This window comes from Sphingomonas sp. SRI_018 (assembly GCF_057586275.1).
The window spans coordinates 2,308,027-2,365,697 of sequence record NZ_JBYCZO010000001.1 but is presented as its reverse complement, the minus strand read 5'-3'; the positions used below and the strand labels follow the sequence as shown (position 1 = coordinate 2,365,697).

The following is a 57,671-nucleotide window of genomic DNA, read 5'->3' as shown; positions in this document are numbered from 1 at the left end:
ACGGTGCCGCCCTTGCCGCGCACGGCCTTGACGATCTGCTCGGCCTCGCTCGCGGGCACGCGCGGGTCGTTGCCGCCGGTCGCGATCAGCAGCGGCACGGTGATCTTGTCGACGCTGGTGAGCGGGGAAATCTCGATCAGCTTGGCGCGCTGCTTCGGATCGCGCTCGTCGCCATATTCGACGCGGCGCAGGTCGCGGCGATAGGACTGGGTGTTCTCGAGGAAGGTGACGAAGTTGGAGATCGCCACATAGCAGTTCGCGCCCTTGAGCCGGGCCGAATAATGGGTGGCGGACGCGTAGCACATGTACCCGCCGTAGGAGAGGCCGGTCACCGCGAAGCGGGCGGGATCGAGCGTCGCGTCCTTGGCCAGCGCGTCGAGGAAGGCGCCGACGTCCTTCACCGAATCCTCGCGCTTGTAGGGACCGTTGTCGAGGTTCACGAACCTCTTGCCGAAGCCGGTCGAACCGCGGACGTTGGGGAAGAACAGCGCGATGCCGAGCTCGTTGAGGTAGTAGTTGTCCGGTCCCAGGAAGTCCGGCCGGGTCTGCCCCTCGGGTCCGCCGTGGATGTTGACGATCAGCGGCCGCTTGCCGGGGAATTTTGTGGGATCGGGGCGGTAGAGGAAGCCTGTCACTGTCTCGCCGTCGAAGCTCTTCACCTCGATAAGCTGCGGCTCGACGTTCTTTGCGGGATCGAGCCCGCCGGTCTCGCTTTCGGTCCAGCGGGTCACCGCCAGCGTTTTCGGATCGACGGCGAAGGCGTCGCCCGCGACGCGCGCGGAGGACATGCTGAGGCCGATCGTGCCCCAGGGGGCGATCTCGATCGCCGATCCGATCGCGTAGGGAATCACGCCGGCCGGCAGGCCGGTGACGTCGCGGGTCGTTCCCGCCTTGGTGTCGAGCACGTGCACCCGGCTGATGCCTGCCTCATTGGTCGCATAGGCGATGAAGCTGCCGTCAGGAGCGACCGCATAGTCGCTCACGTCCCATTTCGGCTCCTTCGAGACCGGGGCGAACCTGCCCGTGCGCGCATCGAGCCGGCCGAGCCGCACGAAATCGGAATCGATGTCCGACAGCACCCAGATGCTGCCGTCGGGCGCATAGCGCGGGGCGACATAGGAGACCTCGCGCTTGACGTCGTTCAGCGCGCGCATCCGGCCGGTCTTGAGGTCGAGCTCATAGACGTCGGCACGGTTGATCGACATGCGATTGACAACCAGCGCCGTCCCGCCGTCGGCGGAGAAATCCGCGATGTTCCAGCCGCCGCCCTTGACCGTCGCGACCAGATGGTCGGACTTGGGATCGCGCGGATCGATCACGTAGAGATCGGCGTCCGCCCCGTTGCGCCGGGTCGAGGAATAGCCGAGCAGCTTGCCGTCCGGACTCCATGCGCCGAACCAGTTGCGGCTCTTGCCGTCGGTGAGCAGGTGCAGCCGGCCGTCGACCAGCCGGTAGAGCTGGAAGAACTCGCCGCCGCCGACGTCCTTCTGCACCACCGTCACGTCGCCGGCGCCCGGGGAGGCGCTGGCCATGATGACCGGCTCCTCCTCGAAGCTCAGCTGGGTGCGGTCGGCGCCCGGGCCGCGGACCTTGTGCACCTGGTCGGTGTTGGCGAAGCGCGTCTTGATCAGCATCGAGCGGTCGGCCGCGTCCCAGCCGAGGAACACCGCCTTGCGCGCCTGGAGATATGGCTGGGTCTCGGCGGCAAGCGCCGGCGGGATGGCGGGGATGCCGTCGGCGACGATCGCCGCAGGCTTGGCGACCTGCGCGATCGCGGTCATGGGGAGCAGCGCGAGCGCTGCGGCAAAGGCAGGACGGAGGAACATCGGGCAGTCTCCAGAACCGGAACCGCCCGGCAGCTGGGCCGGGCGGTCGGTAGTCGCGACGATCAGAAGCGGATGCGGGCGCCGAGCGTGAAGTAGCGCCCGAACACATCGTAATAGGGCGAATAGAGCGACCCCGGCGGCGGGTCCTTGTCGAACAGGTTGGTGATGTTGCCGTAGAGCTCCATCTCCCGCCCGTTCGTCACCGGCACCTTCACCTGCGCCTGCAGGTCGAAATAGGTGTAAGCGTCGATGTGGTTGTTGGTGAGCGGGATCTGGTTGTTGTACTCGCCGGGCGAGATGTAGCGGGCGCGGACCATCCCCGAGAAGCTCTGGTCCTCGTAGCCGATCGATCCGTTCACTCGCCACGCCGGCACGCCGAGGCCGAACGAATAGCCTTGCGAGCGGACATATTCGAGCTTCACCACCCCGTCATCGGTGGTGAGGCTGTCGACCCAGGTGCCGAGCACGCGGAACTTCATCCTGCCGTCGGCGGAGGCGAACAGGCGGTTCAGCGGCAGGATGTAGGAGAGCTCGGCGTCGATGCCGTTGGTCTTGTAGCTCGCCAGGTTCACATAGGTGGAGATGGTGCGGGTGATATTGTTGTTCGCATCGCGCTCGACGCGCGAGCACAGCGCGGTGTTGCCGTTGAAGCAGCGGGTGACGAGGTCCTGGGCGGCGATGGTGGTGATGACGTCGTCGACGGAAATGTCGAAATAGTCGACCGACATGTTGAAGCCTGGGACGGCGGGCGGGGAATAGGTAAAGCCGAATGTCCAGGTGTCGGCCTTCTCCGGCTCCAGGTCCGGATTGCCGCCGCCGTTGCTGAGGACATAGACGTTCTGCTTGGTGACCGGGTCGTAGAGCGTGTTATAGCCGGTCGTCGTCTGGGTGTAGAGCTCGCTGAGATTGGCCGAGCGGATGTCGCGCGAGCGCGTCACGCGGCCGCGGAAGCCGGGGAAGAACTCGTTGGTGGCGCCGAGCTTCCACGACCAGATCGCGCCCGTCGTGCTGTAGTCGCTGACGCGCACCGCGCCGTTGAACTCCAGCTGGCGCAGCAGTGGCGTGTCGTGGATCAGCGGCACCAGGATCTCGCCGAACGCTTCCTTCACGGTGAAGTCGCCGGACATCGCCGAGAAGCTGAAGGTACGGAACGCCTTGGCGGCGTCCTGCGCGCCGACGGTCTGGTTGATGCTCTCCTTGCGCGCTTCGATGCCGACCGCGAACGAGACCGCGCCGGCGGGCAGCTCGAACGGCTCGCCGCGCAGGCTGACGCCGCCGACGTCGAGCTTGGTCGTGGCGCGCTGGCTCGGCGTGCCGGTGACATAGTCGATCGCCTCCTGCGACGGCGCGCCCTGGCCGAACAGGTTGATCGGCACGCAGTTGGTGCCCGGGTTCGTCAGCGCAATCCGGCAGATCGGCGTACCGCCCGGCCCGGTCACCGAATCGACCGCGTTGGCGAACTCCTGCGTCAGCAGGAAGCCGGGGGTGTCGATGTTGTTCTGATATTCGCCGTGGCTGTAATAGGCGCTCCAGCGCAGGTTCGACCCGACCTTGCCGTCGAGCGCCAGCGTGCCCTGCGTCACCTTCCGCTCGAAATCGATGTACGGGTAGGAGAGATCGCTGTTGAAGCGGCCCATGTAGAAGCTGGTCTCTCCGGCATTGGCCAGCGCCGTGCGCACCTCGTTCGAGAGGAAGGCGTTATCGGACCGGATCAGGATCCCGGCCGGCTTCGTGATGTCCTTCTTGTCCGGCGCGTCTCCCTGCACATGATCGCCGAACCAGATATAGTTGTTCCACATGCGCGAGTGGCGCAGCTCGGCGGTCACCTTGATCGAGGGGGTGATCTCGTAGGTGAGGCGGCCCAATGCGCTGTAGCGGCGCTGCGGGGTGACGAGCGGGCTGAGGTCGTCGTTCGACGGGCCTTCGCCGCCGGTCATGTAGCCGCCGCTCACCCGGCCATAGTCGAAATCGCGCAGTGAGCCGTCGGGATTGAACGCCTTGCCCTTCAGCACGCCCCAGGTGATCAGGCCGCCGGGGGCCGAGGTGGAGAAGCCGACATCCGGCGTCATCGCGCCGGCGAAGGATGCCCAGCGGCCGACGTTCTTGCGGGCGGTCTTGGGCACGATGCCGTCGCTGTTGAAATATTCGCCGCCGATGACGACGTGGCCGCGGTCGTCGTCAAAGCCGAAGCCCGCCTTGCCTTCGAAACGGTGCTGCGCGGCATCGCCATAGCGCGAGACGCCCGCCTCGGCGCCGAGCTGGAGGCCATTGAACTTCTCGTCGATGCCGAGATTGACGACGCCGGCCACCGCGCCCGAGCCCCAGGCGGCCGAGGCGCCGCCGGTCACGACCTGTGCGCTGCGGATCATGATGTTCGGGACGGTGTTGAGATCGTTGTCGCTGACGATGCGGCGGCCGTCGACCAGCACCAGCGTGCGGTTGATGCCGAGGCCGCGCAAGTCGACCGGCGCGTTGCCGGCGCCGGTGTTGGTGCCAGTGGTCTGCGCCGAAGTGGTCGCGCGGAACTGCGGCAGGTCGTTGAGCGCCGCGGCGACGTTCGGGCGCGCGCCGACCGAGAGGTCTTCGGCGGTCACGGTCAGCGTCGGCGTGGGCGTGTCGAAATTGCGATCGATGCGCGATCCGGTGACGATGATCTCGCCGTTGTCGCCGTCCGCGGCCGGCGTATCCGCCGGAGCCGCCTGCTCCTGCGCTGCCGTCTGCGCCGAAACGCCCGCAGCGGCGAAGATCGCCGCGCACGCCCCGATGACACTGCCAAACCGGATGATATTGCCAGATCGCGTCATGTGACCCCCTGTTCCAGCCGGCGGTCCATCGCCGCGGGCTTCCACAGGGGAAGACGAACGGATTTCACAAAACCGACATATTTTCGAAAAATCTTCGGAGCGGATCGACATTCAGCAATTTAGCCCCTCCCCTTCAGGGGAGGGGTTGGGGGTGGGGCAGTGCGGCGGGCCAGGTCGCTTGGGGCCAGGCCCCACCCCAACCCCTCCCCTGAAGGGGAGAGGCTTAAGGCCCTAGATCTCCCCCGTCAGGGTGAGCGTGAATACGCGCGGGATGTTCTGGGTGAGCAGGCCGGAATTGCTGACGTTCCAGGCGAACCGGTTCGTGAGGTTCGCCACGCGGGCGCGGAGCGTGACCGAATGGTCCCCGATCGCGAAACGCTGCCTCAGGCCGAGATTGACTATCGCATAGCCGGGAAGCGTCACGCGATTTTCGCGATCGGCATAGCGCTCGCCGCGGATGCTGACGCCGCCGTCGAGCGTAAGCCCCGCGACGCCGGGCACGCGCCAGGTAAGATTGGCGAGCGCCATCACCTCGGGGCGTCCGATCGGACGCGCGCCGACCAATTCGCGATCGACGAGCTCGCCTTCGGTCCGTGCATCAAGATAGGTCGCGCCGAGCACCGCACCCAACCGAGGAGTGATCGGCCCGGCGAGGGACAGTTCGGCGCCGCGATGCCGTACCCGGCCGACGAAGTCGAACGCGCCGCCGGCGTCGATGCCCGGCAGCGGCTTCGAAAGGTCGAACACGCCGGCGATCAGCGTCGGTCCGCCGGCGATGGCGTATTTCATGCCGAGCTCGGCCTGGCGCGAGATTGCGGCAGGCAGCACCGCGCCGCGGTTCACCGCATTGGCCGGCGCGACCCCGGCCTCCTCCAGCCCGCGCGCATAGCTGGCGAAGCCGGTCAGCGCGCGCGTGAACCCGACCGACAGCGCGCCGCCATAGAGCCAAGGCCGGCTCGTCTCGCGCTCCGAGCTTCCGTCGAGCGCGCGCGCCTGCTTGCGATATTCCACACGCTGGACGTCGGCGCGCAGCTCCGCGAAGCTGCCGATCGACAGTCGATAGCCAAGCCCGCCCGTCCATTGCTCCACCTCATCTCGAAGGCGCAGCGGATTGAGGCTGACCGGCGGCCGGGGAAGGGCGGGCGGCCGGTCGATTTCGGGATAGTGGCCAAGCGTGAAGGCCGCGCCCGGATCGCTGAGCACCACGCTGTCGCGTCGCCGTATCGCGGCGATCAGGCGATGATCCAGTGCGCCGGTGGTGAAGCGCTTGGCGGCCGTGATCTCGGCAGAGAAGGACCGGCGGTTCTCTTCGCCGAACAACAGGCCGCTCACCTCGGCTCCGGTGCCGGCATCGGACAACCGGAGCAGGTTGAACACGTTGCGCCGATAGGCGAGTTCCGACCGGAAGGCCGACGCGCCCAGGCTCCAGCCGTCTCCTGCATCGATGTCGAGGATCGCGCCCGACAGATCGCTCTCGTTGCTGGCGTCCATCCACGACTGGGTGCGATCGATGCCGAGCGATATGCGCGCCGGCGGCGTACCCGCGCTGGCGAAAGTGGTGTCGGCACCGCGCGTGTACCAATTATGGCCCCAGACGCCGGTCAGTCGGATGCCCGCCGCCGGCGTCCAGCGCGGGACGAGGCCCACCGCGATGAAGTCGCCGCCGGTGCCGTCGGTATAGCGTTGCCCGACGCTCAGCTGGAGGCCGCCGGCGATGCTCAGCCGGCTGTCCTGCGTGCCGCCCGCGAAGCGCGTCAGCACGATCGGTCCCGACCCGCTCCACCAGCCGGCCTCGATCGTCGCCTGCATTCCCGGCACGCCGTCGGGAAGGTCGTATTGCACGACGCCCGACGGGGCGGCGAAGTCGGTGCGCAGCCCGTTGGCGCCGACGCGGATGGCGGTGCCCTCGGTCAACGGCTGAAGCATCCCGGCAGCCCGGACGAAATAATGATCCTCGATCCGGTAATTGCCGGCGCTCTGCAGATCGAATCCGCGCACTTCGCTTTCGGTGTAGAGCCCGACTTCCTCGACGCCGATGCGCCGGCCGAAGGCGTCGTCCGCGGCCCGCACCACATCGTGGTTCTGCGGCTGGGCCGGCGGTGAGATCGCGATCTGGGCATGGACAGCGGGTGCCGCGAGCAGCGACAGACAGCAGATGGAGCAACGCATGATTCGCAATCCCGATGACATCCGGTCGCCGGGCCGGATGCCCCGGCCGCGGCGGCATCGGGAGCCGGTTGGGACGAACGGCGCGCGGACGTGACGAACGGCAGTTCGCGCGCGCGCTCGTAGGCTATCGTCGGACCATGGCGGCTGATGTTCGAGAGTCGATCTGGGAGCGGCAGATCCCGCTGAGCGCCGGCGTGGCTATGGGCCTGCTCGGCTTCCTGCTCGGCTACGCCATGGGCGGCATCGGAACGCCGGTCGATCCGTTCGTCGCCGAGCGGCCGGAAGAAGCGCGGCTCGCCAATCTGCTGGTCTGGGGGCTCACCCTCACGATCGGCTTCGCTTGCCGGGAGCCGGTCGGCGAGCTCGTCTCCGCGCCGCAGCGATCGCCGCTGCTGCTCGCCGTTCTCGCCTTCGCTCCCGTGACGGTTGCCGATCTGCTCGCGTCCCAGTTCGCAATCGCGATATCCGGCGATCTTCGTTGCGCCCCGGGCATGCCGCCGCTGCCGTCCATCTTCAGCTTCCTGCCGCGGGCAGCGATTCTGGGTACGACCGTGCTGCTGGCGCTGCTGGCCTGGGGGCGGCACCTCGAAAATCATGCGCGCCGGGAATCGGACGATATGGCGTTCACGCCGTCGCCGGAGGCGTATTCGGCGGTACCGGGCGAATGGCTCCACCTGCCCGAGGCGCCTTTTCTGCGGGTGCGCGTCCAGGACGTGGCGCTGATCCGCTCGGCCGGCAATTACAGCGAGATCGTCGCCAACGGCCGTGTCCATCTGGTGCGGGCAACGCTGAGCGAGTTGGCGCACCGCTTTGCCCCTCTCGGCTTCGTGCGCGTTCATCGCCAGACCGTCGTCAATGCGCGGCAGGTCCGCGAAATCCGACGCGAGCCGAGCGGGCGGCCGGTCGTCCATCTTGCCTGCGGAACGCCGATCCCGCTCGGCCGGCGCTTCAGGTCCGCCGTGGAAGCGCTGGGCTAGGATCCAGACCCTGGAGAGGCGAGGATCAGACGGGCAGGGCAGTGGTCGCCTTGATCTCCGAAAGGGCGACGGTCGAATTGATCTCCTGCACGCCGGGAAGGCGCGACAGCTTCTCGAAGAAGAAGCGCTCATAGGCCTCGATGTCGGCGGCGACGACGCGCAGCATGAAATCGACCGGCCCCATGAGGACATAGCATTCGAGCACCTCCGGCAGCTCGCGGATCGAGGCGGTGAACTCGTCGAGGTTGGCGCGGCCATGGGCATTGAGCTTCACCGTCGCGAAGACCTGGGCGTTGAGGCCGATCTTGCGGCGGTCGACCAGCGCGACCCTGCGCTTGACGAAGCCTTCGCGCTCGAGCCGGTCGATCCGGCGCCAGCAGGGCGAGGCGGACATCCCGACTGCCTCGGCGATCGCCGCAGTGGAGAGCGACGCGTCGTCCTGCAGCAGGCGCAGGATCTTTCGGTCGAAATTATCCAGGTTGTCCGGCACGATCTTTCTCGGATTGACGATTTCCAGGTCAGAATATTCGATATTCCGCCGAATTGCAGCGGGATTGGGTAAGAAATTCCCGCTTCTCATGGATATCCTCCCCGGATTGGGGAAGGAGCCTGCATGATGGATCACGCGCAACCGACGGAAGAGCCCGAAGAGGCGGTGCACCTCGACGATCTTCGGACGGCGCGCGCGGCGTGATTCCGGTCATGGCCACCAGACGTGCGCCGAGGGTCGACACGCGCGCAGCCGTCTTCGCGATCACGGCGGATCGGTGCGCGCAGGTGCTCAGTCGCCTGCTCGCGCTGATTGCGCAGCAGGATCGTGTGATCGAACGGGCGCAGGTCGAATGCTCGGCCAGGATCTGCCGCATTTCGCTCACGGTCCACGACATCGATCCGCATCGCGCGGAGATCGTCGCCGAGAAGATGCGCAGCCTCGTCAGGGTCCGTAGAGTCCGGCTGCGCCTTCCCTGATCCGATCGCGGGAGAGCCGCGCGCCTAGCGCTGTATGACGATGATGTCGGGGACCCGATTGTCCTTTGAGCGGGGCTGGGGCATCAGGGACGGGTGGCGATCGTGTCCGTTCCAGCTGCTTTGCCGAAGCGCCGTCCTTTATATGCCCATCTGTACGTGCAGGTGCTGGTGGCGATCGTGTGCGGTGCGGTGGTGGGGCATGTGTGGCCCGGGGTGGGCGAGGCGCTGCGGCCGTTGGGGGACGGCTTCATCAAGCTGGTGAAGATGGTGATCGCGCCGGTGATCTTCCTCACCGTCGTGACCGGCATCGCGGGGATGCGTGAGCTGGCGGCGGTAGGCCGGGTGGCGGCGAAGGCGTTCGGCTATTTCCTGGCGGTGTCGACGCTGGCGCTGCTGGTCGGGCTGCTGGTCGCCAATGTCGTGCAGCCGGGGGCGGGGATGCACGTCGATCCCAGGACGCTCAACCAGAGCGCGGTCGCCGGCTATGCCCATCAGGCGCATGAGAGCAGCGTCGCCGGCTTCATCATGGCGGTGATCCCCGAGACGATGGTGTCGGCGCTGACCTCGGGCTCGATCCTGCAGACCTTGTTCGTGGCGATCCTGTTCGGCATCGCCTTGAGCCTGGTCGGTGAGCCGGCGCGGCCGGTGCTCGATCTGGCCGAGCGGGTGATGCTGGTGGTGTTCCGCCTGGTCGCGATCCTGATGCGGGCGGCGCCGGTCGGTGCATTCGGGGCGATCGCTTTCACCGTCGGCAAGTATGGCGCGGGCAGCCTGATCGGCCTGGGCGGTCTCGTCGCCACCTTCTACCTGACCTCGATCCTGTTCGTGCTGGTCGTGCTCGGCGCGATCGCCTGGGCGCACGGCTTCTCGATCCTGCGCCTCATCGCCTACCTCAAGGCCGAGCTGCTGCTCGTGCTCGGCACCTCCTCGTCCGAGGCGGCGCTGCCCAGCCTGATCGACAAGCTTGAGCGCGCGGGCTGCGACAAGGGCGTGGTCGGCCTCGTCGTCCCCACCGGCTACAGCTTCAACCTCGACGGCACCAACATCTACATGACCCTTGCCGCGCTGTTCATCGCGCAAGCGTGCGGCATCCATCTCTCCTGGGGCGAGCAGTTCGCCCTGCTCGGCGTCGCCATGCTCTCGTCGAAGGGGGCCGCCGGCGTCACCGGCGCCGGCTTCATCACGCTGGCCGCCACCCTCTCCATCGTCCCGGCCGTCCCCGTCGCCGGCATGGCTCTCATCCTCGGCGTCGACCGCTTCATGTCCGAATGCCGATCCCTCACCAACTTCATCGGCAACGCCACCGCCGCCATCGTGGTCGCCACTTGGGAACGCAAGATAGACACCCGGCAACTCGACGCCGCTCTTGCGGGAGGCGATCGGGGGACCGCCGATGCACCGGTTGGCGAGTCGGCCGTGGTATGAAAACTGCGCTGCTGGTTCTTGCCTGCCTGTTGCTGGGGGCAGCAGCGCCCGGGGCGCCGCGAACGATCCTATTCGTCGGCAACAGCTTCACGTTCGGTGCGGGGTCGCCGGTGATGCGCTATCGGCCCGACAGCGTGACCGATCTCAATCATGACGGTGTTGGCGGCGTGCCGGCGCTGTTCAAGGCCTTCACCGAGCAGGCGGGGCTCGACTATGCGGTGAGCCTCGAGACCTCGCCCGGCAAAGGCTTCGATTTCCATGTTCGTGAGAAGCGCGCGTTGATCGCCCGCCGCTGGGACGTGGTCGTGCTCCAGGGCTACAGCACGCTCGACAGGGACAAGCCGGGAGATCCGGCGATCCACATCGCCAATGCCAAGCTGCTGGCCGAGATGGTCAGCCGCGCCAATCCCCAAGTCGACGTCGAGCTGGTTTCGACCTGGACGCGCGCCGACCTTACCTATCCGCCCGGCCGGCGCTGGTCGGGAAAGCCGGTAACCGCAATGGCGCTCGACCTGCGCGCAGCCTCCGAGCTTGCGCGTCGCGCCGTACCGGACATCGATGGAATAGTGCCGGTCGGCGAAGCGTGGAATCGAGCGATCTCGGCTGGCATTGCCGATCCCAATCCCTATGACGGCCTCACCTATGGCCAGGTCGATCTGTGGACATGGGACCAGTATCACGCGAGCGCCTATGGCTATTATCTGGAGGCATTGATGGTGTTCGGCCGAGTGACAGGTGTCGATCCGCGCGTGCTCGGCGAGCGAGAGCGCGCCGCCAATGACCTCGGCCTCGAACCGCGCGTGGTGAAGGCGCTTCAGCAGATTGCCTTCGACCAGCTGCAGGCCGGCTGACGATGGCGTTTCTGGGTATCGAGACCGGCGGCACCAAGATTCTGGCGCGCGTGGTGGCGGAGGACGGCATCGTCGTCGGCGAGGGACGCTGGTCGACCACCACGCCGGATGCCGCCGCGGATGCGATCCTCGGCTGTGTGGAGACGGCGGGCGTCGCGGTCACCGCGGCCGGCATCGCGGCCTTCGGTCCGCTGATCGTCAATCCGGCGCTGCCGAACTATGGCGAGATGCTCGACACCCCGAAGCCCGGCTGGACCGGGTCGAACCTGCGTGTAGTGCTCGCCGGCCGGCTGGATTGCCCGGTCGCGGTCGATACCGACGTCAATGTCGCCGCCATTGCGGAGCAGGCGCTGGGGGCGGGACAAGGGCTCGGCAGCGTCGCCTATGTGACGGTCGGCACCGGTATCGGCGCGGGGCTGGCGATCGACGGGCGCGCGCTGGTGGGAGCGCTGCACCCCGAGGCGGGGCACATCCGTCTCGTGCGGGCCGCCGGAGACGATGCGCCGAGCACCTGCCCCTTCCATCCCGACTGTGCGGAGGGGTTGACTGCCGGACCGGCCGTGCAGCAGCGGCTGAAGGGGCGGACCCTGCCCGAGGCTCCCGAGGTGGCGGCGCTGGTCGCCCATTATCTGGGGCAGCTCCTGGCGGCGCTGGTGTTCGCCTGGTCGCCGCAGCGGATCGTGATGGGCGGCGGGGTGATGACGACGCCCGGGCTGCTCGAGGCGACTTCCGGGGAATTGCGCGCGGCGCTCGGCGGCTATGGCGTGGGACCGGCTGCGAACGCGCCGGATTTCGTCGTGCCGGCGATGCTGGAGAATGCAGGGCTCGAAGGCGCGCTGCTGATGGCGCGCCGCGCGGTCAGTTCGTGAACGCCATCTCGAAATTGCCCCAGCGGCGCCCGTTGATCCACAGCGGCACGAACACGCTCTTGACCGCGCGATAGCGGCCCTGGCCGAGGTCCTGGCAATAGGTGACGAGCATGAAGTCGCCCTCGAACGCGATGGCGCGGGCGGTCGCCTCGTCCATGAACATGCGGCGATTTCGGCAGTTCTCGGCGTTCCATGCCGGATCGCCGGGCCGCTGCGGGAGCGACTTCCATGACATATGGGTCGGCAGATAGGCGTTGATGTCGGTCGCGGCGAGCCCGAGGATATGGGTCTCGTCGGATTTGGCGATGCGGTCGAGCACCGGCTGAATGGCGCGATCGGCGAAGGCGTTGAAGCGGTTCGTATATTGCACCGGGTCGGTGCCGGGGATCGGCCGGTAGTCGGTGTCGAACACCTCGTCGGCGCTGACCTCGCCCGCCGCCAGCGCCCGTTCGACGATCGCCTTGACCTCCTTCATGCCGGCGACGGTAATCTCGACGAAGCCGGTGTCGTCGATCGCCACGCCCGAATGGGCGAGCTGGTCGAGCATCCCGCTCGACATCGTCTCGAGCCGCAGGATGCGCTCGCGGGCGCTGGCGAGCTGGGCGCCGCTCTCGCGCGCATGGGTGCCGAAGCCGGTGAGCGTGTCGCGCACGCGCGCGACGCTGTTGCTGGTGACCTCGGTCGAGCGCTCGATGTCGTCGGTGAGGCGGTCGACCTGGCCGACGATGTCGGCGACCTCCAGCACGGTCTGGTTGATCTGCGCGACGCCCTTCTGCGCGAGCACGCTCTGACGCACGCCATCATCGATCTCGTGCATCACCGTGCCCGCCTCGCGCACGAAGCTGTCCATGGTGCGGGTGATCTCGTCGGTCGCCTGGCGCGTCTCCAGCGCGAGCTTCTTCACCTCGGCCGCCACCACGGCGAAGGTGCGGCCGGCGTCGCCGGCGCGCTGCGCCTCGATGGTGGCGTTGAGCGCGAGCAGATTGGTCTTGCGCGCGATGTCGTCGATCGCGCTGGAGACGCGCTGGACCTGCGCCATCGCCGCCGCGAAATCGGTCATGCGGGTGCCGAGATTGGTGATGAGCTCGGTCAGCGCGCCGAAATCGGCGACCGAGCTCACGATCAGCGACGCCTCGCGTTCCAGCGTGGCGCGGGCCTGGTCGGACAGGCGGCGCGCCTCGCTGGTCGCCTCGGCGACGGTGCGCTGGTCGGCTTCGAGCGCCGCGGTGACGCCTTCCAGATCGGCGAGCGCTTCGAGCTGGGTCGCTATGCGTTCCGAGACGCCGGCGATATGGCCGGAGGCATCGCTGCAGCCGACCGCAAGCTGTCCGCAATCGCGCGCCACCGCGCGGATCGCATCGCCGTCGAGTTCCTGCGCCATCGCGTGCGCGGTTGCCATGCGCCTGTCAGCCCTCTTCACGTAACCGGATGCTGGTAACCTGCTACGGTAAAGGACAGTTTAACCAGAAGGTCAGGCAGTGAGACGCCGCCGCGCCGCACGGGCGCGGCCGACCAGGCCCGAGAGCAGGAGGTCGTCGATCCCGGCATGGCCGAGCCCGAGATGATCGGGCCGCACCGCTAGCGCATCGGTGAGGCCGAGCGCGCCGGACCGCACCGCCCGCCGGCCGATCCGCCACCACAGCCGCGCCGTCTCCCAGCGGATCAGCTTGATGCTCTCGCGATCGAAGCTGCCGCTGTCGAGATAGCTCGCCTGGAGCATCGCGATCAGCGTGCCGAGCTGGCGCAGCGCGTCGCGGCTGGCCACCGGCACGCCGGCCATGACGTGGCGTGCGACCAGCGCGGCCGCCTCCTCCGCGCTGTCGCCGAGCAACGGCGCATAGGCCTCGCCGAGCACGGTCTCGGCGCTGCCGATCATGCGTGCGGTGTGGCATTGGGAGGCGCCGCCCGGATGGCTGCGATAGGTGATCAGCGGCTCGTCGATCCGCGCGATCGCGCCGTAGCGGCGCAGGCGGTGATAGAGATCGAAATCCTCCGCATAGAGGATCTCGGGCCGGGTGAAGGGATCGAGCTCGCGCGCGACGTCGCCGCGCAGCATCACCGACGACCACACCAAAGGATTCATGATCTGGAGCAGCCAGCCGATCAGCGCGGGCGTGGTGTTGGCGGGCAGGCGCGAGCGGCGGATCGCGCCATCCTCGAGGATATTGGCGGCGGCAGCGACCAGCACGACGCGGCTGTTCGCCTCCAGATAGGCGACCTGGCGCTGGAGCCGGTCCGGCCGGCAGAGATCGTCCTGATCGAGGCCGGCGATATAGCGGCCCCGCGCCTCCGCGAGGGCGCGGTTGCGGGCACGCACCGGGCCGCCGTTCGCCTCCGCTTCGACCAGCCGGACGCGCGGATCGGACCAGCCACGCAGGATCGCGCGGGTGTCGTCGGTCGAGCAGTCGTCGACGACGATCACCTCGAAATCGGCGAGCGTCTGCTTCTCCAGGCTGACGAGCGTCTCTTCGATCAGCCCGGCGCCGTTATAGGCTGCCATGATGACGCTGACCGTGGGTGTGTTCATGCCGCTGCTTGTGCCCGGTTGGCGAGGATCGCTTCGACGATCATGCGCCCGACATCGTTCTGCCACAACCATAAGCCGTTGGCTTGACCGCGAAAACTCCTCTCTCCGCCGAGCGCGCCCGACGGAACGAAGCCGGCGGCGAGGCCGATGCCGTAGACGCCGGGAAGCGGCATGCCGTCGGCGCCGAGCACGCGGCAGCGATCGTCGACCATGGCGTCGCCCTGGTCCGCGGCCAGCGTGATCGGCATCCCGGCGACATCCTGGAGCGGCAGAGCGCGCGGGCGGTAGCCGAGGGCGGCGACGACGATGTCGGCACGGTCGAGGATCGCGAGCGCTTGCGGGTCCTCGTCGGCGATTCGGTGCACGGCCACGCGCGGGTCGGGCGCGCGGCCGTCGATGCCCAGGATGCGCAGCACCAGCTCGCGCGCCTCCAGCCGGAAGCCGGCGAGACGATAGACGAAGCCCGACAGCGGACAGATGTCGTCGGGGCCGAAATCGGTGAAGCCCTCGGCATGGGCCGCCTCGACGGAGAGGTAGAAGGGACGCAGCGGCCGGCGGTGGAGCAGGGTGATCCCGCCTGCGCCGAACGGGATGCCGGGCCGCGAGCGCAGCAGCAGCGCGACGGTGGTGAGGGCGCTGGTCGAGCCGCCGATCACCGCGATGCGCGGGTCGCGCTTGCCGGCGAGCAGATCGGCGACCTTGTCGAGCCCGCCGAGCGCGAGCACCTCGTCCGACTGGAGCAGCCGGTCGCCGGCGCGCCGGATCAGCGGTTCGCCCGCGACCTGCTGGCCGGCGAGACGGTCGAGCGGTTGGTGGCCGCCGGTGGCGACGACGAGATTGCGCGCCGCGGCCTCGAAGCGATGATCGTCCTCGAGCCGGCGCATGGCGACGTGCCACAGTCCGCCGGACCGGCGCGCGCCGAGCACCTCGTGGCCGGTCAGCACCTGGCCGCCGCCACGCTCGACCGCCAGGGCGAGCCGTTCGCCGATCACGTCGAGGAACGGACCGGTGGCGGCGAGCGGTACGCCCAGTTTGTCGCGCCATTCCTCGATCGCCTGGACCGCGGGATGGCCGGCGAGATCGGGCTGCGCCTCGAGCGCGGTGAGGAAGGTCTGCGCCGTGCTGTCCGACGCGATCGCGTAGCGCGCGAGCCGGCCGGATCCGAGATGGTTGCCGCGTTCGGCGATGGTGAGGCCGCCCGCCGCCAGCTCGCCGAGCCGGCCTGCCTTGGCCGCGGCGATGAGGATGGCGGTTCCGGCCGGTCCGCCGCCGACGATCAGCGTCTCGGCGACGGGCGTACGCTCGCCGGTCCGGCGCAGGCTGCCCGCTTCACGCACCGCCGCGGCGATGGTGCGCACGTCGGCGGGAGTCATGTCGTCGGTGGCGGGCAGCGAGAGGATGCGCGCGGCGATGTCGTCGGCGACGGGGGTTTCGGTCAGCCGTGCGTGCTGCCGGAACAAGGGCTGCTGCCCGAGGTGCGGGCTGAAATAGTGCGCGGCCCCGATCCCGCGCGCGGCCAGCGCCTCGACGATCGCGGCGCGGCGGGGCGCCAGCGCCGGCGGCAGCAGCACGGGCATGAAGCCGAGCGCGCGGCGGCGGCCGGAAATGCGCTGGAAGCCGAAGCCGTCGAGCGCCTCGCGATAGCTCGCCTCGAGGAGCGCGCGGCGTTCGCTGATCTCCTCGATCTCGTCGAGTTTGGCCGAGGCGATCGCGGCCAGCACCTCGGGCAGCTTGGCGTTGAGGCCCGGCAGCGAGGCGCTGCGCGGCGCCTCGAAACCGAAATTGGCCATGGCGCGCAGCCGCTCGATCAGCGCGGTGTCGCCGGAGTGGACGACGGCGCCCTCGGCGACGGCGAAGGGCTTGGTCGCCTGCATGGAGAAGACGACGGCGTGGGGATAACCTGCGCCAAAGCCGGTGCCGTCATCGTCGAGCGTGCCCAGGGATGCGGCGGCATCGATCACTATACCGACACCGTGACGCCGGGCGTATCGCCGGTAGCGGGCGAGGTCGATCGCGTTGCCGAAGGTGGCATAGGGGACGACCACCGCGATCCGCTCGCCATGTTCGGCGAGCAGGGCCTCCTCGGCGTGCGCCGCCGCAGCCCAGTCTTCGGGATCGATGTCGCAGAGGAGCGGCGTGAGGCCGGCCCACATCGCCGCCTCGGCGGTCGCGGCGAAGGTGAAGGCGGGGATCAGCGCATAGCCGCCCGGCCGCCCGGCGCGGTCGGCGGCATCGCGGATCGCGAGCATCAGGCCGAGCGTCGCATTGGCGAGCGTCAGGCTGGCGCCGCGCCCGGCGAACATCCGCTCGGTGATCGCGGCCTCGAAGCGGCGTACTTCGGGCCCATGGTTGCTGTAAGTGCCGGTCGCCTCGATGCGGGCGAACACGTCCCCCAATTGGCTCGGGCGCGGCGGGCGCGGGGCGATCAGCGGATAGCGCAGGCGTCGGGCGATCGTCATGGCCGCGCACCATGCACACCGCCTGCTAACAAATGCCTATCCCGCTGATGGCGCCGGCTATAGGAGCGGGTGGACCGAGCAAACGGGGGTGACATGAGCGGCTGGACGATCGGGATCATCGGCGGGTCGGGGCTCTACGCGATCGACGGGGTCGAGGGCGAATGGGTCGAGGTGGAGACGCCGTGGGGCAGGCCGTCCGACGCGATCTTCCGGGGCCGGTTGGGCGAGGTCGGCGTCGCCTTCCTGCCGCGCCACGGCCGCGGGCACCGTATCGCGCCGGGCGAGCTCAACGCGCGTGCCAACATCGACGCGCTGAAGCGGCTCGGCGTCACCGACGTGCTGTCGATCTCCTCGGTCGGCGGGCTGCAGGAGGAGCGGGCGCCGGGGACCTTCACGATCGTCGACCAGTTCATCGATCGTACCAAGGGGCGGCCGTCGAGCTTCTTCGGCACCGGCATGGTCGCGCACGTCTCGATGGCCGATCCGGTGTGCCCGCGGCTCGCCGGCATGGCGGCGGAGGCGGCGCGTGCCGGGGGCGCCGAGGTGCATGAGGGCGGCACCTGCATCGTCATGGAAGGTCCGCAATTCTCGACCCGCGCGGAGAGCAACCTCTACCGCAGCTGGGGCGCGCATGTGATCGGTATGACGGCGCTGCCCGAGGCCAAGCTCTGCCGCGAGGCGGAGCTGCCCTATGCGATGGTGGCGATGGTCACCGACTATGACTGCTGGCACGACGCGCACGAGGACGTCAGCGTCGCCCAGGTGATCCGACAGCTCAATGCCAATGCGGAGAAGGCGCGAGCGTTGGTCGGCCATTTGCTGCGGGGCCTGCCGGCGGAGCGGGCGCCGTCGCCGATCGACACCTGCCTCGATACGGCGCTGATTACCGCACCGGATGTGCGCGATCCGGCGCTGCTGGCGAAGCTCGACGCGGTGGCGGGGCGGGTGCTGGGATGAGCGCGCTGGTCCGCTATTCCGGCGGCTGCCTGTGCGGTGCGATCCGCTGGGAAGCGCGGGGCGAGCCGGACAATATGGGCATCTGCTGCTGCGCCGATTGCCGCAAGGCGTCTGGATCGGGGTTCATCCCGTTCATGGGCTTCGCCGCCGCCGATCTGAGCTTCAGCGGCGAGCCGCGCCAATATCGCTCGCCCGCTTTCCGTGGCGGCGAGGCGACCCGCAACTTCTGCCCGCAGTGCGGCGGGCTCGTCTTCGGCGGCGGGATCGGCGAGACCGATTCGCATACCATCTACGCGGGCTCGCTCGACGATGCGTCGCTGTTCCGCCCGACCATGGCGCTGTTCGTGCGCGACCGGCCGGCGTGGGTCGAGCTGCCGCCCGGATTGACGCTGTTCGAGACGATGCCGGAGTAGAATCGGATTGAATCCGTTCCCCGGCGAAGGCCGGGGCCCAGTATCGAACCGCTCGCAACTGGGCGCCGGCCTTCGCCGGGGAACAGCAGCTTCAAACCGGATCGATCAATCCTAAAGCCCCTTGCCGCCCACCGGCCGGGTGGTCGCGGCGGTGTCGAAGCCGGCGATCAGCGGCATCGCCGCCTTCACCTGCGGCAGCTGGAGCGAGGCCTTGTGGCTCGCCTCGCTGTCCCACACCTCGGTCACCCAGATCGCGTCCGGGTCGCGCACGTCCTCGGCGACGATGTAGCTGATGCAGCCCGGCATGTCGGCCGAGCCCTGGAGCAGCAGCTCGAGCAGCGCGGTGCGCTGGCCCGGCTTGGCGGCGATCTTGCCGATCATGCCGTACATTTGCCCGTCTCCCGCGGCGAAGGCGGCGCGGCCGGCGAGCGCGAGGGCCAGGCCGCCCGCGATCGCCCCGCGCCGCGCGATGCTCACGCCGCCAGCTTCCGCAGCACGTACTGGAGGATGCCGCCGTTGAGGAAATACTCCAGCTCGTTGACGGTATCGATCCGGCAGCGCGTCTTGAACGTCTCGGTCGAGCCGTCGGCGCGCGTCAGCTTGACCTCGACCTCCTGGCGCGGGCGGATGCCGGCGACGTCGGTGATGGTGAAGGTCTCGGTGCCGTCGAGCTTCAGCGTCTCGCGGGTGATGCCCTCGGCGAACTGGAGCGGGAGCACGCCCATGCCGACCAGGTTGGAGCGGTGGATGCGTTCGAAGCTCTCGGTGATCACCGCCCGCACGCCAAGGAGATTGGTGCCCTTCGCCGCCCAGTCGCGCGACGAGCCGGTGCCGTATTCCTTGCCGGCGACCACCACCAGCGGGACGCCGTCGGCCTTGTAGCGCATCGCCGCGTCGTAGATCGGCATGACCTGGTCGTGGTACTTGGTCATGCCGCCCTCGACGCCCGGCACCATCTCGTTCCTGATGCGGATGTTGGCGAAGGTGCCGCGCATCATCACCTCATGGTTGCCGCGCCGCGCGCCGTAGCTGTTGAAGTCGGCCTTGGCGACCTGATGCTCCTGCAGGTAGATGCCGGCCGGGCTGTCGGCCTTGATGCTGCCGGCGGGGGAGATGTGGTCGGTGGTGATCGAATCGCCCAGGATCGCCAGCGCGCGCGCCTCGACGATGTCGCCGACGGGGGCAGGCTCCATCGTCATGCCTTCGAAATAGGGCGGGTTGGCGATGTAGGTGCTGCCCGCGCGCCATGTGTAAGTGTCCGATCCGGTGACGTCGATTTGGCGCCAGTGGTTGTCGCCGTGATAGACATTCGCGTAGCGGGAGCGGAACATGTCGTCGCTCACGCTGGTGTCGATCAGCGAGCGGACTTCGTCATTGGTGGGCCAGATGTCCTTGAGGTAGACATCCTGCCCGTCCGAGCCCTGGCCGATCGGCGTCTCGACCATGTCCTCGGTCACGGTGCCCTTCAGCGCATAGGCGACGACCAGCGGCGGCGAGGCGAGGAAGTTGGCGCGCACGTCCGGCGAGACGCGACCCTCGAAGTTGCGGTTGCCCGAGAGGACCGAGGCGGCGACGATGTCGTTGCCGTTGATCGCCTTCGAGATCGGCTCGGCCAGCGGGCCCGAGTTGCCGATGCAGGTGGTGCAGCCATAGCCGACCAGGTTGAAGCCGATCGCGTCGAGATCGGACTGGAGCCCCGACTTGACCAGATAGTCGGTGACGACCTGCGAGCCCGGCGCCAGCGAGGTCTTGACCCAGGGCTTCGGCTTCAGCCCCTTCTCGCGCGCCTTGCGGGCGACCAGGCCGGCGGCGATCAGCACCGAGGGGTTGGAGGTGTTGGTGCACGAGGTGATCGCGGCGATCACCACGTCGCCGTCGCCGATGTCGTGCCCGCGCTCGTCGACCGGCACGCGCGCCGGGCGCTCCTTCTTGTAGACCTTGAACAGGTCGCCGTTGAACACCTCGTCGACCTTGTTCAGCGACACGCGGTCCTGCGGGCGCTTCGGCCCGGCGAGCGACGCGGTGACCTCGCCCATGTCGAGCTCGAGCGTATCGGTGAACACCGGGTCGGGCGAGCCGGCGTCGTGCCACATGCCCTGCGCCCGGCAATAGGCCTCGACCAGCGCGATCTCGTCGTCCGGGCGGCCGGTCAGGCGCATATAGTCGAGCGTCTTGTCGTCGATCGGGAAGAAGCCGCAGGTCGCGCCATATTCGGGCGCCATGTTGCCGATCGTCGCGCGGTCGGCGAGGCTCATGGTGGCGAGGCCGGGGCCGTAGAATTCGACGAAGCGGCCGACCACGCCCTTGGCGCGCAGCATCTGCGTCACCGTCAGCACCAGGTCGGTCGCGGTGATGCCCTCCTTGAGCGCGCCGGTCAGCTTGAAGCCGATCACCTCGGGGATCAGCATCGACACCGGCTGGCCGAGCATCGCCGCCTCCGCCTCGATGCCGCCGACACCCCAGCCGAGCACGCCCAGGCCGTTGATCATCGTGGTGTGGCTGTCGGTGCCAACCAGCGTGTCGGGGTAGGCGATCTCCTTGCCGTCCTCCGCCTTGGACGACCACACGCCGCGGCCGATGTATTCGAGGTTGACCTGGTGGCAGATGCCGGTGCCCGGCGGCACCACCTGGAAGTTGTCGAGCGCCTTCGATCCCCATTTCAGGAACTCGTAGCGCTCGCCGTTGCGCTGGTACTCGAGGTTGACGTTGTCCTCGAATGCCTTGGGCGTGCCGAACTCGTCGACCATCACCGAGTGATCGATGACGAGGTGGACGGGGACCTGCGGATTGATCTTGGCCGCGTCGCCGCCGAGCTTGGTGATCGCGTCGCGCATCGCGGCGAGGTCGACGACGCAGGGGACGCCGGTGAAGTCCTGCATGAGGACGCGCGCGGGGCGGTACTGGATCTCGCGGTCAGGAGCGACCGGGTTGTTCTGCCAGTCGACGATCGCCTTGGCATCCTCGGGCGTGACGGTCTTGCCGTCCTCGAAGCGCAGCATGTTCTCGAGCAGCACCTTCATCGAGAAGGGCAGGCGGGAGATGTCGCCGAGCTGCTCGGCCGCCTTGGCCAGGGAGTAATAGTCGTAGCTCTTGCCGCCGACGGTGAGCGTGGAGCGGGTGGCGAGCGTGTCCTGGCCGATCGCGGTCATGGGCGGCGGGTCCTTTCCAGTTGCGGCCAGTCGCGGGAGCGCGGCGGGGAGACGAGCGACGCGCCGGTTGGCCGGCGGAGCCACTCGCGCGAGGCGCGCCCGGACGGGCGGATGCGAGAGTCGAGGGGGCCGATAGCAGGGTGGGGGGTGAGGGGGAAGGGTGTGGGGGCGAGGATGTCGTGGCGGCGGGGTGCGTCCATTGGTGCGGCGCAGCGTACATCGGTTCGCCGCAGGAGACACTCGAACTGTCGGCCCGCCGAACAGAGGTCTCGGAAGTGTTCATGTGCCCGCAAGGTTGGGCTCAACACGCTGAAAGTCCCTAGTGCTCAGGTACAGCTATGAGACGCACATCCAGATGAAGATTGATGGAGCGGGTTCCGACAGCCGAATACCGTATCACGACGACGGCGATCGGACGGCGAGCTGCGATCACTTGGGCTTGATTGATCGAATTTGAAGGAGCAATGCAATGAGTGTCCTTTCCAAAAGCTCGAGAATTCTGTTGCTGCTTGCTGCGTCTGCCGGCTCGGCCAGCCTGTATGCGCAGGAGCAGCCGGCCCCGAGCGAGCCATCTCCGGACATAACCGTGAGCGCCTCGGCGCCGGCCGACCTGTCCGGCATGCCGGAGGGACCCGAGGTCGAAGGCTTCATCTCCGCGCGCAAGGACGGGAAGATGCAGGTCACGACCGCCGGCGGCACGAAGACGATGGTCTTCCTCAGCGAAGGAACCAAGATCAAGTCGAGCGGAGGCTTCCTGGGCCTCGATCGCGACAAGCTGGCCGCGGACTCGCTGCTCAACGGCCTGCCGGTCAGCGTCAAGACGGTGCAATGGGCGGACGGCCTGGTCGCGAGCCAGATCGCGCTCAAGAACAAGGACCTCAGGACCGCGTCGATGATCCGCAACGGCACCGAACAGGGCTTTGCGGACCAGACCGCGGCAACGGAAGCGCTGCGCGGGCGCGTCGGTGACATCGACCAGTATAATGTCAAAGGCACGACCAACGTGAATTTCGACACCGGCAAGGCGGTGCTGTCCGAGCAGGCGAAAGCCGATCTCTGCGCCGCGGCGACTTCGGCCGAGGCGATGGACAATGCCCTGCTGCTCGTCGTCGGTTACACCGATTCGACGGGAAGCCAGGATTTCAACCAGACCCTCAGCGAGAGGCGGGCCGCGAAGGTCGTCAACTATCTCCAGCAGGCCTGCCACTGGAAGCCGTATCGCATGCTGACCCCCACCGGGATGGCCGAGGCGGATCCGGCGGCAAGCAACGATACACCCGACGGCAAGGCGCAGAACCGCCGCGTCGCGGTGAATATCCTGGTGAGCAAGGCCGTCGACGGCCTGTAAGAGGCCCCTCGGGGGTGGGCTTCGCCCACCCCCGTTTCCCGCTTGGGGTCGCGAGCCGCTTAAGCCCCTCCCCTGAAGGCGGGCTTGATTCAACCTGATCGAACCCGGGCTTAGTTCAGGTGATCGTCTTGGCGGCGGGACGGGCCGGTTCGAGCATCGCGGCGAGCTGGAGCAGGCGCTTCGCTTCGAGCGTGCCGACGACGGCGAAGGCGAGGTGGCCCTCTTCCCAATAGGCGACCTGGTCGTCGAGGCGCTTGTCGAGCGCGGGTGTCGGGCCGCCGGGGGTCTCGGCCTTCATGCCGAAGATCGAGAAGCGCTCGCCGCGCTCCGACTGGACGGCGAGGCCGATGCTGGGGCCTCCGGCGGAGGGATAGACCTGGACGTCGAGCAGCTTCCAGCCGGCGGGCAGCGCGGGCATGGCGATGCCGGTCGCCCTTTCCATGGCCGTGCGATCGAAGGCGGCGACGCCGGGCTCGAGGCGCATCGCGGCGCGGAGCAGCGTGGCGCGGTGGCTCATCACCGCCTCGTCGACGAAGCTCGATGCCTGGGCGGGCGCGCGGAACACCGGACCGACGACATCGTGCACGCCCCAGCCGAGGAACAGCATCGCCGCCATCGCCGCGGCGCGGCCGAAGGTGGCGAGGCGCCGGCCGGGCGCCGCCGGGAGGGGATCGTTCGCCGCGACCGCCGGGGTTCGCGGCGTGACCGCCACCGGCGCCGGCGCTTCCACCGGCGCAGCCTTGCGGTCGGTCCACCACAGACTGAACATCGACAGCGCATAGAGGAAGCGGCCGTGGTCGCGCTTGCCCTCGCGGTGCTCGGCGAACAGGGCGTCGACCTCGCCGCTCCGGAGGAAGCCGAGGTCCGCGGCGCCGCTGTCGTGCCACAGCTCGCGGGCGTAGTCGCCGAAGTCGCCGTCGAACCATTCGGCGAGCGGGATCTGGAAGCCCTGCTTGCGGCGATCGACGATGCCGTCGGGCACCCAGGGCTTGATCGCCTCGCGCAGGATGTACTTGCCGGTCTTGCCGCGGACCTTCATGTCCTGCGGCACGCCCATCGCCCAGTCGACGAACACCGGGCTCAAGAGGGGGACGCGCACCTCGAGCGAATTGGCCATGCTGGCGCGGTCGACCTTGGTCAGCATCGCGCAGGGCAGGTTGAGCGTGAGGTCGGCGTAGGCGAACTGGTCGAGCCCGTCGGGGGAGATCGTCGCGGCGGGATCGGGGAAATATTCGTCGCGCAGGCGCTCGTAGGCGCCCGGGCCGTCGAATTCGGCGAACAGCTCGGGGTCGAGGACGCGTTCGCGCAAGCCCATGGAGGTGATCTGGGTCTTGGCGAAGAAGCGGCTGGCGCCGTCGGGGAGGCCGGCGGTGCCGACCGCCTTCTGCCAGCGCTGCAGCACGCGGTTCCACCGGCGGACCGGGGTCGGCGGCAGCGAGAGGATGCCGCGCGCGGCGTGGCGGGCGAGGGCGGGCATGCGGCCGACCGCGCGCTCGGTGAGGTGGCGCTTGTAGCCCATGAACAGCTCGTCGCCGCCGTCGCCGGACAGGACGACCTTGACCTGCTCGCGGGCGAGGCGGCTGAGGTACCAGGTCGGGACCGCGGAGGGATCGGCGAAAGGCTCGTCGTAGCAGCGCTGGAGTTCGGGCAGCAGCTCGCGGGCGGCGGCGAGGTCGACGATGCGGGTGGTGTGGGCGGTGCCGAGGTGGCGGGCGACCGCCTCAGCATAGGGGGCCTCGTTGTAGCGCTCGACGGGGAAGCCGATGGTGAAGGTCTTGACCGGGGCGCCGGTGAGGCGGGCCATGGCGGCGACCACCGCGGAGGAATCGATTCCGCCCGAGAGGAAGGCGCCGACCTCGACGTCGGCGAGGAGGTGGCGCTCGACCGTCTTGAGCAGGTGCTCGCGCATCGCCTCGATCCAGTCGGCGTCGCTGAGCCTGGGGGCCTGATGGTAGGCGGGGCGCCAATAGGGGCGGATCTCGGCCTCGCCCTCGGCGCCGATGGTGAGGAGGTGGCCGGGGGGCAGCGTCGCGACCTCGGCATAGATCGAGCGGTCGGTGCGGATGTGGCCGAAGCTGAAGACGTCGTGGGCTGCGCGCGGGTCGACGTCGAAACGGTGGCCGGGGAGCGGCAGCAGCGCCTTGAGCTCCGAGGCAAAGGCGAGGCCGCCGTTCTGGCGGGTGATATAGAGCGGCTTGATGCCGAGCGGGTCGCGGGCGAGCGTCAGGCGGCGTTCGGCCCGGTCCCAGATCGCGGCGGCGAACATGCCGTCGAGGCGCTGCCATGCCGCGTCGCCCCATTGGCGGAAGGCGGCGAGGATGGTCTCGGTATCGCTGTGGGTGCGGAAGGCGTGGCCGAGCGGGGCGAGCTCGCGGCGCAGGTCGAGATGGTTGTAGATCTCGCCGTTGAAGACGATGGCGTAGCGGCCGTCGGGGCTCTCGATCGGCTGGTGGCCGCCGGCGATGTCGATGATGCTGAGCCGGCGCATCCCGAAGCCGAAGTCGCCGTCGACCAGGATGCCCTCGTCGTCGGGGCCGCGGTGCCGGATCGTGCGGCACTGCGCGGCGACGACGGCATGCGTCACGCTCGCGGCGCCCCGCGCATACCAGCCTGCAATGCCACACATCGTCGTTCGGATCCTTTCGCCCCGGCGTCCCCCTAGCACAGGACGGGAAATTGCACAGCGTTAACCGCCGCATAGCCGCAACGATCGACCCTAAGGCCGATGCCCGGACGGGAATCTGCGGATGTGATGTTGTAACTTGCCCTCAATGAGCATAGATGGCGGCGATCATGGCGTTCGCGTCCCGCTCAAGCTGGTTCCATGGCCTCGATCGCTGGGCGATCGGGCTCAGCGGGCTGTGCATGGTGCATTGCCTGGCGACGTCGGTGCTGCTCGCGCTGGCCTCGACCGCGGGCGGGCTGCTGCTCGCGCCGTGGATCCATGAGGTGGGGCTGATGGTCGCGATCCTGCTCGGCGCGCTGGCGCTGGGGCGGGGGATGTTCGCGCACGGCTATATGATGCCGTCGGCGATCGGGGCGCTCGGGATCGGCGTGATGGCGGGGGCGTTGTCGCTGCCGCACGACGGGGCCGAGACCTTCTACACGCTGGTCGGCGTGGGGTTGCTCGCGCTGGGGCACGACCTCAACCGGCGGGCGGTGATCTAGGCTTTAGATTCGTAAGATCGAGCGGCCAGATTGGTGGTTAGTTACCATTGCTCGCAGCAGTAGGAAGCCCGCAGTCGAACAACCCGCCATATGGTCCCCATGCGCACACGCTCGGGCCAATCTGAACCGACGATAAATTAAGTACCACAAGGACGCTCAATCCGGCGAGGAAGAGCGCCAACGCCAGTAGGAACTTATTTCGCGCTATGGCCAACAACTGGATGGGCCCGAGCAGAAGGAGAGCGCATCGGATAACGAAGGCGCCAGCACTCTGGAGAAGAACGCCAGGCCACATCGCAAGGGCAACACAGACCGAGCTGATGCTGAAAAAGAGGCTCAGAAGGCACGCAAGTCCGGCGAGCCATGGAAGGATTCTTTCGGCCATGACCTCTGATACTGCGACGAGTTGACGTCCGCTATTGGGGCGTTGGCGGTCGCTCTCGTTTTTGATTTGTGATCTACCGCGCCGACGTCGCCGCCGCCCGATTGGCCGCGACGAAGAAGTCGATGAATGCCCGCACCGCCGGCCGCACCTGGCGGCGGCTGAGGTGGTAGAGGAAGAAGCCGGGGAACGGCGGGCAATGGTCGGGGAACAGCTCGACCAGCCGGCCGGCGGCGAGATCGTCGGCGATGCGTGCCTCGTAGAGGAAGGCGATCCCCGCGCCGCTGAGCGCCGCCTGATAGGCGAGCTGGTCGTCGTTGGTGGTCATCGCCGCCACCATGTCGGACAACGTGACCTCCGCGCCGTCGCGCTCGACTTCCCAGGCATAGACGTTGCCGCCGGTGAAGCGGCGCTGGATACAGCGGTGCTCGGCCAGCGCCTCGAGCGTCGCCGGGCGGCCGTGGCGCGCGAGATAGTCGGGCGACGCGACGATGGTGAAGCGCTGCGGCGGGCCGATGCGCACCGCGATCATGTCCGGCTGCAGCGATTCGCCCAGGCGCAGGCCGACGTCGAACCGCTCCGCGACGATGTCGACGAAGCGGTCCTCGACGATGATGTCGAGCGAGATCGACGGATAGGCCCGGGCGAACGCGCCAAGGTGGGGCCTCAGCAGCATATAGGCGCTCGACGCCGTCGCCGTGACGCGCACGCGGCCCGACGGGTCGCCGTCCGCGTCGCGCGCCTCGCGCATCCCTTCCGCGATCTCGGCGAGTGCCGGCTCGAGCCGGCCGAGCAGCCGCTGGCCCGCGTCGGTCAGCGACAGGCTGCGCGTCGAGCGGTTGAGCAGCCGCACGCCCAGCCGCTCCTCCAGCGCGCCGACGCTGTGGCTGACCGCCGACGGCGACAGCCCGAGCGACCGCGCCGCCGCCCGGAACCCGCCCGCGCGGACCACCGCGGCGAACAGCGTCAGATGCGGCAGCTGGTCGCGGTCCATTGTGCAATCCTATCGAACAGGATGTGCTTCATAGCGCGGCTAATCCGAACAGGACAGCGCGCTACATCGGGTCCGCTCCACCCAGAGGAGGGACGATATGGAACAGCGTAGATTGGGCAGCCTGCAGGTCTCGGCGATCGGCCTCGGCTGCATGGGCTTCACTGCGGCCTATGGCGGGCAGGACGAGGCGGCGTCGATCGCGACGCTCCACCGCGCGGTCGAGCTCGGCGTCACTTTGTTCGATACCGCCGAGGTCTATGGCCCTTACGAGAATGAGGAGATCATCGGCCGGGCGCTGCGCGAGGTGCGCGACCGGGTGGTGATCGCCACCAAGTTCGGCTTCACCATCGGCGACCAGGGCATCGGCTTCCAGCGCACGACCGGGCTCGACGGCAGCCCGGCCAATGCGCGGCGGGTCGCGGAGGCGTCGCTCGGGCGGCTGGGCATCGACACGATCGACCTGTTCTACCTGCACCGGCCCGACCCGGCGGTGCCGATCGAGGAATCGGTCGGCGGCATGGCCGAGCTGGTGCGCGAGGGCAAGGTGCGCGCGATCGGCCTGTCGGAGGTGAGCGCCGACCAGCTGCGGCGGGCCCATGCCGTCCACCCCATCGCCGCGCTGCAGAGCGAATATTCGCTGTGGTTCCGCGAGGTGGAGGACAACGTGCTGCCCGTCTGCCGCGAGCTCGGCATCGGCTTCGTGCCCTACAGCCCGCTGGGGCGCGGCTTCCTGACCGGCAGCATCCGCAGCCGCGACGATTTGGAGCAGAACGACTTCCGCGCCGGGCTGCCGCGCTTCGCCGAGGGCAATCTGGAGGCGAACCTCGCGCTGGTCGACCGGCTGAAGGCGCTGGCCGAGGCGCGGGGGGTGACGGCGGCGCAGCTCGCGCTCGCCTGGGTGCTGGCGCAGGGCGACGACATCGTTCCGATCCCGGGCGCGCGCAAGATCGCCAACCTGGAGGCGAACGTCGCCGCGGTCGACCTCCGCCTCTCGCCGGAGGAATTGGCGGCGATCGGGGAGGTCATGACCGACGTCCAGGGTGCCCGCTATGGCGAGCGGGAGGTCGCGCGGCTGGTCGGGCAGCGGTAATCTTCGGTTCTTTCCCCTCTCCCATTGGGAGAGGGGAGGGGCCCGCTCGGGCGTAGCCCGAGTGGGAGGGGTGAGGGTGACCTCGCTGGCCGCAGTCACCCCCTCACCCTCCCGCCGCTTCGCGGCTCCTTCCCTCTCCCAGAGGGAGAGGGACAGTAGGGAGCATCCGCTGCCCCCGCCCGCCTTGCCGCGGTGGCTGCGGAAGCCTACATTCACGGCATGGCCGCGCACCATCATCACGAACCCCATGGCGCCGCGCTGACGCGCGCTGCCGAGACGGCGCTGACCAGGGCCGGCGAGCAATGGACGCCGATGCGCTCGCGCGTGTTCGAGGCGCTGGCCGGGTTCGAGAAGCCGGCATCCGCCTATGACATCGCCGAGGCGGTATCGAAGGCGGAGGGGCGCCGCGTCGCCGCCAACAGCGTCTACCGCATCCTCGACCTGTTCGTCGGCGCCAATGTCGCGCGGCGGGTGGAGAGCGCCAACGCCTATATCGCCAACGCGCATCCCGACTGCCTGCACGACTGCATCTTCCTGGTTTGCGACGTGTGCGGGCAGACCACGCACATCGACGACGACGCGATCACCCGCACGGTGCGGCAGGCGGCGAAGGGGGCGGGATTCTCGCCCGAGCGGCCGGTGATCGAGGTGCGGGGGAAGTGCGCGGACTGCGAGGGGTAGTACCTTCACACCTCTCCCATTGGGAGAGGGAGGGGCCCGCTCAGGCGTAGCCTGAGTGGGAGGGTGAGGGTGACCTTGCCGGCCGCAGCCACCCTCACCCTCCCGCGCCTCCGGCGCTCCTTCCCTCTCCCAAAGGGAGAGGGACAGTGGGGCGTCGCCTCAAGGGCCGGCCGGCCCGGCCAGCTCGTTCAGATAATCCTCGATCGCCGTGAAGCCGTTGCCGTCGCGGTCGCTCGCGCTGTCGTCGCGGCGCGGGTCGAGGCCGTGGCGGCGTTCCCATTCGTCCGGCATTCCGTCGTGGTCGCTGTCCTTCGGCGTGGGGAGCGACTTGAGGTCGGGCCAGCCACCGTCCTGCGACTGGGTGTCGATCTGGCGGCCAGTGCGGGTGCGCACGCCCTCGACGACGCGGCGGTCGACCGCGTCGCGGACGCGCGAGGCGCCGGCCTCGGCCAGCACGCGGGGGTAGGCTGACGGCGCGGGATCGGGGGTTACCGGAGCGACGTCGAGCGGTGCGGACAGGCGATAGCCGTCCGGCTGGATGCCCGACACCAGCGACCATTGGTCGGCGGGGATGGCGCCGTTCATGCTGTTGCCCGACCAATAGGCCTTGGCCAGCGTGTTGGATTCGTTGAACGCGATCGGCTTGTCCGAATCCGGGCCGCTCAGATAACTGTTGTCGACGAAATTGTAGCGGGCGAGCGTGGCCTTGTCGGCGTTGTAGCCCGAGTGGCTGCCGCCCCAGTTGTAGAAGACGTTCGAGCGGAAATCGAAGAAGGCGCCTTCGGGATCGACGTCAGGGCCGCTGTAGTTGCCCGGGCGCGGCATCCGCGCTTCGTGATTGGCCCAGAGATTATGGTGGAAGCTGATCCGCGAGCCGCGCCCGCCGCGGATCAGGCTGCCGTAGCCGTGCTCGCCCTTGGCATGGAGCGAGTGGGTGAGCGAATCCGCGATGATCGACCATTGGACGGTCAAGTCCCAGAAGCCTTCGCCGGGCCGTGTGTAGTTGGCCGAGGCGGACAGCGTCTCGTCGACCGACCAGCTCGCCGAGACATGGTCGAGGATGATGCGGCGGCCGCCGAGAATCCAGATCGCGTCGGATTCGGATTTGGATTCGTCGCCGAGACGCGAGCGGATGTAGCGGATCACGACATCGTCGGCGGCGACCTCCAGCGGGTGATCGCGGAGCGTAATGCCGTCGCCGGGGGCCGACTGGCCGGCGATCGTCACCCGGCCCTCGCGGATGCGGAGCGGGCGGGTGAGGCGGATCGTGCCCGAGATGGCGAAGACGATGATGCGGGGGCCCGGCGTCTCGATCGCGGCGCGCAGCGAGCCGGGGCCGTCGTCGGCGAGGGTGGTGACGATCATCACCCTACCGCCGCGCCCGCCGCGCGCGAAGCGGCCGGCGCCCTCCGCGCCGGGGAAGGCGAGCTGCTGCACGGCGGGCGGCGTGTCGGCGATCATCATTCTGCGATCACTCGTAGAGCAGGCGGGCGGTGTCGGGCGCGGCGATGGCGAGCTCGTGCGCGACCATCGCCGAGAAATAGTCGGCGCCCTTGCGGCCCAGGTGCGTGCGGTCGAACGACAGCTTGCGCCGGGCGAAGGGGCTGTCGTTGACCTCGGTCGCGGTGGTGTCGCCGGCCGGCGCGGCGCCCTTGGGGAGCTGGGCGAGCGTATCGGCCTCGGCCTCGCCCATCGCCTGCACCGCGGCGGCGCTCTTCGCGTTGAGGTCGACGAGCGGGACCTTGAGCTCGGCGGCGACCCTGCGCACCGCGTCGGCCCAGGGATCGAGGTCGCGGTCCAGCCGGCCGTTCTTGAAGGTGCGGCGGGTGAGCGGGGTCACCAGCACCGGGATCGCGCCCGCCGCGCGGGTCTCCTCGACGTAGCGGCGCAGGTTCGCGGGGAATTCGGTGGCGAGATCGGTCGAGCGGCCGGGCTTGCCGGGCTGGTCATTGTGGCCGAACTGGATCAGCACCCAGGTCTTGACGAAGCCGGGCGTCTTCATCTCGGCGAGCGCCAGATCCCATGAACCCTCGGCGCGGTAGCTGCCCGAGCTGCGCCCGCCGCGCGCCAGGTTGACGCAGGCTACGAACGAGGTGACGTGATCCGCGCAGAAGGCGCCGCCCCAGCCGCCGGCGACGGCGGTGGTGGAATCGCCGACCAGGACGATCTTGGAGGCGCGGATCGGCTGGGCCGGCGACGGCGTCGTCGTCGGGGCGGCTTGCGCGGCGAGCGCGGCGGCGAGCAGCAGCATCACAGCGCGCGGAACCGGAAATCGCGGAAGCGCGCCGCGCCGGCGCCCGCCGAATAGAGACCGGGTCTGAGCATCAGGAAACCTCCTCTGACATTGTGGTGATAGCCCGACACCTCCATGCCGCGGTCGAAGCGTTGCCAGGTGCGGCCGCCGTCGCCGCTGGTGTGGATGGCGAGGACATGTTCCTTGTTGGCGAGGCGGATGCGCATGCGGCGGCCGTGCGGGTTCTTCGGGCGGCCGCGCTCGATGCCGTATTGGTGGGTGACGAAGTTGCGCTCGTCGAAGCCGAGGCCGCAGTAGAGCTTGTCGTCGTAGAAGAGGACGAGGCCGGCGGTGCCGCCGGGCGCGATCTCGATGTCGCAGTCGAACTCGTAGGCGGGGTCGCCGGCGATGAGCAGCAGGGGGGAGGAGTCGCTCGGGGCCTTGCCGACCGCCGTCAGCACCAGCGCGCCGTTGTCGACGCGGGCACGGTCGCGTTCGGCGGGGCCGGGGCGGAAGAAGTTCCACCTGCGGCCTAGCTCCAGCGTGCGGAAGTCGTCGGAGAGGGGCTGGCCGTGGGGGAGGGCGGTGCCGCCCTTGGGCTTGGCGATCGGCTGGGAGAGGTCGCCGCCGGTCATGCGGAACCAGCCGTCGTCGGTCCAGCGGATCGGGTCGAGCAGCGTCTGGCGGCCGAGCGTCCAGAAGCCGTTCTCATAGCCGTGGTAGACCGACCACCAGCTGCCGTCCGGCGCCTCGACCAGCGAGGCGTGGCCGCGCGACCACCATTTCTCGTCGCGGCTCTTGGTGTGGACGAGGGGGTTGGCGGGGTCGTTCTCCCAGGGCCCGTGGATCGAGCGCGAGCGGGCGGCGATCACCATGTGGCCGGTCGGCGGGCCGGCGGTGCCGCCGACGGCGGTGATCATGTAGAACCAGCCGCCGTGGCGGACGATCTTCGGGCCTTCGGGCGCGAAGCCCTCGACGTCCCAGTCGTCGGGGTAGCGCCAGGGGTCGTAGACATGCTCGGGCTTGCCGATGACGGAGAGGCCGTCGTCCGATAGGCGGACGCGGTCACCGCCCGACAGGAACAGCCAGCGCGAGCCGTCCTCGCCGACGGCGTGGCACGGGTCGATGTGGCTGGGGAGGTGGAGGTCGATCGGATCGGACCAGGGGCCGTCGATATGGTCGGCCCAGATGACGAAGATCGAGTTCGGCTTCGCCTTGACGGGGATGTAGAGGAAATAGCGGCCCTTGTGCTTCTCCAGGCTTACCGCCCAGACCGAGCCAATGTTCCTGGTGAGGGCGGCCTTGCGCGGTTGCCAGTTGATGAGGTCGCGGCTGTGCCAGATGGTGAGGCCGGGATAGCTCTCGAAGCTCGAGAAGGTCATGTAATAGTCGTCGCCGTCCTTGAGGATGGCGGGATCGGGGCGGTCGCCCGACAGCAGCGGGTTGAGGAAGCGGCCGTCGCCGAGGTCGGCGATGCGCTGGTTGTCGAAGCCGCGGCGCCAGTTGGTGGGCAAGGGGGCGCAGGCGTCGTCCTTCGTCTCGGCGCGTGCCGGCAGCGCGCCCAGCATGGTGCCGGCGAGCGCGGTGGTGAGCGCGTCGCGCCTGGTGACGGTCATGCCTGTCCTTTCTCGAAACTGCTGGCGGTGAGGGTGCGCCGCTGGCCCTTGGCCAGCGTGATCCGGGTGCGGCGGCCGTGGGCGAGCACGGTGCGCGTGCCGGGGAGGTCGGCGCGGAAGGTCGCTTGGGTCAGGCGCCCTGCGCGCCAGGCGAGGTCGACCTGCCAGCCGCCACGGGCGCGCAGGCCCGTGATGCTGCCGTCGCTCCAGGCGCGGGGGAGGGCGGGGAACAGGTCGATGGTATCGCCGCGGCTCTGCATCAGCATCTCGATCACCGCCGCCGCGCCGCCGAAATTGCCGTCGATCTGGAAGGGCGGGTGGGCGTCGAACAGGTTGGGATAGGTGCGCTCGGGGCCGAGCAGGAAGGCGAGGATGGAATGGGCGTGGTCGCCGTCGCGCAGCCTTGCCCAGAGGTTCGCGCGCCACGCCGTCGCCCAACCGGTCGCGCGGTCGCCGCGGATCTCCAGGCTGCGGCGGGCGGCGGCGGCGAGATCGGGCGTGGTGTCCGGCGCGATCTGGTGCGAGGGGTAGAGCGCGTAGAGGTGGCTGACGTGGCGGTGGTGGATGTCGTCGGCGCCCGCGTCCCAATCCTGCTGCCATTCCTGGAGCTGGCCCTCAGCGCCGATCTTGAAAGGAGCGAGGCGGGCGCGGGCGGCGCGCAGCTCGGCGACGAACTCGGCGTCGCGGCCGAGGATGGTCGCGGCTTCGCTCGTCTGGTCGAACAGGTCGCGCAGGATCGCCATGTCCATCGTCGGACCTGCGCACAAGGACGAGCCGTGGCCGTGGCCGTTCTCAGGGCTGAGCGACGGGTTGGTGACGAGATAGCCGGTCTCGGGATCGCGCTGCAGCGTGTCGAGGAAGAAGCGGGCGGCGCCGGCCATCAGCGGATAGGCCGCAGCGAGGAAATCCCGGTCGCGGCCATACTCCCAGCGGGTCCAGAGATGGGTGCAGAGCCACGCGCCGCCGGTCGGCCATAGGCCGTATTTGGCGCCGTCGATCGGCGCGGTGCCGCGCCACAGGTCGGTGTTGTGGTGGCATACCCAGCCGCGCGCGCCGTACATCGCCTGCGCGGTGTGGGCGCCGCGCTCGGCGATGCCGCGGATCAGCTCGACCAGCGGCTCGACGCATTCGGGCAGGTTCGCGGCCTCGGCTGGCCAGTAGTTCATCTCGGTGTTGATGTTGACCGTGTACTTGGAGCCCCAGGGCGGATCGAGGGAGTCGTTCCAGAGGCCCTGCAGGGTCGCCGCCTGCCCGCCCGGGCGCGAGCAGGAGATCAGCAGGTAGCGGCCGTACTGAAAGTAGAGCGTGGCGAGGCTCGGGTCGGCCGCGAGGTTGTCGGCGCGGACGCGCCGGTCGGTGGGAAGCGCGGCGGCCGGGCTGGTGCCGAGGTCGAGCGTGACGCGGCGGAACAGGCGGCGGTGCTCGGCGGCGGCGTCGGCGGCGATGCGCTTGAAGGAGCGCGCACCGGCCGCGTCGAGCGTAGCGGCGGTGAGCGCGTCGGGGTCGCCGCTCACGTCGCCGAAGCGGCGGAAGCTCGTCGCCATCGCCAGCAGGATCACCAGCTCGCGGGCACCGCGCACGACCAGGCGGTCGCCGTTCGCGGTGACGGTCCCGCCCTTCGCCCGCACCCGCGCGCGGGCGGTGAAGCGCAGCGACGGGGGGATGCCATGGGCGGCGGTGTTGGTGCCGGTCAGCACCAGCTCATGCCCGTCCGCACGCGCCGAGGCCGACTTGTGCGGCGAGGTGAAGGACAGGTCGACGTCGAGCGCGCCGCCGCGGCCGGCCTTGAGACGGACCGCGATGAGGCGGTCGGGGACGGAAGCGAGCACCTCCCGCTCATGCTGCACGCCGTTCGCGGTGAAGCGGGTGGTCGCCACCGCCGCGTCGAGGTCGAGCGCGCGGCGGTAGCCGGTCGGCGCGCCGAGGCCGGGGAAGTCGAGAATCAGGTCGCCGAGCGCCTGGTAGGGCATCTGGCGGATCGGCGTGGCCATGACGTTGGCGTTGGCGAAGGCCTCCGCCTCGGCGAAGCGGCCCTGGAAGATCATCTCGCGCAGCTTGGGCAGCGCCGCGCGGGCGCCGGGGTTGACCGGGTCGTGGGGGCCGCCGCCCCACAATGTCCCCTCGTTGAGCTGGAGCCGCTCGCGCGCGACGCCGCCGAACACCATCGCGCCGAGCCGGCCGTTGCCGACCGGGAGCGCCTGGGTCCATTCGGCGGCCGGCTGCTCGTACCAGAGCGTGAGCGGATGCGGTGCGGCCGCCTCCGCGCGCTTGGGGAGCGCGGCGGCGACGCCGGCGGTGGCCATCAGTCCCAAAGTCTCGCGGCGCGAAATGGTCATGTCGTCATCCTGAACGGTTGGTCCTCGGCGACGACTATGCGGCCTGCGGCGTCGAAGTCGATCCGCACGAGCCCGGGTTTCTCGCGGAAGTGGCTCCAGGCATCGTTGCCGAAGAAGGTCTGCCACCAGCGCCCCTCGGCATCGCGCAGCACGTTGCCGCCGCCGCAGCAGGGCGCGCCCTCGTGGCGGTCGCGCCACGGGCCGGTCGGCTTGTCGGACATCCAGAAGGCGAAGGAATAGCGGTCGTCGTAGCGGTCGACGACGCCGAGGTAGTAGACGCCGTTCCGCTCGAACATCGTCGCGCCTTCGTAGCCGAAGTGACGATAGCCCTGGTCGGCGCATTGCTTGCGATGATGCGACGGATCGAGATCCCAGCCGTCGGCGCTGGTCATCGACTGCCACTCGCCGGCATAGCCGGAGAGATCGTCCTTCAGCCGGACGATCTCCTCGGCCGAGCCGTAGGTCAGCCACACCGATCCGTCCGGCGCCTCGAACAGCGTCGCGTCGATGCCCTTGCGGAGCGGCTTGTCGGGCGAGAAGGCGTGGACATAGGGGCCTTCCGCGCGGCCGGTCGTGCTCTTGAGGATGGCGAGGCCGGCGCGGCTCATGCTGTGGCAGATGACGTAGTTGCCGCGGATGAAATGGATCTCGGGCGCCCACAGCGCGCGGAACGGCACGCCGGCGCGCATCCGCCAGCTCTTCTCCCAGCCGCCGTCGCGCTCGATCGACCAGACCAGGCCGAGATAGTCCCAGCTCATGAGGTCCTTCGAGCGCCACAGCTCGACGCCGTCATTGGTCGCCCAGATGTTGTCGCCGGTCGAGCCGGTCATGTAGTAATGGCCGTCGCCGCCGAGGCAGACGATGGTGTCGCGGATATGGACGTCGTGGAGCGGGCGGATGCGGGGCAGCAGCCCTCGCGTCACTGCCGTTCCCTTGTCCGACTCGCCCCAGGGCGCGAGCCGGTAGGGCGGCGTGTCCGGTCCCTTGTAGCGCACGTCGGGCAGGCCCGAGGTCCAGCCGCCGCTGGCGCTGGCCACGGTGGCGCGGCGGCCGGGGCCGCTGGTGCCGCGATAGGGCCAGTAGCCGAGCGGAGGCGGCGGGACGATGCGGCCGCTGTTGTCGCCGCCGGTGCGTGGCGGCTCGCCCGGGCGCGGCGCCGGGCCGTAGGGCGGCTGCTGCGCGAAGGCCGTGCCCGGCAGCGCCAGCAGCGCGGCGCCCTTCAGCAGGGTGCGGCGGTCGAGGGGAAAAGGCTCCCCGCCGTCCGTTGCCGGACGACGGGAAGCAGGCTCTCCGGGGAGGACCATCAAAAGCTCAGCCGCGCGCCGACGCGGTAGACGCGCCCGCTGCTGCCGTAGTTGGTCACCGCTTCCCGGCCCTGATAGGCGTAGCGGTTGGTGGTCTGGTTGGTGAGGTTGAGTCCCTCCACCGTGATCGAGAAATTCTTGAGGACGTTGAAGCTCAGCGACGCGTCGACGTTGGTCGTCGCACGGCTGTAGACGAAGTCGTTGATGAGCGGGCTGTCGCAGCCGGCGCTTTCCGTCGGCGCGGTCGCGGTGCCGGTGCCGACGGTGCTGAGGCCCGGGCCGCACGATCCCGCTGCGATCGGATATTGCGAGACATAGCCCTTGCGATGCGCGACCGATACGCGGGCGCGGAACGCCGGGACCTCGTAGAACAGCGTGCCGTTGAGCGCCTGCGGCGACACGCCGATGAAGGGGCCCGTACCCGTTGTCTGCGCCCGCGTCGCGGTGCCGGGGTCGAGGATGTAGTTCAGTTCCGACTTGATGTAGGTGTAGTTCACCAGCGCGCCGAAGTTCTTGAGGAATCCTGGCAGGAACGTGAAGTTCTGCTGAAAATTGATCTCGAAGCCGCGCAGATACCCACCTGGCGCATCGCGATACTGGCGCGCCACAAACGGGTAATTGTTGTCGATATAGGCGGTCTGGTTGGGGTTGGTGTATTGCGCGCGGATCGCCGCGATCGTGTCGGCATCGGCGAACTGCGACAGCGGGGCGGTGAATAGCACCGTCTGCGGGAAGGACGAGATGTCCTTGGAGAAGCCGGCGATCGAGATCAGGCTCGATCGGGTGAAATACCATTCGAGGCTGACGTCGAAGTTGGTCGAGCGGAACGGGCTGAGCTTGGGATTGCCGATCGTCATCGACGCGCCCGTGTTGTCGCCGTTGCTGGGAACGGAGATCGAGGTGATCGTCGGCGAGAGATTGGCGAGCAGCGGCCGCGCCATCACCTGCGAGGCGCCGATGCGGACGTAGAAATTCCGGACCGGCTCGTAGACGATGTTCAGCGACGGCAGCCAGTCGGTGTATTTGTTGCGTCCGACGATTGGGCGGCCCGCCTGGGAGGTGCCGGTCGAGGTCAGGTCGGTGATCGCGACGCGGGTGCCGACGTTGCCGCGCAGCGGCTGGCCGAACAGCTCGGAGTTGAAGTCGAACTCGAGGTAGAAGGCGGTGTCCTTCTCACTCACGCCGAAGTTGTTCTGGCCGCCGTTGCGCTTGGTGGTGAGGCGGAAGTCGCCGTATTTGTTGATGCAGTCGCACTGGAAGCCGATGAGGTCGTCGATCTTGCCGAGATCGGGCACCAGGAAGCTCGAGATGGTGCCTTCGGGCACGTTCAGCCCCTTGCCGAACGAGACGAGCTTGCTGTTCGCGGCGGTGGTCGATCCCGCCTCCAGCAGCGTGGGATTGAGCGTGTCGGTGTTGCGCTCGGCCTGCTGGGTATAGAAGCCGAAGGTGCGACGGGTGGCGCCGAAGCCGATGTTGAACTCGTCGTTGACCTTCCAGTCGAAGTCGACCTTGGCGCCCTCATAGGTGTTACGGACGTAGCGTTCGTAATGGCGGAGGGCGGAGAAGCCCTTCACCATCTGCCAGTTGTTGGGATCGGTGGTGTCGAAGCCGAAATCGAGGATCGGCATCTTGCCGTGATCGCGGTCGTCGTAGACGAAATTCTCGGGCGAATCCATGCGGTTGAACTCGGCGAGCAGGCCGGTCTGATAGTTGACCGACTTGGACTTGCCGTAGATCGCCGACACCTTGAAGGCGTCGCTGAACTCATGGTCGATCCGCGCGCTGCCCTGCCAGAAGGTGGTGGTGTAGGCCGAATAGTCGACCGCCGAGCGCATATCGACGTTGCGCAGCACCAGATAGTCGGCGTTGCCGTTGGTGACGTTGGCGTCGAGCACGTCGACCGCCGGGCGGCCGATCAGCTGCCCGCGATAGGCGAGGCCGTTGCTCGACGGGATGTACCCCACCGAATTCGGATTGTTGTAATAGTCGTAAGGATCGAGGTTGTTGGGATTGGTGCTGAAGATGTTGGTGCCGAGCACCGCCGGCACCACCTGTCCCTGCTGGTTGAACGCGGTCGTGAAGGCCGGCGTGGTGCCGTACATCTCCTGCCCGCAATCCTGCGCCGGCACGAGATCGCTGCCGGCGTTGTAGGTGCACAGGCCCGGATAGGCACCCCGCGCCGTGGCGGGAGCGAGGCGGCCGGAGGCATTGTTGTAGGCCGCGTTGGTGTTGTTGCGGTTGAGGCCGACCGGCGAGAGCTGGTCGTTCTCGCTGACGTTGCGGAAGCGCGAATAGAGGCCGTCGATGGTGAGCCGCGTCTTCGACGTCACGTCCCATTGATAGGAACCGGTCAGCCCGATGCGGTTGTTGCGCACGAGCTGGTGGTTGAGCGACGGCAGCGCCGGGATCCGCACGGTTGAATCATCGAACCGGCCGGGCGTGTTGTAGGGCGCGCCGGGATAGAGCTTGGCGTAGGCCGCCGGGTCCGATCCGGTCTGGAAGGCGGTCGCATCCGGGTTGGCATAGTTCAATGATCCGACCGGCGCCGAGAAGCCGGCGCGCTGCGGCACGCCCTCGCCGACGAACTGGCTGCTGCGGTAGAGATAGTCCGACTGGCCGGGCGAGCGGATGTAGGAATCGATGACGTTCTCGGTGCGGTTGTAGGCGGCCGAGAGCAGCAGGCCCATGCGCTTATCGGCGCCGAACCGGAACGAGACCAGGCCGGCGAGGCGCGGATTCACCTTCTTGCTGTTCTCGTTGTAGCTGCCCTCCCCGGACAGCGCGAAGCGGCTGCCCTTGTAGTCGAAGGGCTTGCCGGTCTCGAGGTCGATCGTCGCGCCGAGCGAGCCCTCGTCGGTCTCGGCCGAGGGGGTCTTCTGCACCTTCAGCGAGCTGAACAGCTCGGAGGCGAAGGTGTTGTAGTCGAACGAGCGGCTGCGGTTGGGGCTGGTGCCGGCGTCGTTGGCGCCGGCAGTCGACAGCGCTTCCAGCCCGTTGAGGCGGGTGCGGTTGAAATCGCCGCCAAGGCCGCGCACGGTGATGCCGCGGCCCTCGCCGTTGTCGCGGTCAATCGAGACGCCGGGCAGGCGCTGCAGCGATTCGGCGAGGTTGGCGTCGGGGAAGTCGGCAATGTCCTCCGCGGTGATCACGTCGATCTGGAGGTCCGACTGGCGCTTCTCGTTGAGCGAGGACTGGATCGAGCCGCGGAAGCCGGTGACGATGATGTCGGCGGGCGTCTCGTTGGCGGCGGTCTGGACGGTGTCCGCGCCGGTGCCGGACTGGTCGGGGGCGGCCGTGGCCTCCGCCTGCTCGGGCGTCGAGCCGACGCCGGTCTGCGCCGCTGCGGGTGCCGCCGTCCCCAGTGCGATCAGGATCGCCGCGAGCGATACGCCCTGTCCGGCGGCCGTCCTTGCCCGCCGTCCGAAATTGCCTTGGTCCATTCTCTCTCTCCCTCTTTTTGTTGTGTCGTGGTTTCGATCAGGGGCCCCAGCCCAGAATTGATACCGGTGTCATTCGCGCATAAGCGTCGGCCGCAAGTTGGGGGCGGCTTGGGGCGGCGACGGCCCCCGGTCCGCGGCTGCCATATTCGGAGAAGCGGGCCTCCGCCGGCGTGAGCTGGCGGCGGACGCCGGCCGGGTCGGTGTAGCCCATCGAGGTCCAGCCGGCGGGCGCGATGTGCGCGTCCATCCAGCAGCGCAGGAACGATGCCTGGCCGGTCAGCGCCATGTTGCCACCGGCGCGCCATGGCCGGCCGAGGAAGATCGAGCCGTCGGGGACGCCGGTCTCGCGGGTCAGCCGGCAGCGGTCGAAGACGAGGCCGTAGCGCTGGCGCTCGTGCGTGCTGGGCGCGGCAATGTAGCCGGCCGGAGCGTTGGGCACGGAGCGGCTGACGATCTCGCATCGTTCGATCCAGGCCGCGCCGCCGCCGAAGATGAAGTCGATGCAGCCGCTGATGCGGCAATCCACGACATGGGTCGAGGCCTGGATCAGCAGCGTGTCCTGGTAGCCTTCGATGCGGCAGCCGGTGATGCGGGTGCGCTCGCCCGCAGCGGCGACGGCGAGCGCCACTGCCTGCATCGGCTGCGCGAGATAGGGATGGTCGTTGCAGATGGTGAGGTTGCGGAGCGTGACGCCGGGCGCGGCGATCGTCAGCACCGCCGAGCCGCTGGTGCCCCAGTTGCGCCCCTCCGGCGAGGGCAGCGCCGCGCCGGCCGCGAAGGCGATCACCGCGCCGGGGGCGGTTCCGGCCAGCGTGACGTTGGGGACGGTGACGGACAGCTTCTCGCGATAGGTGCCGGGATCGAGACCGATCGTGAAAGGGACGCCGCCGGCGCGCGCGGCGATCGCGAGCGCTTCGCTGAGCGAGGGCACCGTGCCGCGGCGGCCGGACGTGGAAACGATGACGTCATGGGAAGCGGCGGCCGCCGGTGCGGCAAGCCCGGCCAGCGCGGTGGCCGAGGCGCCCCCGAGCACCTGCCTCCGTCCGAGGACGGAGCGGACATGCGCGTCGGCTGCAAGCTCTCCCATCATCCCCTCTCGCCATCCGGCCATGACCGCCTTTGCGGCGTGTCCTTGTGTTAGCGCTAGACAAAGACGAGCGAGAAAGCAAGATGACACCGGTAGACCGCCTCGATGAAGCGACCTGTTGAGATCCTATCGCCGGCGCGAACGGCGGCGCGGCGGGGCATCCGACTGGCGGCGAATCAGGGTGAAGTCGAGCAGGCGCTGCTCGGGCTCGTGCTTGCGCTTGCCGTTGCGGAGCTGGCGCGTGAGCATGGCGAGCGCGCTGTGCGCCATCTCGCCGATCGGCTGGCGGATGGTGGTGAGTTCGGGCCAGATCGAGGTGGCGAAGCCGGTGTCGTCGAACCCGACCACACTGAGGTCGCCCGGCACGTCGAGCCGGTCGCCGTGCGCGACCGCGATCACCGCGGCCGCCATGTCGTCATTGCTGGCGAAGATCGCGCTCGGCCGCTCGTCGAGCGCGAGCAGCTCCTCGGCGGCATCTAGGCCGGAGCGGTAGGTGAACTCGCCCTCGACGATCAGCGCGGGATCGGGTTCGATGCCGGCCTCGGCCAAGGCGTCGCGATAGCCGGCGAGTCGCTCCGCGCTCGCCAGCAGGCGGGGGCTGCCTTTGACGAAGCCGATGCGGCGGTGGCCGAGCGCGATCAGGTGCCGCGTCATCGCGCGCGCGGCGGCCTGATCGTCGATGCCGACCGACATGACACCGGGCGCCGGGTGGCCGCTGGCGATGGTGACGAGCGGTACGCCGGCCTCGGCGAAGGCGGCGAGCACCACCGGCGATTCGCACAGCGGCGGGGGCAGGATCGCGCCGTCGACCTCCTTCGCCAGCAGGCGCTGGACCAGGGTTTTCTCGTCGGTCTTGCCCTCATCCTCGCATTGCTCGATGACGAGCTGGACGTCATCGCGGCTGGCGGTGCTGAAGCCGCCGACCAGGAACTCGCTGAGGAAGAAGGCGCTGGGATTGCTGTAGAGCAGGCCGACGCGCAACCGGTCGGCGCCGGCGAGGCTGCGCGCGGCGGGATTGGGCGCATAGCCCAGCGCCTTGATGATATCGTTGACCTTCTGGCGCGTCTCGGCCGAGACGTTGTGCCGGCCGTTGATGACGCGCGACACGGTCATCTGCGAGACGCCGGCGCGCTGGGCGACGTCGAAGATCGTCGGCGACGAGGCGCTGGTGCGGGGGGTTCGGGCCATGGCGCCGTGTTCCATGTCCCGGCGGGGCGCGCAAGGCATTCGTCATATCTCGCCGTTGCGGCGCGCAGGTGAAAGTGATAGCGCTAACGTAAATACCGGGCGCGGACCCGTGCCGGAATTGTCAGGAGAGCGTAAGATGATTCGCCGCCGCGAGGCTTCCTTCCGATCGCCGCGACGCTGACGCATGTTCCTCGGCATCGACATCGGCACCTCGGGGGTGAAGGCGGTCGTGCTCGACGAGCGCGGCGCGATCGCGGGGCAGGGTACCGCGGCGCTCACCGTCCAGCGGCCGCACCCCCTGTGGTCGGAGCAGGACCCGGAGGCGTGGTGGGCCGCGACCACCGCGGCGGTGCAGGCGATCGATCCCGCCGTGCGGCGCGCGGTGCGCGGCGTGGGGCTGGCGGGGCAGATGCACGGCGCGACCCTGCTCGACGCCGACGACCGGCCGCTGCGGCCCGCGATCCTGTGGAACGACGGTCGCAGCTTCGCCGAGTGCGAGGCGCTCGAAGCGCGGGTGCCCGAGCTGCGGCGGATCGCCGGCAACATGGCGATGCCGGGCTTCACCGCGCCCAAGCTGCTGTGGCTCCGGGCGCATGAGCCCGACGTCTTCGCCCGCGTGGCGACCGTGCTGCTGCCCAAGGATTATGTCCGGCTGCGCATGACCGGCGACAAGGCGTCCGACCTTTCCGACAGCGCCGGGACATTGTGGCTCGACGTCGGCGCGCGGCGATGGAGCGAGGCGCTGCTCGCGGCGTGCGGGCTCGACGAAGCGCAGATGCCGGTGTTGCACGAGGGAAGCGAAATCACCGGCCGGCTGCGGCCCGAAGTCGCCGAGCTGTGGGGCATGGGCGCGGTGCCGGTCGCGGCGGGCGGCGGCGACAATGCCGCGGCGGCGGCCGGGGTCGGCGTGGTGAGGGACGGCGACGCGCTGCTGTCGCTCGGCACCTCCGGCGTGATCTTCGTCGCGACGCGCGACTTTCGGCCCAATCCCGATCGGGCGGTCCATGCCTTCTGCCACTGCCTGCCGGGCATGTGGCACCAGATGTCGGTGCATCTCTCGGCCGCGGCGTGCATCGACTGGGTGGCGCGGATCACCGGCGCGGCGGGCCCGGCCGAGCTGTTCGCCCGCGCCGAAGCGGCGGGGCCGGCCAGCGGGCCCGAGATCTTCCTGCCCTATCTCTCCGGCGAGCGCACGCCGCACAACGATGCCGAGGTGCGCGGGGCGTTCCTCAGGCTCGATTACGACAGCGACGGCGGGCGGCTCGCGCAGGCGGTGCTCGAAGGCGTGGCCTTCGCGCTGGCCGACGGTCTTGCCGTGCTGCGCGAGGCGGGAACCGAGCTCGAGCAGCTCGCCGTCGTCGGCGGCGGGGCGCGCTCGGGCTATTGGGGGCGCGTGCTGGCGAGCGCGATGCAGCTGCCGCTGGTCTATCTCCAGGGCGGCGAGGTCGGTCCCGCGCTCGGCGGCGCCCGGCTCGCGCAGCTCGCCGTCGATGGCGGCGATCCGGCCGAGGTCTGCGTGCCGCCGCCGGTCGCGCGTACCATCGATCCCGAACCCGACCTCATCGACGCGCTGGCGGAGAAGCACGCCGCCTTCCGCGCCGCCTATCCCCGCATCACACCAAGGAGCGCCTGATGGCCACCGACTATTTCGCCGACATCCCCCAGATCCGCTACGAAGGGCCGGAGACCGACAACGAGCTCGCCTATCGCTGGTACGACAAGGACCGGGTGGTGCTCGGCAAGCGGATGGAGGACCACCTTCGCTTCGCGATCTGCTTCTGGCACAGCTTCTGCTGGCCGGGCAGCGACGTGTTCGGCGGCGGCACCTTCAACCGGCCGTGGCACGCCGGCGCCAACGACAGCGCCGCGGCCGCGCAGAAGCGCCAGGTGGCGTTCGACCTGTTCCGCAAGCTCGACGTACCTTTCTACACCTTCCACGACGTCGACGTGATGGCGGAGGCGCACAGCGTCGCCGAGCACGGCCGCTTCTTCGCCGAGGCGGTCGACGATCTCGAGCGGCTGCAGGCGGCGAGCGGCCGCCGGCTGCTGTGGGGCACCGCCAATCTGTTCAGCCACCCCCGCTATGCCGCGGGCGGGGCGACCAATCCCGATCCCGAGGTCTATGCCTGGGCGGCGTTCCAGGTCCGCCACGCGCTGGAGGCGACGCACCGGCTCGGCGGCACCAACTACGTGCTGTGGGGCGGGCGCGAAGGCTATGAGACGCTGCACAACACCGATCTCGGCCGCGAGCTCGACAATCTCGGGCGGTTCCTCAACCTGGTGGTCGAGCACAAGCACAAGATCGGCTTCACCGGCACCATCCTGATCGAACCCAAGCCGCACGAGCCGACCAAGCACCAGTACGACTTCGACACCGCGACCGTGTACGGCTTCCTCAAGCGCTACGGGCTGGAGGACGAGGTCCGCGTCAACATCGAGGCGAACCATGCGACGCTGTCCGGCCACAGCTTCGAGCATGAGCTGGCGATGGCGGGCGCGCTCGGCATCTTCGGCTCGATCGACGCCAATCGCGGCGACCCGCAGAACGGCTGGGACACCGACCAATTCCCCAATTCGGTCGAGGAGATGACGCTGGCGCTGGTCGAGGTGCTGCGCGCGGGCGGGTTCACGACGGGCGGCTTCAACTTCGACGCCAAGGTGCGGCGGCAGTCGGTCGATCCGGTCGACCTGGTCTATGGCCATGTCGGCGGGATCGACGTGGTGGCGAAGGGGCTGCTCAATGCGGCGCGGGTGATCGAGGACGGGCGGGTCGATGCGATCCGGCGCGAGCGGTATGCGGGGTGGGATGGGGAGCTGGGCCGGTTGGTCGGCGAGCGCGACCTCGCCGGTATTGCCGACCTCGCGGTCGAGCGCGATCTGGCCCCGACGCCGCGGTCAGGGCGGCAGGAACGGATCGAGAATCTGATCAACCGGGTGATCTGAGGCGGATTGCGAGATGCGTCACCCCGGCCTTGTGCCGGGGTCCACTGAGCCTCGCGGACTGCGCTCAAACCTCTTGGCCGGTCCTTGCCTCCCGGTGGACCCCGGAACAAGTCCGGGGTGACAGCGAAGAGAGTCGAGGCGTCGGTCATCCTCAAACGTCGATCGGTATTAGCGCGGTCCCCATGATCCAGGGCTCCTGCCTCCGCGGGAGCACGGACAGCTCTATACCAAGGTCATCCCGGGCTTGACCCGGGATCCAGAGCCACGGGGGACGCCGCTCGTGACCCTGGATGCCGGATCAAGTCCGACATGACGAAGAGAAAAAGCTCGGGACGCCTACTTCCCCACGCCCTCGTCGTCGCGGTAGCGGATCTGGAGATAGCGTTCGCGGGTCGAGAGCAGGTCGAGGTCGCCTTGCGCGAGCTGCTGGGTCATCTCGCCGATCTCGGTCTCGATCGTCCTGAGGCCGTCGACGAGCTGCTCGTCGGGTGTGCGGCCGTTGCGCGGGGTGCGGCGCAGCGGTTCGGGCACGCGCTGGTAGCCTTTGACCAATTCGGGGAGCTGCTCGCCGACCAGCTTGCGCACTTCGACCGCGGCGGGGGTGTTCTCGTCGAGCGCCGCGAGCTGGGGCGCCAGCGTCTCCAGCCGCGTGCCGATCGTGTCGATCAGGTTGACGGCGGGAGCCGGAAGCGCCGGCCGCTGCTGCTCCAGCCAGGCCTCGGTCTGCCGGGGCAGCGCCTTGAGCGGGATCTGGCCGAACCGTTCCGGCCGCGGCGCCGGACCAGCGGGGAGCAGCGCGAAGAACAAGGTTGCGGCGATCAGCAGCGCCATCACCGCCAGCGCGCCGAACATGCCGAGCGGCACGATGAACCCGATCGCCACCGCCGCGACGATGATCGCGGCGTCGGCGGCGAGCACACGACCGACGCGGGTCACGATCTCCCGCTCGCGGCGCTTGCGGGCGCGGGTCCCGGCGCCATAGCCGGCGCGGGTGCGGTCGAGCACTTCCTGGCTGCGGAAAACGACGTCGTCGACTTCGGACACTTACACGGCCTCTAGCTTGAACGTCTCCTGCGGCCCTTCCAGCGCGGCCTGGGCCTGGCCTTCGGCGCGAGCGATATAGCCCTTCGACTTCTCGACCTCGTTCGACAGGGTGTTGACCGTCGTCTTCATCGAATCGAGCGCCTTGAGCTTGAACGTGTCGATCGCGTCCATCGTGTCGTAGATGTTCTGGAACGCGCGCTGGAGCGTCTCGACCGGGATGGTCGAGCTCGCCGCCTGCTCGTGGATCGTCGCGGTCTGGCTCTTGAGCAGCTTGCCGGTCGAATCGATGATGTCCGCGGTGGTGGTGTTGAGCGCGGTGATCTGCTCCAGCACCAGCTTCTGGTTGGTCAGCGCCTGCGCCACCGTCACCGCCGTCCGCAGCGCCGAGACGGTGGTGGTCGAGGCGCGGTCGACGCCCTTCACCAGCTCGACGTTGTTTTTCTTGACGAGATCGAGCGCGAGATAGCCCTGCACCGTCACCGCCATCTGCGTCAGCAGGTCCTGGGTGCGCTGGCGGGTGTAGAACAGCGCGGTCTCACGGATCGCCTTGGCCTTGGCCGGGTCGGTATGGTCGAGCTCGGCGGCCTTGTCCTCGAGCTTCTGGTCCATCGTCTTGGAGAGGTGGATCATCTGCTCGAGCCGGCCCATCGCCGCCCATAGGTTCTGCCGCTCGACGTCGATCGCGGCATTGTCCATCAGCAGCTCGTCCTTGCCGGAGGCGAGGCTTTTCAGGATCGAGGCGATGTGGGTCTGCGACGATTTGTAGCTGTCGAAATAGTCGCGCATCTTGTTGCCGAAGGGGATGATCCCGAACAGCTTCTTCGAGGTGAACAGGTCGCCCTTCTTGCCGGGGTCGAGGTCCTCGATCGTGCGGCGGAGCTGGGCGAGGTCGGCGCCGACGCCCGATTCCTGGTCCATCGCGCGGATCGGGCGGTCGAGGAAGCGGTTGGACTGGCCCGCCGCCTCGCGGATCTCCTTCTGGCCCATGCCGGTGATCGCGTCGATGCGCTTGCCGAACTCGGGGGAGTTGACGTCCTGCGCGACCAGGTCGTCGATGAACGCATCGACGCGGCTTTCGAGCTCGGTCCGCTTGGCGTCGTCGACGGGGACGAGGCCGGCCGATTTCTCAGGCGCGACCGCGGGCACGGGCTCGGGTGCGGTGAGGACGAGGTCCTTCTCGGCGGTCTTGGTCTCGGTGGTGGAAGCGGTGGTCGCCATGGCTATCTCCTGCCGATGCTGTCTCAATGGGCGCAAGGGCGCGTGGGTTCAAGGAGGATCAGTTCTTGACGACCTTGCGATGGCTGAAGATCGTGGTGCCGACGGCGAGTTCCTTGGGGCCGCATTTGTCGGGCTCCGGCGCGACCTCGCCCACGCAGAACCGCACGCCGGGAATCACGCCGTCGATCGTAGTGTCGGCGCCGGCCTTGGCGACGCCGCGAACGAGGGTGGTGCCGAGGACGAGGGCATGACACTCGCCGGAGCTCGACTGTTTGCACGCCACCGCCAACCGCCCCGTATCGGAGAGCGTCACCTCGGCCTTCATCTGGTGCACCTGCTCGTCGCCGCAGCCGCCGAGCGCCGCCGCCAACACCAGCCCTCCCCACGCTTTGTTCATGCCGTCTCCTTGGTGCCTTATCTATGTAACACACACGAATGAAATGCCAAGGCTTCCCGCGACGCAGCATTTGCGCTAGGGGCCGCCAACTTTCACGCGAAATCAGAGAATCCCCATGCGCCTCCGTAACGTGGCGATCATCGCCCACGTCGATCACGGCAAGACCACGCTTGTCGACCAGCTGTTCCGCCAGTCCGGCACCTTCCGCGACAACCAGCGCGTCGAGGAACGGGCGATGGACTCGAACGACCTCGAGAAGGAGCGCGGGATCACCATCCTCGCCAAGCCGACCTCGATCGACTGGGAAGGCATCCGCATCAACATCGTCGACACGCCGGGCCACGCCGACTTCGGCGGCGAGGTCGAGCGCATCCTCAGCATGGTCGACGGCGTGGTGCTGCTGGTCGACGCTGCCGAGGGGGCGATGCCGCAGACCAAGTTCGTGACCGGCAAGGCGCTGGCGCTGGGCCTGAAGCCGATCGTGGTGGTCAACAAGATCGACCGCTCCGACGCGCGCGCGCAGGAAGTGCTCGACGAGGTGTTCGACCTGTTCGTCAGCCTGGACGCCAACGACGAGCAGCTGGATTTCCCGGTGATCTTCGCCTCGGGCCGCAACGGCTATGCCGGCGACAATCCCGACATCCGCGAGGGCACGCTGCGCCCGCTGTTCGAGAAGATCGTCAGCCATGTGCCGCCGCCCAGCCTCGACGAGGACGCGCCGTTCACCTTCCTGGTGACTTTGCTCGATCGCGACAATTTCCTCGGCCGCATCCTGACCGGGCGCGTCCAGTCGGGCGTGGTCAAGGTCAACCAGCCGATCCACGCGCTCGACGAGGCGGGCAATGTCATCGAGACCGGCCGTGCGTCGAAGCTGATGAGCTTCCGCGGGCTCGACCGCGTGCCGGTCGAGGAAGCGCGCGCGGGCGACATCATCAGCCTGGCCGGGCTGACCGTGGCGACCGTCGCCAACACCATCGCCGACACCTCGGTGAGCGAAGCGATCCAGGCGCAGCCGATCGATCCGCCGACGCTGTCGATGCGCTTCGCCGTCAACGATTCGCCGATGGCGGGGCGCGAGGGCAGCAAGGTCACCAGCCGCATGATCCGCGACCGCCTGTTCCGTGAGGCGGAGTCGAACGTCGCGATCAAGATCACCGAGGCGGCCGACAAGGACAGCTTCGAGGTCGCCGGGCGTGGCGAGCTCCAGCTGGGCGTCTTGATCGAGACGATGCGCCGCGAGGGCTTCGAGCTCGGCATCAGCCGGCCGCGCGTGCTGTTCCGCGAGGGCGAGAACGGCGGCCGCGAGGAGCCGTACGAGACCGTCGTGATCGACGTCGATGACGAATATTCGGGCACGGTCGTCGACAAGATGAACCAGCGCAAGGCCGAGATGACCGATATGCGCCCGTCGGGCGGCGGCAAGACGCGCATCACCTTCTCGGCGCCGTCGCGCGGGCTGATCGGCTATCACGGCGAGTTCCTGTCGGACACGCGCGGCACCGGCATCATGAACCGGCTGTTCGAGAAGTACGGGCCGTACAAGGGCCCGATCGAGGGCCGCAAGAACGGCGTGCTGATCTCCAACGGCTCGGGCGAGGCCAATGCCTATGCGCTCAACGCGCTCGAGGAGCGCGGCATCCTGATGGTGGCGCCGGGCGATCCGCTCTACGAGGGCATGATCATCGGCGAGAACGCCAAGCCGGACGACCTCGAGGTCAATCCGATGAAGGCGAAGCAGCTCACCAACTTCCGCGCCTCGGGCGGCAAGGACGACGCGATCCGCCTGACCCCGCCCAAGAAGATGACGCTGGAGCAGGCGATCGCCTATATCGACGACGACGAGATGGTCGAGGTGACGCCGAAGTCGATCCGCTTGAGGAAGCGCTTCCTCGATCCGCACGAGCGCAAGCGGCAGAAGCGGGTGAGCGAGGCGGCCTGACCCCGCCGCTTTTCGCTCCTGCTTCCGGCCGATCTATGCTTTGATCAGGCGGTCGTTCATGGAGCGAGGAGGGCGCGGACATGCTGATCGCCGTGCTGCTGGCGCTGGCCGGCGTCCAGGACACCGCCGTCGACCGGCCGGAGACGGCGGGCGACGGTACCCAGCGTTGGTCGATCCTGGTCGATCCATGTGCCTCGGCACGGAACACCACCAGCGACATCGTCGTCTGCGGCAAGCCGGAGGCGGCGACGCCGCGGCTGCCGCTGCCGGCCGAGCGCGGGCCGCCCGACCGGCCGATGCCGAGCAATCCCGATCTCAGCGGCACCGGCGCGCTCGCCGCAGCCGCGCCGCCGTGCGCGGCGGACATGCGGGGATGCACGGTCGGCGTCGACCTGCTCGGCGGCGCCACCTTCCTGGTCCGGGCGGTCGGCAAGCTGATCGATCCCGACAGCTGCTGCGAGGAGCCGGGTGAGGCGACCAATCCGGGCATGCTGATCCGGGACATCGGCGCGGCGGTGAAGCGCGGGTCGGGCAAAGCCCCGGACAAGTCGGCGCGCGTGCCGATCCCGCTGGACGATCCGGTGCCGGCGGAGCCCCGCGGAAACGGAACATCGCCAAGGGAATAAGCGGGCCGGAAGGTCGCCGGGGCAGCCTGCCGCCCCGGCGTCGCTGCGTCAGAACTTGAACTGGGCGCCGAAGTAGAATTGGGCGCCGGTGTGGCTGTAGACGAACGTGCTGTCGCGGTCGGAGTCGATATACTGGCGATAGGGCCGGTCGAAGAGGTTCAGCCCCTCCAGCGTCAATTTGACCTGATCGGTCAACTGGTAGGACACCGACATGTCGAAGATCAGCGACTTGTCGACGCCTTCCAGGTCCTGGAGCGGGTTGTTGGCGGGAAGCGCGATGATGTAGGGGCCGCGGTAGGACCCCGAGATGCGCGCGCTCAGCTTCTTGTCCTCGTAATAGAGCGTTCCGTTGAAGGCATCGCGCGACAGGCCCAGCAGGTCGCGCTTGGTGGTATTGGCCGAACTCGCTGCCAGATAATAGGTGATCGTCGATTGCACATGCGTGTAGTTCAATAGCGCGCCGAAGTTCTTGAGGAACCCGGGCAGGAAGGTGAACGCATGCTGGTAGTTGATCTCGAATCCTTTCAGCGGCCCGCCCGGCGTGTTCCGGGCCTGGTTGACCGTGAACAGGGTGACATTGGGATCGAGGCCGCTGTTGGCGAGCAGGCTCAGCGGCAGCCCCGTCTGCGCAAAGGTCATCTGCAGCGCCTGGTTCTGGATGTAGGAATCGATGTCCTTGCGGAAATAGGCGGCCGACAGCAGCGAGCTGGGCGCGAAATACCATTCGATCGCCGCGTCATAGGTGGTGGCGCGGATCGGATCGAGCGTCGGGTTGCCACTGTTGATGCTGGGCGTGCCGCTGATCACGACGTTGGCGCCGGGGCTGAGGAAGCCTAGCTCCGGCCGGGTCATCACCTTGGCGACGGCGCCGCGGATCAGCAGGTTGCGGCTGAGGTCGGCCACCACGTTGAGCGACGGCAGCCAATCCTCGTAGGAATTATGCGCGGTCACGAACTGTGCCAGCGAGGTGGAATAGCCCGTCGAATCGAGCGAGGTGCGGGCATAGCGCAGGCCCGCGTTGCCGCGGACCGGCACCCCCATGCCGGCCAGATCGAAATCCACCTGGCCATAGGCAGACACGATGTCCTCGCGCACCTTGCGCGTGCCGCCGAGGTTCTGAACGAGGGCGAAATCGCCGGTATAATCGTCGAGCCCATAGCGCTCGGCGAAATCCGAATAGTTGATCGCGACCCAGGAGCTGGGGAACACGCCGTCGCGCATCCCCTTGCCGAAGCCCTTGACCAGATGCGTCATCCCCGCAAGATCCGCCGCGCTGACCGTCGGCACGAGGAAGTTGTTGGGGCGCTGATAGGGCGTGACGCTGAAGTCGAACCGGTCGACGTGGACGCCGCCCTTCACGGTAAAGCCGTCGGCCGCCTTCCAGGTGAAGCTGCCCTCGACCATCCTGTTCTCGTTGTCGACGAATGACGGGGACGCGCGGATTTCGGCGCTGCCGGGGGCGAGCGTGTACTGGCTCGGATCGGTGACGTCGAAGCCGTAGGTGATCGTCGGCTGGTTTCGATCCTCGCGGAAGTCGATGGTCTGGCGGGTGTTGTTGCGGCCGAACAGGAAGGTGGTCTGCTCGGTCTGGTCGAAATTCGTCCGCGCCTTGCCCGCGAGCAGGTTCACGCGCAGTCGATCGGTGACGTCGAACTTTCCGTAGAGGTTATATTGGGTGAAACGGCTGCGGAAACGGTCGTACTGGGTGTCCGAGCGCACGTCGACGCCGTCGAACACGCCATAGTCGATGTCGTAGACCGTCTGGCCGAAATTGACGCCCTGGGTGTTGCTGATGCCGGCCTCGCGCAGCTCCGCCTCGCGGATGGCAGTCTGCGGCTTGCCGAAGTTGGGCGAGGCGATCGCGCGGGCGAAGGAGAAGCCCTCGAGCCAATTCTCCTCGCGGAACACCTTATAGTCCGAATAAAGCACGTCGGCGCCGAACTCGATGCCGGGCTTCGGCTCCCATTGCAGCGATCCGGTGACGCCCAGGCGCTTCTGGTCGTGATGGAACCGTCCGTAGCGCGGGATGCGCGGCAGGAAGACGGTGGAGCGATTCACCAGCGCGTAGTTGGTGTCGTTCGCTGCCGGCCGCGGTACGCCGGTCGCGCAGTCGGTGGCGGTGGTGCCCTGTCCCGGGTTGAGTGCGGGCGATACCGGCGTCACGCCGACCGGCGAACAGAATCCGCCGTCGATCGTCGCCGGATTCCAGCCGCCCGAGCCGAACTGGTCCTCGTAATAGCGGCGGCGGCTGTAGGCGGCCGAGGCCAGCACGCCGATGCGGCCGATGCCGGTCTCCCAGGTCTTGGAGACGAGGCCGGTGAGCTTCGGATCGACGTTCTTGGCGAGGGTGCTGTACCCGCCCTGCGCGCTCACCGCCAAGGTGAAGCCCTTATAGTCGAAGGGCCGCGACGTGTTGAGGTCGACCGTCGCGCCGAGCGAGCCCTCGATCGTCTCCGCGTCCGCGGTCTTGCGGACGACGAGGTTGTTGAACAGCTCCGACGCGAAGACGTTGAAATCGAAGCCGCGCCCGGTGTTGATGCCGCGGTCGGAGGTAGTGGCGCCGGAGATCGCCTGCGCCTCCATGCCGTTGACGCGGACGCGGGTGAAGCTCCCCGACAGGCCGCGGACGGTGATCGCCCGGCCTTCACCGCCGACGCGGTTGATCGAGACGCCGGGCACGCGCTGCAGCGATTCGGCGAGGTTGTTGTCGGGGAAGTCGGCGATGTCCTCCGCTTTGATCATGTCGATCGCGGAGGATTCCGAGCGCTTGGCGTTCAGTGCGCTGCCGATGCTGGAGCGAAAGCCGGTGACGACGATATCGGCGTCGTCCTGTCCGTCCTGGACCGTCTGCGCTGGGGTTTCGGACGGCGCGCTCTGCGCATGGGCGGAACCGCTCGCGAGCCACACGGCGACCATGGAAGCACTACCGACGAGAGCAGCGCGCGCAACCTTCGACCCTGACATATACTCTCCCTTTTGTCCCATATTATGGGATTGAATTTTATCAGGCGAGATTTAAGCATCTTTCGCGCCGGGAGAAAAGCGCGAACGGACGGGTGGGATTCCCCTCTCGGAGGAATAACCGGCGGCCGACACGCGTAAGTGGGAGCGTCACCAATCTCCGCGGAGCTTCCCTTGCCGATACCACCACTCGGCCGCGTTGCCGGCCATGTGGCGTGCCTTGCCCTCAGCGCCTGGCTCTGTCCGTTCGCCCGGGCGGGCGACTATCCCCATGTCCCCGAGCCGATGGTGTTCGACATGATGCGCCCGCTCGGTGCACGTCAGGGCGAGCTCGAGGCCAATACGCTGGCGATGGTGCCGCTGTCGGGGCCCGAGCGGACGGTCGGCTGGGCGCCGGAGGTCGAATATGCCTTCGCCGATGGGCTCGCCGTCGAGGTCGAGCTGCCGTTCGAGGGGCGCCGGCTCGCCGAGCTGAAGCTGGGGCTGCAAGGCGCGTTTGGGACGTTCAACGAGGGGCGATCGGCGCATGGCGTCCAGTATCTCGGCATCTACGACCGGCATCATCGGCGCTATTCGAGCAGCCTCGCCTATATGGTCGCGCACCGATTCGACCGCCGATGGAGCAGCGTGAGCATGGCCGGCCTCTCCGACATCGCCGCCGGCGGCGGCCGGGGGCGCAACGCGGCCATCCTCAACCATTCCACTTTCTATGACGCCAGCGACGATCGGGTGCTTGGACTGGAAGTGAACTATCTCGGCGGGCGTGACGGCCATGTGCTGGTGATGCCGCAGGTCCACCAGCGGCTGGCGCGCGCGGTGAACGTGCAGTTCGGCCTCGGCGCGCACAAGGACCGCGGCGAGCCGGTGCGGCCGCGGGCGGGGGTGCGGCTCGTCAGAGAATTTTGACGGCGGAGAGGGAATAGCGGGGCGTCGGCAGGCGTATGCCCGCTATGGCACTGCTCGATGTCCGTACCGCGTACCCGCGTTTCGCCCCCAAGCCGTCGTCCCGGCCTCCGCTGCGCGTCGCATTGTTTTCCGGCAATTACGACTGCGTGCGTGACGGCGCCAACCAGGCGCTCAACCGGCTGGTCGCCTATCTGCTGGCCGAAGGGCGCGCCGAAGTGCGCGTCTATTCGCCGCGTGCGCCACGCCAGGCTTTCGCGTCGGTGGGGGAGGTGCGTGCGGTCCGCTCGCTGAGCCTGCCGGGGCGGCCGGAATACCGGCTGGCGCTGGGCTTCACGCGCGAGGCGCGCGCCGATTTCGACGACTTCCGGCCCGACATCGTCCACCTCTCCGCGCCCGACCTGCTCGGACGGCAGGCGCAGAAATATGCGCGGGCCAGAGGCATCCCGGTAGTGGCGAGCCTGCATACCCGGTTCGAGACCTATGCCGACTATTACCGTCTGTCGTTCCTGCGGCCGGTGATCGAGCGCTACCTCGACCGCTTCTACGGCGACTGCGACCTCATCCTCGCGCCCACGCGGCCGATCGCGCAGAGCCTGGCGGCGGCGCACGGCCGGGAGCGGGTGGCGATCTGGGGCCGCGGCGTCGAGCGGCGGCTGTTCCATCCCGCGCTGCGCAGCGAGGCCCTGCGCGCCGGCCATGGCTATGGCCCGGACGATATCGTGCCGCTGTTCTTCGGGCGGCTGGTCGTCGAGAAGGGGCTCGGCGTGTTCGCGGATACGATCGCCGCGCTGCGTGAGGCGGGACACCGGGTGCGGCCGCTGGTGGTCGGCGAAGGGCCGGCGCGCGGCTGGATCGAGCGGCGGCTGCCCGATGCGGTCTTCACCGGTCATCTCGAGGGGCTGGAGCTCGGCAGGACGATCGCCAGCGCCGATATCCTCATCAACCCCAGCGTCACCGAGGCGTTCGGGAACGTCAACCTGGAGGCGATGGCGAGCGGGCTCGCGGTCGTCTCGGCCGACGTCGCCAGCGCGGCGGCGCTGATCGAGCATGGCCGCACCGGGCTGCTGGTGCCGGCGCATGACGCTGCCGCTTTTGCCGGTGCGGCCGAGGATCTCATCCGCGACGCGACGCTGCGGCGCCGGCTTGGCCGGGCGGCGGGCGACGAGGCCGGGCGCCATCGCTGGGACGATGTGCTAGGGGCGGTGCTGGAAAGCTATCGCCGCTGCCTGGGGCACGTGCCCGTTCGCCAGGCGGCGTGAGGCCAATGCGATGCGGTGGATGAAGTCGGACCGGGACGGGGCGATCGAGGACGATCTCGCGGCGATGCGCCGCTATGCCCGCGCGCTCGCCCGCGACGACCAGGATGCCGACGACGTCGTGCAGGACGCGCTGCTCCGCGCGATCGAGCGGCATCGGAGCTACCGGCCCGGGCACGGTCGTCGCCGCTGGCTGCTCGCCATCGTCCACAACGTCTTCGTCTCGGGCAAGCGGCGCGAGGCGGCCGAGGCGCGGCGCAACGATCGCTTCGCCGAGACGCTGATGGCGCATGTCGATCCGGAGCAGGAGCGGCGCGCCCATCTGGCACGGATCGCCCGGTCCTTCGCCGCGCTGCCCGAGCATCAGCGCGCCGTGCTCCACCTCGTCGTCGTCGAGGGGCTCAGCTATCAGGCGGCGGCCGACGTTCTCGGCGTGCCGGTCGGGACGGTGATGTCGCGCCTCGCCCGGGCGCGTGCGACGCTGAGGGATGGCGACAGCGGGCAGGAGCCCGGGGCCGCGCAGCTGCGGGTAGTGGGAGGACAGGATGCTGGATGAGCCGTCGGAAATGGACCTCCATGCCTATGTCGACGGCCAGCTCGATCCCGGCCGCCGCTTCGCAGTCGAGAGCTATCTGTCGGAGAACCCCGCGCTGGCAGCGCGGGTGATGGGAGAACTCGGCACGCGGACGGCGCTGCACCTGCTCGCCGACGATCCGCGCCCGGTGCCTGCCGAGATGGCGGAGAAGGCGGCGGCGCTGCAGCGGCGGCCGGCCCGTGCCCTCCTGCGCAAGGCGGTGCCGGCCGGCGCGCTGTCGCTGGCGGCGGCGGCATCCGCCTTCCTGCTCCTGCCGGGGCGGCCGCCGGCCTATGTCGACATGGCGGTCGCGTCGCACCGCGTCGCGATGATGCGGGCGCACATGGCGTCGCAGGTCGAGGCGCCGACGTTCGACGCGGGAGAAATCCTGGCTCGCACCAGCATCGCCGTACCGACCTTGCCGACCAATTGGCAGGTGACCGACGTCCAGGTCTTTCCCACCGACAAGGCGCCCGCGCTCCTCGTTGCCGTGAAGACCCCTGAAGGGCGCAGCATGTCGATCTTCGCGACACGCGAGGCGAGCGACGCGCCGGAACGGCCCGATGCGGTCCGGGAGGGGCTGCAGTCGGTCGCCTACTGGCGGCGCGGCGACATGTCCTATGCGCTGACCGGCGACGCCGATCCGATCGCGATGGACGATACCGCCGAGGCGCTGGCGCGCTACTGGTCGTGACCTAGGCTGTCCATCAGGCGGGCACCGCCTCGCGGTAGCGCGACGCCACCTCGCTGCGCGACAGGCGGCTCTGCATCGCCAGGCGCGCGTCGTTCATCGCGGTCCAGTCCGCCTCGTCGGCGAGCGGGGGGATGGTCACGCCCTCGCGGCGGTCGAAGCCGGCCAGCGCGGCGTCGACCAGGTCGTGCACGTCCATGACGAAATCGGGCGGGAAGCTGTCGACGTCCTTGCCCGAGCGCTCCCAGATTTCGGTGCGGGTCGCGCCGGGCAGCACCGCCTGGACATAGACGCCCTGGTCCTTGAGCTGGTGGGCGAGCGACAGGCTGAGGTTGAGCAGGTGCGCCTTGGACCCCGAATAGACGCCGTCGTAGAATTCGGGCGCCAGCGCCAGGACGGAAGCGATGTTGACGATCGCGCCGGCCTTGCGTGCGGCGAACGCCTTGACCGCGGCGCCGGCGAGGCGGGTCGGGGCGGTGATGTTGAGCGCGACGATGTCGTCGATCTCTTCGGGCGTGGCGTCGAGCAGGGTGCCCTTCATCGACTTGCCGGCGTTGTTGATCAGCAAGGTGACCGACGGATCGGAAGCGAGGCGCGCTTCGACCGCGGCAAGGTCGGTGCGGTCGGTGAGGTCGGCGCGCAGCACCTCGACGGTGCGGCCGGTCTCGGCGCGCAAGCGCTCGGCCAGCGCCTCCATGCGGGCGGCGTCGCGCGCCACCAGGATCAGGTCGTAGCCGCGCCGGGCGAGGCGATCGGCATAGACGGCGCCGATGCCGGTGGACGCGCCCGTGACGAGGGCGGTTTCATTGAGGGGCTGGGTCATGTCTCGTATCTCCCGCGGTTCGGGATCGAGT

The 57,671-nt window shown here is 68.7% G+C and carries 43 protein-coding genes (1 of these 43 running past the window's edge); 19 read left to right on the top strand and 24 right to left on the bottom strand.

The window, feature by feature from the left end:
- The 3 genes from AC2YHA_RS10970 to AC2YHA_RS10960 all read right to left on the bottom strand — a co-directional run.
- A protein-coding gene (locus AC2YHA_RS10970) for a prolyl oligopeptidase family serine peptidase (RefSeq protein WP_487401529.1) crosses the window boundary here: on the bottom strand, positions 1–1,826 show its 5' portion. The gene continues 121 nt to the left of window position 1, outside the view; 1,826 of the gene's 1,947 nt are visible here — the first part of the coding sequence; its start codon is at positions 1,824–1,826; its stop codon lies off the left edge, out of view.
- A gap of 62 nt (positions 1,827–1,888) precedes the next feature.
- Entirely contained in the window at positions 1,889–4,630 is a 2,742-nt protein-coding gene (locus AC2YHA_RS10965) for a TonB-dependent receptor domain-containing protein (protein WP_487401528.1), read from the bottom strand.
- A 231-nt stretch (positions 4,631–4,861) separates the two neighbouring features.
- Entirely contained in the window at positions 4,862–6,799 is a 1,938-nt protein-coding gene (locus AC2YHA_RS10960; protein ID WP_487401527.1) for a TonB-dependent siderophore receptor, read from the bottom strand.
- Positions 6,800–6,867: 68 nt separating this feature from the next.
- On the opposite strand from AC2YHA_RS10960, the gene AC2YHA_RS10955 reads away from it, so the two are divergent.
- Positions 6,868–7,776, top strand: coding sequence for a LytTR family DNA-binding domain-containing protein (locus AC2YHA_RS10955; protein WP_487401526.1), 909 nt, complete (start codon positions 6,868–6,870; stop codon positions 7,774–7,776).
- A gap of 25 nt (positions 7,777–7,801) precedes the next feature.
- Here AC2YHA_RS10955 and AC2YHA_RS10950 read toward each other — a convergent pair whose 3' ends face one another.
- Positions 7,802–8,266 (bottom strand): Lrp/AsnC family transcriptional regulator, encoded by a 465-nt coding sequence (locus AC2YHA_RS10950; protein ID WP_233785361.1) that lies wholly within the window; start codon positions 8,264–8,266, stop codon positions 7,802–7,804.
- Between the two features lie 200 nt (positions 8,267–8,466).
- On the opposite strand from AC2YHA_RS10950, the gene AC2YHA_RS10945 reads away from it, so the two are divergent.
- The 4 genes from AC2YHA_RS10945 to AC2YHA_RS10930 all read left to right on the top strand — a co-directional run bounded on the left by AC2YHA_RS10945 (position 8,467) and on the right by AC2YHA_RS10930 (position 11,890).
- Positions 8,467–8,745 carry a hypothetical protein gene (locus AC2YHA_RS10945; RefSeq protein WP_487401525.1) on the top strand — a complete coding sequence of 93 codons (279 nt, stop codon included), beginning with the start codon at positions 8,467–8,469 and terminating at the stop codon, positions 8,743–8,745.
- A 102-nt stretch (positions 8,746–8,847) separates the two neighbouring features.
- Positions 8,848–10,170 carry a dicarboxylate/amino acid:cation symporter gene (locus AC2YHA_RS10940; RefSeq protein ID WP_487401732.1) on the top strand — a complete coding sequence of 441 codons (1,323 nt, stop codon included), beginning with the start codon at positions 8,848–8,850 and terminating at the stop codon, positions 10,168–10,170.
- Positions 10,167–11,021 carry an SGNH/GDSL hydrolase family protein gene (locus AC2YHA_RS10935; RefSeq protein WP_487401524.1) on the top strand — a complete coding sequence of 285 codons (855 nt, stop codon included), beginning with the start codon at positions 10,167–10,169 and terminating at the stop codon, positions 11,019–11,021. The genes AC2YHA_RS10940 and AC2YHA_RS10935 overlap by 4 nt, the downstream gene beginning before the upstream one ends.
- Positions 11,022–11,023: 2 nt before the next feature.
- Positions 11,024–11,890 carry an ROK family protein gene (locus AC2YHA_RS10930; RefSeq protein WP_233785364.1) on the top strand — a complete coding sequence of 289 codons (867 nt, stop codon included), beginning with the start codon at positions 11,024–11,026 and terminating at the stop codon, positions 11,888–11,890.
- On the opposite strand, the gene AC2YHA_RS10925 is transcribed toward AC2YHA_RS10930, so the two are convergent.
- From AC2YHA_RS10925 to AC2YHA_RS10915, 3 genes are all read right to left on the bottom strand, one after another.
- Entirely contained in the window at positions 11,880–13,289 is a 1,410-nt protein-coding gene (locus AC2YHA_RS10925) for a methyl-accepting chemotaxis protein (protein WP_233785365.1), read from the bottom strand. The two genes, AC2YHA_RS10930 and AC2YHA_RS10925, sit on opposite strands and share 11 nt — an antisense overlap.
- A 72-nt stretch (positions 13,290–13,361) precedes the next feature.
- Positions 13,362–14,417, bottom strand: coding sequence for a glycosyltransferase family 2 protein (locus AC2YHA_RS10920; RefSeq protein ID WP_487401523.1), 1,056 nt, complete (start codon positions 14,415–14,417; stop codon positions 13,362–13,364).
- Positions 14,414–16,876 (bottom strand): aminotransferase class I/II-fold pyridoxal phosphate-dependent enzyme, encoded by a 2,463-nt coding sequence (locus tag AC2YHA_RS10915; RefSeq protein WP_487401522.1) that lies wholly within the window; start codon positions 16,874–16,876, stop codon positions 14,414–14,416. Before AC2YHA_RS10915 ends, AC2YHA_RS10920 begins: the two co-directional genes overlap by 4 nt.
- 93 nt (positions 16,877–16,969) lie before the next feature.
- Here AC2YHA_RS10915 and AC2YHA_RS10910 point away from each other — a divergent pair, with 93 nt between their 5' ends.
- The gene (locus tag AC2YHA_RS10910; protein WP_487401521.1) at positions 16,970–17,833 is read left to right on the top strand and encodes an S-methyl-5'-thioadenosine phosphorylase; all 864 of its coding nucleotides are present in this window, start codon (positions 16,970–16,972) and stop codon (positions 17,831–17,833) included.
- Complete coding sequence (locus AC2YHA_RS10905; RefSeq protein ID WP_487401520.1) at positions 17,830–18,246, top strand: GFA family protein; 417 nt, start codon at positions 17,830–17,832, stop codon at positions 18,244–18,246. Before AC2YHA_RS10910 ends, AC2YHA_RS10905 begins: the two co-directional genes overlap by 4 nt.
- 111 nt (positions 18,247–18,357) lie before the next feature.
- Here AC2YHA_RS10905 and AC2YHA_RS10900 read toward each other — a convergent pair whose 3' ends face one another.
- Positions 18,358–18,723 carry an antibiotic biosynthesis monooxygenase family protein gene (locus tag AC2YHA_RS10900; RefSeq protein ID WP_487401519.1) on the bottom strand — a complete coding sequence of 122 codons (366 nt, stop codon included), beginning with the start codon at positions 18,721–18,723 and terminating at the stop codon, positions 18,358–18,360.
- Entirely contained in the window at positions 18,720–21,395 is a 2,676-nt protein-coding gene (acnA, locus tag AC2YHA_RS10895) for an aconitate hydratase AcnA (RefSeq protein WP_487401518.1), read from the bottom strand. Before acnA ends, AC2YHA_RS10900 begins: the two co-directional genes overlap by 4 nt.
- A gap of 469 nt (positions 21,396–21,864) precedes the next feature.
- Between acnA and AC2YHA_RS10890 the strand changes: the two genes are divergently transcribed.
- Positions 21,865–22,743, top strand: coding sequence for an OmpA family protein (locus tag AC2YHA_RS10890; protein WP_233785372.1), 879 nt, complete (start codon positions 21,865–21,867; stop codon positions 22,741–22,743).
- 115 nt (positions 22,744–22,858) lie between these two features.
- On the opposite strand, the gene asnB is transcribed toward AC2YHA_RS10890, so the two are convergent.
- The gene (gene asnB / locus AC2YHA_RS10885; protein WP_487401517.1) at positions 22,859–25,369 is read right to left on the bottom strand and encodes an asparagine synthase (glutamine-hydrolyzing); all 2,511 of its coding nucleotides are present in this window, start codon (positions 25,367–25,369) and stop codon (positions 22,859–22,861) included.
- Positions 25,370–25,536: 167 nt separating this feature from the next.
- Here asnB and AC2YHA_RS10880 point away from each other — a divergent pair, with 167 nt between their 5' ends.
- Positions 25,537–25,911 (top strand): MerC domain-containing protein, encoded by a 375-nt coding sequence (locus tag AC2YHA_RS10880; protein WP_487401516.1) that lies wholly within the window; start codon positions 25,537–25,539, stop codon positions 25,909–25,911.
- A 458-nt stretch (positions 25,912–26,369) separates the two neighbouring features.
- Here AC2YHA_RS10880 and AC2YHA_RS10875 read toward each other — a convergent pair whose 3' ends face one another.
- Positions 26,370–27,287 carry a LysR family transcriptional regulator gene (locus AC2YHA_RS10875; RefSeq protein ID WP_487401515.1) on the bottom strand — a complete coding sequence of 306 codons (918 nt, stop codon included), beginning with the start codon at positions 27,285–27,287 and terminating at the stop codon, positions 26,370–26,372.
- Positions 27,288–27,384: 97 nt separating this feature from the next.
- Between AC2YHA_RS10875 and AC2YHA_RS10870 the strand changes: the two genes are divergently transcribed.
- The gene (locus AC2YHA_RS10870) at positions 27,385–28,377 is read left to right on the top strand and encodes an aldo/keto reductase (RefSeq protein WP_487401514.1); all 993 of its coding nucleotides are present in this window, start codon (positions 27,385–27,387) and stop codon (positions 28,375–28,377) included.
- A gap of 219 nt (positions 28,378–28,596) precedes the next feature.
- Positions 28,597–29,058, top strand: coding sequence for a Fur family transcriptional regulator (locus tag AC2YHA_RS10865; RefSeq protein ID WP_233785378.1), 462 nt, complete (start codon positions 28,597–28,599; stop codon positions 29,056–29,058).
- A gap of 159 nt (positions 29,059–29,217) precedes the next feature.
- Here AC2YHA_RS10865 and AC2YHA_RS10860 read toward each other — a convergent pair whose 3' ends face one another.
- The 8 genes from AC2YHA_RS10860 to AC2YHA_RS10825 form a co-directional block, all read right to left on the bottom strand.
- Positions 29,218–30,522 (bottom strand): pectate lyase family protein, encoded by a 1,305-nt coding sequence (locus AC2YHA_RS10860; RefSeq protein ID WP_487401513.1) that lies wholly within the window; start codon positions 30,520–30,522, stop codon positions 29,218–29,220.
- A gap of 7 nt (positions 30,523–30,529) precedes the next feature.
- Positions 30,530–31,309, bottom strand: coding sequence for a rhamnogalacturonan acetylesterase (locus AC2YHA_RS10855; RefSeq protein ID WP_487401512.1), 780 nt, complete (start codon positions 31,307–31,309; stop codon positions 30,530–30,532).
- Complete coding sequence (locus AC2YHA_RS10850) at positions 31,309–32,907, bottom strand: family 43 glycosylhydrolase (protein WP_487401511.1); 1,599 nt, start codon at positions 32,905–32,907, stop codon at positions 31,309–31,311. The genes AC2YHA_RS10855 and AC2YHA_RS10850 overlap by 1 nt, the downstream gene beginning before the upstream one ends.
- Positions 32,904–35,243, bottom strand: a complete 2,340-nt coding sequence (locus AC2YHA_RS10845) for a glycoside hydrolase family 95 protein (RefSeq protein WP_487401510.1) — start codon at positions 35,241–35,243, stop codon at positions 32,904–32,906. The genes AC2YHA_RS10850 and AC2YHA_RS10845 overlap by 4 nt, the downstream gene beginning before the upstream one ends.
- A complete protein-coding gene (locus AC2YHA_RS10840) occupies positions 35,240–36,547 on the bottom strand; it encodes a family 43 glycosylhydrolase (RefSeq protein ID WP_487401509.1) in 1,308 nt (435 codons plus the stop codon). The genes AC2YHA_RS10845 and AC2YHA_RS10840 overlap by 4 nt, the downstream gene beginning before the upstream one ends.
- The gene (locus AC2YHA_RS10835) at positions 36,547–39,987 is read right to left on the bottom strand and encodes a TonB-dependent receptor domain-containing protein (RefSeq protein WP_487401508.1); all 3,441 of its coding nucleotides are present in this window, start codon (positions 39,985–39,987) and stop codon (positions 36,547–36,549) included. Before AC2YHA_RS10835 ends, AC2YHA_RS10840 begins: the two co-directional genes overlap by 1 nt.
- Before the next feature lie 37 nt (positions 39,988–40,024).
- Positions 40,025–41,077 carry a pectinesterase family protein gene (locus tag AC2YHA_RS10830; protein ID WP_487401507.1) on the bottom strand — a complete coding sequence of 351 codons (1,053 nt, stop codon included), beginning with the start codon at positions 41,075–41,077 and terminating at the stop codon, positions 40,025–40,027.
- A 123-nt stretch (positions 41,078–41,200) separates the two neighbouring features.
- Positions 41,201–42,262, bottom strand: a complete 1,062-nt coding sequence (locus AC2YHA_RS10825; protein ID WP_233785386.1) for a LacI family DNA-binding transcriptional regulator — start codon at positions 42,260–42,262, stop codon at positions 41,201–41,203.
- A gap of 184 nt (positions 42,263–42,446) precedes the next feature.
- On the opposite strand from AC2YHA_RS10825, the gene xylB reads away from it, so the two are divergent.
- Positions 42,447–43,895: a xylulokinase gene (gene xylB / locus AC2YHA_RS10820; protein WP_487401506.1), complete on the top strand. Its 1,449-nt coding sequence runs from the start codon at positions 42,447–42,449 to the stop codon at positions 43,893–43,895.
- Positions 43,895–45,205: a xylose isomerase gene (gene xylA / locus AC2YHA_RS10815; RefSeq protein WP_487401505.1), complete on the top strand. Its 1,311-nt coding sequence runs from the start codon at positions 43,895–43,897 to the stop codon at positions 45,203–45,205. Before xylB ends, xylA begins: the two co-directional genes overlap by 1 nt.
- A 336-nt stretch (positions 45,206–45,541) precedes the next feature.
- Here the strand turns inward: xylA and AC2YHA_RS10810 are convergent, their stop codons facing one another.
- The 3 genes from AC2YHA_RS10810 to AC2YHA_RS10800 are packed head-to-tail and all read right to left on the bottom strand — an operon-like array spanning position 45,542 to position 47,864.
- A complete protein-coding gene (locus AC2YHA_RS10810; protein WP_233785389.1) occupies positions 45,542–46,249 on the bottom strand; it encodes an HAD family hydrolase in 708 nt (235 codons plus the stop codon).
- Positions 46,250–47,467 (bottom strand): toxic anion resistance protein, encoded by a 1,218-nt coding sequence (locus tag AC2YHA_RS10805; protein ID WP_487401504.1) that lies wholly within the window; start codon positions 47,465–47,467, stop codon positions 46,250–46,252. It abuts the gene before it with no gap.
- 58 nt (positions 47,468–47,525) lie between these two features.
- On the bottom strand, positions 47,526–47,864 hold the full coding sequence (locus AC2YHA_RS10800) for a hypothetical protein (RefSeq protein ID WP_487401503.1): 339 nt from the start codon (positions 47,862–47,864) through the stop codon (positions 47,526–47,528).
- Between the two features lie 115 nt (positions 47,865–47,979).
- On the opposite strand from AC2YHA_RS10800, the gene typA reads away from it, so the two are divergent.
- Positions 47,980–49,803, top strand: coding sequence for a translational GTPase TypA (gene typA, locus AC2YHA_RS10795; RefSeq protein WP_233785392.1), 1,824 nt, complete (start codon positions 47,980–47,982; stop codon positions 49,801–49,803).
- 80 nt (positions 49,804–49,883) lie between these two features.
- Entirely contained in the window at positions 49,884–50,429 is a 546-nt protein-coding gene (locus tag AC2YHA_RS10790) for a hypothetical protein (RefSeq protein WP_487401502.1), read from the top strand.
- Positions 50,430–50,477: 48 nt separating this feature from the next.
- Here the strand turns inward: AC2YHA_RS10790 and AC2YHA_RS10785 are convergent, their stop codons facing one another.
- Complete coding sequence (locus AC2YHA_RS10785) at positions 50,478–53,345, bottom strand: TonB-dependent receptor (RefSeq protein WP_487401501.1); 2,868 nt, start codon at positions 53,343–53,345, stop codon at positions 50,478–50,480.
- A gap of 219 nt (positions 53,346–53,564) precedes the next feature.
- Between AC2YHA_RS10785 and AC2YHA_RS10780 the strand changes: the two genes are divergently transcribed.
- From AC2YHA_RS10780 to AC2YHA_RS10765, 4 genes are read left to right on the top strand one after another with little or no spacing between them, the layout of a single operon-like run.
- A complete protein-coding gene (locus tag AC2YHA_RS10780; RefSeq protein ID WP_487401500.1) occupies positions 53,565–54,296 on the top strand; it encodes a hypothetical protein in 732 nt (243 codons plus the stop codon).
- Positions 54,297–54,340: 44 nt separating this feature from the next.
- Entirely contained in the window at positions 54,341–55,555 is a 1,215-nt protein-coding gene (locus AC2YHA_RS10775) for a glycosyltransferase family 4 protein (protein ID WP_487401499.1), read from the top strand.
- A 19-nt stretch (positions 55,556–55,574) separates the two neighbouring features.
- A complete protein-coding gene (locus AC2YHA_RS10770; RefSeq protein ID WP_487401498.1) occupies positions 55,575–56,108 on the top strand; it encodes a sigma-70 family RNA polymerase sigma factor in 534 nt (177 codons plus the stop codon).
- A complete protein-coding gene (locus AC2YHA_RS10765; RefSeq protein WP_487401497.1) occupies positions 56,098–56,820 on the top strand; it encodes an anti-sigma factor family protein in 723 nt (240 codons plus the stop codon). The genes AC2YHA_RS10770 and AC2YHA_RS10765 overlap by 11 nt, the downstream gene beginning before the upstream one ends.
- A 13-nt stretch (positions 56,821–56,833) precedes the next feature.
- On the opposite strand, the gene AC2YHA_RS10760 is transcribed toward AC2YHA_RS10765, so the two are convergent.
- Positions 56,834–57,640 (bottom strand): SDR family NAD(P)-dependent oxidoreductase, encoded by an 807-nt coding sequence (locus tag AC2YHA_RS10760; RefSeq protein WP_487401496.1) that lies wholly within the window; start codon positions 57,638–57,640, stop codon positions 56,834–56,836.
- Positions 57,641–57,671 lie beyond the last annotated feature (31 nt).

Coding starts and splice junctions, on each gene's coding strand:
- asnB (WP_487401517.1), bottom strand. CDS start 25,369: ATGTGTGGCATTGCAGGCTGGTATGCGCGGGGCGCCGCGAGCGTGACG.
- AC2YHA_RS10805 (WP_487401504.1), bottom strand. CDS start 47,467: ATGGCGACCACCGCTTCCACCACCGAGACCAAGACCGCCGAGAAGGAC.
- xylB (WP_487401506.1), top strand. CDS start 42,447: ATGTTCCTCGGCATCGACATCGGCACCTCGGGGGTGAAGGCGGTCGTG.
- AC2YHA_RS10890 (WP_233785372.1), top strand. CDS start 21,865: ATGAGTGTCCTTTCCAAAAGCTCGAGAATTCTGTTGCTGCTTGCTGCG.
- AC2YHA_RS10790 (WP_487401502.1), top strand. CDS start 49,884: ATGCTGATCGCCGTGCTGCTGGCGCTGGCCGGCGTCCAGGACACCGCC.
- typA (WP_233785392.1), top strand. CDS start 47,980: ATGCGCCTCCGTAACGTGGCGATCATCGCCCACGTCGATCACGGCAAG.
- AC2YHA_RS10905 (WP_487401520.1), top strand. CDS start 17,830: ATGAGCGCGCTGGTCCGCTATTCCGGCGGCTGCCTGTGCGGTGCGATC.
- AC2YHA_RS10760 (WP_487401496.1), bottom strand. CDS start 57,640: ATGACCCAGCCCCTCAATGAAACCGCCCTCGTCACGGGCGCGTCCACC.
- AC2YHA_RS10765 (WP_487401497.1), top strand. CDS start 56,098: ATGCTGGATGAGCCGTCGGAAATGGACCTCCATGCCTATGTCGACGGC.
- AC2YHA_RS10785 (WP_487401501.1), bottom strand. CDS start 53,345: ATGGTCGCCGTGTGGCTCGCGAGCGGTTCCGCCCATGCGCAGAGCGCG.
- AC2YHA_RS10965 (WP_487401528.1), bottom strand. CDS start 4,630: ATGACGCGATCTGGCAATATCATCCGGTTTGGCAGTGTCATCGGGGCG.
- AC2YHA_RS10915 (WP_487401522.1), bottom strand. CDS start 16,876: ATGACGATCGCCCGACGCCTGCGCTATCCGCTGATCGCCCCGCGCCCG.
- AC2YHA_RS10800 (WP_487401503.1), bottom strand. CDS start 47,864: ATGAACAAAGCGTGGGGAGGGCTGGTGTTGGCGGCGGCGCTCGGCGGC.
- AC2YHA_RS10910 (WP_487401521.1), top strand. CDS start 16,970: ATGAGCGGCTGGACGATCGGGATCATCGGCGGGTCGGGGCTCTACGCG.
- AC2YHA_RS10850 (WP_487401511.1), bottom strand. CDS start 32,907: ATGACCGTCACCAGGCGCGACGCGCTCACCACCGCGCTCGCCGGCACC.
- AC2YHA_RS10865 (WP_233785378.1), top strand. CDS start 28,597: ATGGCCGCGCACCATCATCACGAACCCCATGGCGCCGCGCTGACGCGC.
- AC2YHA_RS10920 (WP_487401523.1), bottom strand. CDS start 14,417: ATGAACACACCCACGGTCAGCGTCATCATGGCAGCCTATAACGGCGCC.
- AC2YHA_RS10770 (WP_487401498.1), top strand. CDS start 55,575: ATGAAGTCGGACCGGGACGGGGCGATCGAGGACGATCTCGCGGCGATG.
- acnA (WP_487401518.1), bottom strand. CDS start 21,395: ATGACCGCGATCGGCCAGGACACGCTCGCCACCCGCTCCACGCTCACC.
- AC2YHA_RS10880 (WP_487401516.1), top strand. CDS start 25,537: ATGGCGTTCGCGTCCCGCTCAAGCTGGTTCCATGGCCTCGATCGCTGG.
- AC2YHA_RS10855 (WP_487401512.1), bottom strand. CDS start 31,309: ATGCTGCTGCTCGCCGCCGCGCTCGCCGCGCAAGCCGCCCCGACGACG.
- AC2YHA_RS10925 (WP_233785365.1), bottom strand. CDS start 13,289: ATGGCAACCGCGCACGCGATGGCGCAGGAACTCGACGGCGATGCGATC.
- AC2YHA_RS10860 (WP_487401513.1), bottom strand. CDS start 30,522: ATGATGATCGCCGACACGCCGCCCGCCGTGCAGCAGCTCGCCTTCCCC.
- AC2YHA_RS10775 (WP_487401499.1), top strand. CDS start 54,341: ATGGCACTGCTCGATGTCCGTACCGCGTACCCGCGTTTCGCCCCCAAG.
- AC2YHA_RS10845 (WP_487401510.1), bottom strand. CDS start 35,243: ATGACCATTTCGCGCCGCGAGACTTTGGGACTGATGGCCACCGCCGGC.
- AC2YHA_RS10935 (WP_487401524.1), top strand. CDS start 10,167: ATGAAAACTGCGCTGCTGGTTCTTGCCTGCCTGTTGCTGGGGGCAGCA.
- AC2YHA_RS10875 (WP_487401515.1), bottom strand. CDS start 27,287: ATGGACCGCGACCAGCTGCCGCATCTGACGCTGTTCGCCGCGGTGGTC.
- xylA (WP_487401505.1), top strand. CDS start 43,895: ATGGCCACCGACTATTTCGCCGACATCCCCCAGATCCGCTACGAAGGG.
- AC2YHA_RS10960 (WP_487401527.1), bottom strand. CDS start 6,799: ATGCGTTGCTCCATCTGCTGTCTGTCGCTGCTCGCGGCACCCGCTGTC.
- AC2YHA_RS10930 (WP_233785364.1), top strand. CDS start 11,024: ATGGCGTTTCTGGGTATCGAGACCGGCGGCACCAAGATTCTGGCGCGC.
- AC2YHA_RS10830 (WP_487401507.1), bottom strand. CDS start 41,077: ATGATGGGAGAGCTTGCAGCCGACGCGCATGTCCGCTCCGTCCTCGGA.
- AC2YHA_RS10825 (WP_233785386.1), bottom strand. CDS start 42,262: ATGGCCCGAACCCCCCGCACCAGCGCCTCGTCGCCGACGATCTTCGAC.
- AC2YHA_RS10870 (WP_487401514.1), top strand. CDS start 27,385: ATGGAACAGCGTAGATTGGGCAGCCTGCAGGTCTCGGCGATCGGCCTC.
- AC2YHA_RS10835 (WP_487401508.1), bottom strand. CDS start 39,987: ATGGACCAAGGCAATTTCGGACGGCGGGCAAGGACGGCCGCCGGACAG.
- AC2YHA_RS10840 (WP_487401509.1), bottom strand. CDS start 36,547: ATGGTCCTCCCCGGAGAGCCTGCTTCCCGTCGTCCGGCAACGGACGGC.